Genomic DNA, 50791 nt, shown 5'->3' on the forward strand with positions numbered 1-50791 from the left:
GGACACTAGGGACCGGTGCAGTCGTCGCGGTACCCAGCCGCCTCAGTAGCGATTCGAGGGAGGCGGCCGTGACTGAGCCGGACGGACCGGCGGGCACGCGGCGTACGCGCTTGTTCCAGTTCCCCGGCGGAGTGCTGGAGCTCAAGTCTCACGGAGACGAATCGGACGGCTACTGCGGGTTCTATCTGGAGATTCGGGGACACATTGCACTCGACGGACACGAAGACAAAGGGGCCGTAATGCGGTGGAAGCCAACGTGTTTGGGGTATCTCCGAACTGATGTTTCTGGAATGTCTCAGCTGTGGGACCAGAGTCAAATCCGCACGCTTGCAACACGTCTCGGCTACGACTTCACAGACATGGTGATCTATGACCCGAAGTTCGGACGGCCACCGTTGGCCCGCCTGAGGGCGCAGGCAACCAGGTTGGATGCTGAAGCCGTCATAGTTCCCAGCCCCGAGCATTTCGAGGGCGGAGAGATACCGAGCACCCTGGTGCAGCAACTTGACGGGATCACAGTGACCCCTGAGGAGTTCTACGTCCGCAGGGCCATGCCGCCACTTCGTGACTTGCCGCCCGCCAAAGCTGACGGCGCGTAGATCACTCCGATCGCTCGGGTCGGGTGCTTCGCTAGGCCCGAAAGCCATTCTGTCGGGTGGGTGTGGGGAGGGGGCACGTAGGGTGGACGGCTGTGCTGGACGACACCGAACTCGAGGGATTCGACCGTGCCCGGCTGCGGCATCACGGGGACGTGGAGGCGCGGGCGGGGATGGTTGATTTCGCGGTGAACGTGCAGGGGAGTGCGCCGCCGGAGTGGGTGCGGGAACGGCTGGCGGGGCGGTTGGGGGAGTTGGGGCGGTATCCGGGGGAGGGGGACGAGCGGCGGGCTCGGGAGGCTGTTGCGCGCAGGCATGGGCGGGCGGTCGAAGAGGTGCTGTTGCTGGCCGGGGTTGCGGAGGGGTTCGCGATGTTGCCTCGGTTGGGGGCGGAGCTCGCGGCGGTGATCCATCCGTCGTTCACCGAGCCGGAGCTGGCGTTGCGGGAGGGCGGGGTGCCGGTGGCGCGGGTGGTGCTGGAACCGCCGTACACCCTCGACGGGGTCGTGGTGCCGGAGGACGCGGATCTGGTGGTGGTCGGCAATCCCACCAATCCGACTTCGGTGCTGCACAGTGCGGACAGTGTGCGGGCGCTGCGGCGGCCGGGGCGGATCCTGGTGGTGGACGAGGCGTTTGCCGATGCGGTGCCGGGCGAGGCGGAATCGCTTGCGGGGGAGAGTCATCCGGATGTGCTGGTGTTCCGGAGTCTCACCAAGACGTGGGCGCTGGCCGGGCTGCGGTGCGGCTATGTGCTCGGCGCGCCCGAGGTGCTGGCGCGATTGAAGCACGGGCGGGCGCACTGGCCGCTCGGGACTTTGCAGCTGGAAGCCATTGCGGCGGTGAGCGAACCGGCCGCGGTGGCCGAAGCGGGGCGCAAGGCGGAGGCGATCGCTGCCGATCGGGCCGCCATGATTCCCCGGCTGCGGGAGCTGGGGATCGAGGTGCACGAGCCTGCCGCCGGGCCGTTCCTGCTGATTCGGGTGCCGGATGCGGAATTGTTGCGAAAGAAGCTCGCGGACAAGGGAATCGCGGTGCGGCGCGGTGATACGTTCCCGGGACTGGACACCGGGTTCCTGCGGGTCGCGGTGCGCCCGGCGGCCGCGGTGGACCGGCTCGTTGCCGCGGTTCGCGAGGTCGGCCTGTGACTCGGTGCGGGAAAACGACTTTGACGATGACTCTCGGTGAGGAGGCTGGAAGGTGACGACGGTGCGGCTGGCGGATCTGATGGCGGCGCTGGATGCGGCGTACCCGCCCAAGCTCGCGGAATCGTGGGATTCGGTGGGGCTGGTGTGCGGTGACCCGGACGAGCCGGTGTCGCGGGTGCTGTTCGCGGTCGACGCCACGGCGGCCGTGGTGGCCGAGGCCGTCGAGTGGGGTGCGCAGGCGCTGGTCGTGCACCACCCGCTGCTGCTGCGCGGGGTGGACACGGTCGCGGCGAGCACGCCGAAAGGCGCGCTGGTGCACCGGCTCATCCGTTCCGGCTGCGCGCTGTTCACCGCCCACACCAATGCCGACTCCGCCGACCCCGGCGTCTCGGACGCGCTGGCGCAGGCCATCGGCCTGACCGTGACCGGCCCGCTCGACCCGAAACCCCTGACCGCACTGGACAAGTGGGTGGTGGCGGTCCCGATCACGCACAGCGGCGAGGTGCTCGACGCCCTGTTCGCCGCCGGTGCCGGAAGCAGCGCGCGCTACTCCGACGCCGCCTGGACGGTCTCGGGCACCGCCCAGTTCCGCCCCCTCGACGGCGCGAACCCGGCCCTCGGCGTACCCGGCGAGCTGCACGAGGTCGCCGAGGACCGCCTCGAGGTGGTCGCGCCCCCTTCCCGGCGCGCTGCCATCCTCGCCGCCCTGCGCGCCGCCCACCCCTACGAGGAACCCGCCTACCACGTGACCGAACGCGCGGTCCTGCCCTCCACCCTGGGCATCGGCCGTGTCGGTGAGCTGCCCGCCCCGGAAACCTTGCGCGACTTCACCGCTCGCGTGCGCACCGCTCTCCCCGCCACCACCTGGGGCGTGCGTGCCGCGGGCGATCCGGACCGCGTCATCCGCACCGTCGCCGTCTGCGGCGGCGCGGGAGATTCCTTCCTGTCCAAGGTCTCCCGCCTCGGCGTCGACGCCTACGTCACCGCCGATTTGCGCCACCACCCCGCCGACGAACACCTGCGCGCGGGAGGCCCCGCCCTGATCGACGCCGCCCACTGGGCCACCGAGTTCCCCGGGTGCGCCCAGGCCGAGGGCGTCGTGCGGGCCGCCGTGCCCGGCCTGGAGACCCGCGTCTCGACCATCCGCACCGACCCGTGGACGCTCGGCGGCGTGGACGGTTGCTAGGTGGCGGCCGCCACACCGTGCGCGGCCACCCCGCCCTCGACCGGATCAAATGTCCAGCTAGAAGCCGGGTTGGCAGATCGGGGCCGTCGGTGGCGGTAGGGTTAGTCTCTTGAATTCGTCCATAGTGTTCAGGAGACCTCCGCGTTGAATGCCGAACCATCGATCCAGGCCAAGCTGCTCGACCTCGCCGCCGTCGACGCCGAGCTGACGCGGATCGAGCATCGCCGCAAGGTGCTGCCCGAGGCGCAGGAGGTGGCGCGGCTGGAGGGCGAGCGCACCACCCGCAAGGACGCGGCGGTGAAGGTCGAGATCAAGATGGACGACCTGGACCGCGACATCCGCAAGCTGGAGGGCGAGATCGAGGCCGTCCGCAAGCGTGAGGAACGCGATCGTGGCATGCTGACCGCCGGCTCGGTCGGGGCCAAGCAGCTCTCCGAACTCCAGCATGAGCTGGGCAGCCTGGAACGCCGCCGCAAGGTGCTCGAGGACGACCTGCTCGAGGTGATGGAGCAGCGCGAGGCCGAATCGGCCGCCCACGACCACGCGGGCGCCAACCTGGACAAGGCCGAGGCCGACCTGATCGACGCCGAGCGCCGCCGCGACGAGGCCCTCGCCGATCTGGCCGTGGCCCAGCAGCGCTGCGAATCCGACCGCGCCGCCCTGTCCGGCGCCTTCCCCGCCGACCTGCTCGCCGCCTACGACAAGCAGCGCACCACCTACGGTGTCGGCGCGGCGCTGCTCCAGGCCCGCCGCTGCGGCGCCTGCCGCATCGAACTCGACCGCGGCGAGATCTCCCGCATCTCCCAGACCGCCCCGAACGTGGTCGTCCGCTGCCCCGAATGCAGCGCGATCCTGGTGCGCACCAAGCACTCCGGGCTGTAACCGCCCGCCGCGCGGCCACGCCCCACCCGGCCGAAGAAGCGCAGACCCGCGCCGCGCGCGCACACGGCCGCGAGCCGAGGTCGCCGAGCGGGTGACGAGATGGATGCGGCCGCGGTGGGTTGTCGTCGAGCGGGAGGACGGAGTCCGGTCACCCGGAGTTCCGGGCAGTCCAGGCTTCGGGTGGCTCGTGGCTTGCCCGGTTCGAGCCGTGCGAGCGGGCCGCCGGGACGGGTGTACTTCCGAACCGGCAGACTCTATCGGCGGCGGCACTCGAGGTTCGGCGCTCCGTGGTTTCGGTGCACCGGCGGGATGGAAGGTGAGCAGCGTTGGTGGACATGGTGATCGTCGAGGCTGATGGCGGGTCGCGGGGGAATCCGGGGCCGGCCGGGTACGGCGCGGTGGTGTGGGATGCCAACCATGTGCGGCCGCTGGCCGAGCGGCGTGAGTACCTCGGGGTCACCACCAACAATGTCGCCGAATATCGCGGGCTGATCGCGGGTTTGGAGGCCGCGGCCGAGCTGGGGGCGCGCGAGGTCGCGGTGCGGATGGACTCCAAACTGGTCGTGGAGCAGATGTCCGGCCGCTGGAAGGTCAAGCACGAGTCCATGATTCCGCTCGCGGATCGGGCTCGGCGGCTGGTGTCCGGGTTCGACAGCGTCAGCTTCACCGGGATTCCGCGCAAGGAGAACAAGCACGCGGACAAGCTCGCCAACGAGGCCATGGACGACGCCGACACCGTGGGCGAGGTGCGGACGGCGCTGGCCGCGGCGACGGTGCCCGCGGACGAGCCGACCGAACTGGCGGCGGCGGAGATCATCGGCGCGGCGGTGGAAAGCCCTGCGCGCGTTGGCGAAATCGGCGCGGCCGTCGCCGGTGGCGTGGTCGACGCCGGTGCGCAAGCCGCGAGCGCGACCCCGTCGCCGGGCTGGACCGGGGCGGTCGGACGGCCGACCCGGCTGTTGCTGCTGCGTCACGGGCAGACGGAACTGTCTGTGCAGCGGCGGTATTCGGGTCGCGGGAATCCGCCGCTGACCGAGCTCGGCCGCAGCCAAGCGGCCGGTGCCGCGGAAATGCTTGCGGCCAAGGGCGGTATCGAAGCCATCGTGTGCTCCCCGCTGGGCCGCGCGAAGGAGACCGCGGAGGCCGCGGGTCGTGCCCTCGGCCTGCCCGTGCGGGAGCTGCCCGGGCTGATCGAGACGGATTTCGGTGCGTGGGAAGGGATGACCTTCTTGGAGGCGCGCGACCACGATCCCGAACTGCACGCGCAATGGCTGGGCGACGCCTCGGTGCCCGCGCCCGGCGGCGAGAGCTTCGACCAGGTGCGCGAGCGGGTCGAGGGGGTGCGGCGGGATCTGGCGGCGCTGTATCCGGGCGCGAATGTGCTTGTGGTCAGCCATGTCACGCCGATCAAGACACTGCTGCAGCTCGCCCTCGGGGTGGGTCCGTCGCTGCTGTACCGGCTGCACCTGGACCTGGCGTCGCTGTCCATCGCGGAGTTCTACCCGGACGGCGGGTCATCGGTCCGCCTGGTCAACGACACCTCGTACCTGTAGCGGGCGCGGGGATTACGGCCGCAGGGTCGCCATCAGGAACTCGGTCTGGTCGTAGACCGCCTTCTCGAACCAGTCGTCGAAGTAGATGTCGAAGTGGCCGATCGGGTAGCGCTTGACCGTGGCGTGCTTGGTGCGCTCGGCCGCCTTCAGGGTCGGTCCCGGCGGGGCCACCGAGTCGTTGTCGCAGATCGCGTACAGGACAGGGGCTTTGATGTCCTTGACGTGCCGGGTGGGGTTCTCGAACAGCGTGGACAGTCCGATGCGGGCGGGCACCTTCGGGCGGTACTGGGTGCTCTCCTCGGCCAGGCGGCCGAATCCGGCGGGGACGTCGGCGGCGCTCATGAGGGCGGCGGAGTGCTTCTTACCGGCCAGACGGGCGGTGATCGGTCTGCGGATGATCGGGCCCAGCAAGCGGTCGGTGACCGCGATGGTGCCGGTCTTGAGCAGGCTGATCGGCCCCTTCGCCATGGCCGAGGACCAGCCGCTGGTGAACGGGCACTGCGCCACCACGGCCGCGATGTAGTGATCGTCGGGTGCGACGGCCAGCACGTGTCCGCCGCCGAACGAACTGCCCCACAGCGCGATTCGCGTCGCGTCGATGCCCCGGATGGTGCGCGCGAAAGCGATCGCCGAATGCCAGTCCTCGCGCTGCTCGGCGATATTGATCAGCTGCCGCGGCTCACCCCCGCTGGCCCCGAAATGCCGGTAATCGAAAGCCAATGCGGCGATTCCGGCCGACGCGAAGCGCCGGGCATACCGGTCCAATCCCATTTCCCGGTCCGCCCCCAGCCCGTGACCCATGACCACCAGCGGGCGCGGCTTGGGCGGTCCATCCGGCAGATACAGCCATGCTGCGCACTGTTCGCCACCCGAAGGGAACCCCACCTCGACACGCTCCATGGGGCCTTACCGTACCCTGGTGGCCGCGGACGAGTCGGTCGGGCGGCCGCGGCGAAGGGAACGGGCACGGCTGTGCCGCCGCCTTTCGCCGAGGAAAGTCCGGACTCCGGAGAGCAGGGCGGTTGTTAACGGCAACCCGGGGCAACCCGCGGGACAGTGCCACAGAGAACAGACCGCCGGTGGGCCGCACTTCGCGAGAAGTGCACCGCCGGTAAGGGTGAAACGGTGCGGTAAGAGCGCACCAGCGCGCCGGGTGACCGGTGCGGCTAGGTAAACCCCGCCCGGAGCAAGGTCGAAGGCCGGACTCGTGAGAGTGCGGCTGCGCAGGTGTTCGAGGGCTGCTCGCCCGAGCCTGCGGGTGGACCGCTCGAGGCACCCGGCAACGGTGTGTCCAGATGGATGGTCGCCACCCGGTGCACGCACCGGGTACAGGATCCGGCTTACAGACCGACTCGTCCGCCCAGAAACTCTCGAGAGTTACCCAACTCTCGAAACTCTCAGGGGCAAGCCCCTGAAACCCCGATCGGTGGGGTGCCGACTCACAGGGGCAAGCATCCGAAACCCATTGGTAGGTCGGACTCCTGTAGCTCTCGGGGAAACCCCACGATTCGCGGCCCGGCTCGATTCTGGACTGACGGAGCGGGGGAGCGAAGCGGAGGAGCGGAGGAGGGAAGAATCGAGCTTGCAGGGCCGCGAACCCGCCCGGAGCGAAGCGGAGGGCAAATCAAGCACAGCCGATCTTCGGGTGCCATGATGGAGGCACACCATCGGATTTCCGGTGGCGCGGAAATAGTTTCGCGGAGCGAACAATGGATGTTCTGTATCTGTTGATTGGGTGGCTGGCCGCCCTTGCCGTTATTGCCGGGATCGCGCTGGGGGCCGGGGTGCGGGTCGTGACCCAGTACAAGCGGGGTGTGGTGCTGCGGCTGGGGCGGGTGCGGGCGGTGCGCGATCCGGGAATGCGGCTGCTGATTCCCGGGGTGGACAAGATGAGCAAGGTCTCCATGCGGGTGGTGACCATGCCGGTGCCCGCGCAGGAGGGGATCACGCGGGACAATGTGACGGTCCGGGTGGACGCGGTCGTGTACTTCCGGGTGGTCGATCCGGTACGGGCGTTGATCGAGGTGCAGGACTATCTGTTCGCCGTCGCGCAGGTGGCGCAGACGTCGCTGCGGTCCATCATCGGCAAGAGCGAGCTGGACGATCTGCTGTCCAATCGCGAGCAGCTCAACAAGGGGCTGGAGTTGATGATCGACAGCCCGGCGCTGAACTGGGGCGTGCACATCGATCGCGTCGAGATCAAGGACGTGGCGCTGCCGGATGCGTTGAAGCGCTCCATGTCTCGCCAGGCCGAGGCCGAACGCGAGCGGCGGGCGCGCGTCATCTCCGCCGAGGGGGAGTTGCAGGCGTCGGAGAAGCTTGCGCAGGCCGCGGCGAATATGGCCAAGGCGCCCGCGGCCCTGCAACTGCGCTTCCTCGAAACGGTGGTTCAGGTTGCGGCGGAGAAGAATTCGACCCTGGTGTTGCCGTTTCCCGTGGAGCTACTCCGATTTCTGGAACGCAGCACGCCCGGGCACGTAGCGGTCGCGCAGGAACAAGAGCGGGAGCAGGAGCAGGAGGCCCCGGCACAACCGGCTCTCGCTCCCGGGCAACCGGCTCCCGCTGCTGAGCAACCGGTCCAGGCGCTCGCGCAACCGGCCGTGGTTCCCGCCGTCTCCGAGCTGATGGCAATGCTCACGCGCCCCGGCATCCAGGAGGCGCTGGCGGCGCTGGAACAGCCGGGCGCACAAGGGAAGACGAACGCGGCCGGTGCTCCGGGCGTGGGCAAGGAGTCGGCGTAGCGCGGGCACCGGGTCCGGGCGCGTCCGGCGGATGAATGATGAGGATGTAAGTCATGGCGGGTCTGATTCAACCGGCGGCCGTTGTGGTGCTGTTCGGGATCGCGTACGGATTCAAGTTCTTCAGCGCGAAGTTCCCGAACGGGCTGCGCGGCTAGACCGCGAGACCTAGGACGGGAGGGCGGCGTGATCGACGCCGCTCTCCCGTTCGCGTGCGCAGACCTTCCGGTTGGATGAGAATTGCGGTGCGCGACTACACCAACCTGGCAAGGCCCGGGGTCAATACGCCGGGATGACGCGGCGGCATATCGGCGCGGCTCGGCGTGTCGAGCGGGTTATCTGCTCTTGACTGGCACCGAACGTGATCGACGTCATAAAGTGTTGCGCGTTGGAAAGTTCCGTTGCGGTCCGCAACGGGCGAAGGGCTCAACAAACGTCGGAAAGCAGGTCTCGTCTAAATGCGAATTGCTCGCAAACTGGCAGTGGGTGCGCTTCTCACCGCTGCCGCTTCCGTTTCGGTTGTGCTGGGTTCCGGGTCCGCCTCCGCGGTCGCGGTGACCCCGCTGCCGGGTGGGGTGCAGGTCGATCTCACCCCGGCGGACACGCTGTGGGTCGCTCAGAACCACTTCGGGCAGGTCATCGCGGGCCTGCCGCACCCCTCGGCCGCTTCCTTCGGTGAAGCGCTGGATTCCGCGGCGGCGTTGTCGTCGCAGTACCCGGACGGCCGCGTGGTGTTCACCGTGTACGGTCCGTTCAACGAGCTGAACGGCACCATGCTGGCCCTCCAGTAGGGCTAGCCTTTCGCAGTGGAACTGCACCAGAGGATCGTCTCGGCGCCGGTGGACTTCGGCGCCGTTCGAACCGAATTCGGATTGGCCTCGGAGTATCCGTCCGAGGCCGTCTCGGAGGCCCGCGACGCGGCCGACGCGTTCGCGGGTGCCCGAGCCGATCGGCGGGAGATTCCGCTGGTCACCATTGATCCCCCGGGTGCCATGGATCTGGACCAGGCGCTGTGCCTGGAACGCACCGGAAGCGGATTCCTCCTCTATTACGCGATCGCCGACGTGGCCGCCCTGGTCGCCCCCGACGGGCCGCTGGCGCGCGAATCCCTGGCCCGCGGCCAGACCTTCTACTTCCCCGACGGCATCGTCCCGCTGCACCCGTCCGTGCTGTCCGAGAACCGTGCCAGCCTGCTGCCCGACGCGGACCGCCCGGCGGCGCTGTGGACCATCGAATGCGACGCCCACGCCGAGCCGCTGCGCTATTCGGTGACCCGCGCGCTGATCCGTTCCCGCGCCCGCCTCGACTACGCGGGCGTGCAGGCTGACGCCGACGCGGGCCGCCTGCATCCCTCGATCGCCGCGCTGCCCGAATTCGGCCGACTGCGCATCGAGGCCGGAATTCGCCGCGGCGCGATCACCCTGCGCCTGCCTTCCCAGACCGTTATCCGCGACGGCGAGCAAACCGGAATCGACCATTGGCAATTGGCCGTGGAACCGCGTACCGCCGCCGACGATTGGAACGAACAGATCTCCCTGCTGACCGGCATGTGCGCGGCCGCAATCATGCTCGATGGCAATAACTCGCACGGCTCCGGCAACCCCGGGCACGTGGGTTTGCTGCGCACCATGCCACCGCCCGCCGCGGCCGCCATCGAGTCCATGCGCCGCACCGCCGCCGCGGTCGGCGTGGCCTGGCCGGCCGGCGAATCCACGGGCAGCATGCTGGCCGCCCTGGACTGCAACACCCCCGCCGCCCTGGTTCTCATGTCCGAGGCCACCGGCCTGCTGCGCGGGGCGTCCTACACCATCCTCGACGGCCAGGCCCCGGACACCTTGCAGCACAGCGCGATCGGCGCCCCCTACGCCCACGTGACCGCACCCCTGCGCCGCCTGGCCGACCGCTTCGCCACCGAGATCTGCCTGGCCCACTGCGCGAAAACCGAAGTCCCCCAATGGGTCCGCGACGCCCTCCCCCCGGTGGTCGACACCATGCGCCGCACCGACGCCCTGGCGGGCAAGGTCGAACGCGCCTGCGTCGACCTCACCGAAGCCACCATCCTGTCCCCACGCGTCGGCACCGACTTCGAGGCCGTGGTGCTGCGCGAATCCAACGGCACCCGCCCCGCCGAAATCTTCATCGCCGACCCACCCGTGCTCTCCAAATGCGCCGGATCCCCACCCGAAGGCCGCCACGTCCGAGTCCGCCTCGACGCCGCCGACCCCATCACCCGCACGGTCACCTTCAGCTTCGCGCCGCCGCCGAACCCTGAAACCTAGGAGTGCCCAGGGCAATTCAGTGGTTCGCCGGACTCAGACGGGGGTTTCGGGGCGGCGGGCTCGGCGGGTGGCTACCGAGGTGAAGGTTTCTCGGTCGGCCAGGAAGCCCTCCAGGGCGAAGGTGGCGGCGCCGAGGCTGGAGGGGTTGTGGGGGAGGGCGTCGAGTTCGAGGGTCACGGCTGTTAAGGGGTCGGTCATGGCGTGGTGGGCGGTGGAGCGGCGGGTGGCGTCGAGGAGGGGGGTGCCCAGTTGGCGGGCGACCAGGTCGCCGAAGACTATGCGGCGGGGGTTGAAGAGGTTGACCAGGTTGGCTATGGCTACGCCGAGGTAGTGGCCGGTCTTTTCGATTGTGGCGTGGGCGGTTTCGTCGCCCTGGGCGGCGGCGGTTGCGATCGCGGCGATGGTGGTGGCGTCGTCGGGGCGAGAAGGGGGCTGGCGGGGTCGAACTCGCGGAGGGTGGCGGTGATGCCGGGAGCGCTCACGTATGCCTCGACGCAGCCGTTGCGGCCGCACGTGCATTCCCGGCCGTCGAGGACGAGGTTGGTGTGGCCCCATTCGCCTGCGCTGTTGGTGACGCCGCGGTACAGCATGCCGTCGATGACCACGCCGATGCCGACGCCGGCGCGGAGGGTGACCACGATGAGGTCGTCCACGTCGCGGCCCGCGCCGAACCAGAGTTGGGCGGCCGTACTGGCTTTCGGTGGATTGTCGAGGTAGAGGGGATAGGGCAGACGCTGTTCGAGGAGCGTCTTGAGCGGGACGTCGTGCCAGTGCCAGTACGGTGAGAACACCGATTTGCCGGTCTCGGGTTCGACCAGGCCGGGGACGCTCAGGCCGATGCCGAGCACCTTTCCGGCATCGCCCGCGACCACCTCGTCGATGCCCGCCACGATGAGCTCGACAATGTCGTCCGGCGCGGTCGCGGTGGGATCGACGGGGATCTCGGTGGAGCGCGGGACCGACATGGCGAGGTCGAAAACGTCCACGTGAATACTGGTTTCGGCGATATCGACGCCGATCAGCCTGCCGCGGTCGGGATTGACGGCGAGCCGGGCGCGCGGCCGCCCGATTCCCGCCGCCTCGTAGCCGAGTTCGGCGAGCACTCCCACCTCGAGGAGTTCGGCGATCATATTGCCGACCGTCGCGAAGGAGAGCCCGGTGGCCTGGGCGATCTCCTGGCGACTGGTGTGCCCGGCCGCCGCGTACACCGCCTGCAGCACGCAGAACCTGTTGCGGCGCCTGATATCCCGCGCGGTCAACCGGGCCGCAGGTGGCGCAGCTGGCCAAGTCCGGCGGCGTCGCGCTGCTCACCTCCGACGATCAGGTCTGCACCAATGGCCCGTCGCCGTCCTCGTGCGGCAAGGACAATATGGTGCCGCGCGTCGGATTCAGCGGCACGCAAATGGGAACCGAGGTCGGCACCCGCGCCGGTGAGGACTTCAAGAAGCTGGGCTGGAAGGCCGAGGACACCGCCATCGTCGACGCCTGGAAACAGGACGTGACCGTCTGCACCGACCGCGTGAAGGCGAATCAGAAGGCGTTCAAGGAGACTTCGGGCGCGGACGTGAAGGTGATCGAGGTCGGCACCGACAACACCCCCTCGGACGCGCAGAACAAGATCTCCGCGACGGTGGCGGGCAACCGATCGGTGAAGAACTGGATCGTCATGGGCTGCAATGACGAGAACGTCAGCGGCGGTGTCGCGGCCATCCAGAACGCCGGCTACGCCGCCGACAATGTGCTCGGCGTCGGCCTCGGCGCCTACCTGGCCTGCAAGGAATGGCGCGGCGGCAAGCCCACCGGTTTCAAGGCGGCCCTGTTCATCAATGGCAAGGACGTCGGCGCGCTGGCCGTGCAGACCATGTACGACTTCCTGAAGAACGGAAAGTCCATGCCCGCCGAGGCTTTCGCCCCGACCAAGATGGTGGACGCGAGCAACTGGCAGCAGGCGGGCGTCTCGTGCAGCTGACGGGACTGCGGGTGTCCGGTCTCACCAAGGGTTTCGCCGGTGTCCCGGCGCTGCGCGAGGTGAGCCTGGATTTTCCGGCCGGCATGGTGACCGCGCTGATGGGGGAGAACGGCGCGGGCAAATCCACGCTCATCAAGATCCTCGGCGGTGACCATCGTCCCGACGGCGGCACCCTCGAACTCGACGGTGCGGCACTGGAATTGGCGAGTCCGGCGGCGGCGCGCGCGGCGGGCATCCGGGTGATCGGGCAGGAGCCCGAGATCGTGCCGCACGTGTCGGTCGCCGAGAACGTCTACCTGGGCGCGTTACCGCGCCGTGCGGGCCGCCTGCTGGATCGGGCGGCGCTGCGGGCCCGTGTGCGCGCCGATCTGGATCGGCTCGGCTTCGGCCGGGACCTGGATCCGGACACCCTCGGCTCGAAACTGACCGCGGCCCAACGCCAGCTGGTGGAGATCATGCGGGCGCTGACCACCGAGGCGAAGGTGATCGCCTTCGACGAACCCACCTCCTCGCTCTCGGATCACGAGACCGAATCGCTGTTCGCGCTGATCGGCCGCCTGCGCGACCGCGGCCTGGCCGTCATCTACGTCTCGCACCGCATGCGTGAGATCTTCCAGCTGGCCGATCGGGTGGCGGTGCTGCGCGACGGCGCGCTGGTCGGGGTGCGCGACACCGCCGACACCGACGATCAGGAGATCGTGCGGATGATGGTCGGCCGCGATCTGTCGACGGTGTTCGCGCGCAAGCATTCCGAGCTCGGGCCGGTCCTGCTGGAGGTGGATCACGTCACCACCGACGACGTGACCGATGTGAGCCTGAAGGTGCGCGCCGGTGAAGTGGTGGCGCCGGCCGGGCTGGTCGGCGCGGGCCGCTCCGAACTGGCCGGCGCGCTCGCGGGTGACCTGCCGATCCGCTCCGGCGAGGTGCGGATCGACGGCAAGCGGGTGCGGCTGCGCCAACCGCGCGACGTGGTCCGGGCCGGAATGGGTTACGCGCCCGAGGAACGCAAGGCGCAGGCGCTGCTGCTGCACCGCGGGGTGCGCGACAATATCTCGCTCGCCATGCTGGATCGATTGCGGCGCTGGCGATTCGTGCGCCGCGGTGCGGAACGGCAGCTGGCGCAGGAGTATGTCGAGTCGCTGCGGGTGCGGACGCCGTCCATCGAGCAGGAGGTGCGCAAGGGCACCGTCGGCGGCACCCTGCTCGCGGTCATCCTGCTCGGCGCGCTCGACAACGGCCTGAACGTGGTGGGCGTCAACACCTTCTGGCAGAACGTCGCCCAGGGCTCCCCGCTGGTCGCCGCCGTCGCACTCCACGATGATCATTCGCGACAACCAAGCGGTGTTCGTCGAGGACCTGAGCGTGAAGGGTCTGGCCCGCACGAGATTGGCGAAGTCGGTACACGATGCCGGGTGGGCGATGTTCACCCGAATGGTGGCGGAAAAGGCCGCTCGACACAACCGGTATTTCGGGACAGTGGATCGGTTCTTCCCCTCGAGCCAGCTGTGCTCGCGGTGCGGCATCCGCGTCCACTGATCCGAGGGCGGTTCAGCCCAGGGGATGGTGGCGGAGGAACTCGACCGCGTCGGGGTACTGCTCGAGTGCCTTGGCGGCCGCGGCTTCCTCGGCGTCGCACAGGCGCTGATAGCCGGATTCGGCCGCGTCGGCGGCGTAGGTGCGCAGCGTCTGCATGGCCTCGACGGCATCGCGGTGATCGCCGAGCACCCCTTGCAGGTGCTTGGCCTTCTTGCCCAGCTCCGCGGCGGGTCCGCCCAGCACGGCGGTGGCGGCCTCGGCCGAATAGCGCAGGCGTTTGGCGGCTTTGCGGATGTCGTGCAGGTGCTCGACGCGTTCGGCCTCGGCGAGGCTGGGCTCCATGCGGACCAGGCGGCGCAGGTCGCCGAAATCGTGGCGCAGCACCTCGGTGAAGACGAGCTCGGCCGGTTCGGCGGCCTGGGTGGTGCGCAGCGGCGGGTTGGCGATCAGGCCGTGCAGCCGGTCGACGAGGGTGCGGTAGCGGCGGCTGTCGAAGGCGTCGACCACCGCGCTGTGCGCCCCGGCGTAGAACCGGCGCTCGTCGGCCACCAGCCGGTGTCCGAAATCCTTTCGCGGAGCGGACTTCTCACCCAGGGGTACGGTCTGCTCGTCGAACGGCACCCCGGTGTCGCCGAGCAGGACCGCGAACCGCTCGGCCCGTACCTCGGCGTCCCGGGCCACCCCGAGCAGTCCTGCCAGCCAGCGCAATTCGTCGTTCACCTCGCCGATCGGCTTGCGCCGCAGCACCCGGCGATAGGACTTGAGCACGCTGCGCAGCCGCCGGGTGGCCACCCGCATCTTGTGCACCGAATCCGGAAGATCCTGGCGCACATCGGGTTCGGACGTGCACAGCCGGTCCACATCGGCGGCTACTGCGTCGATCAAGGCGGAACCGGCTGTGGTGCTCATCTACGTCCTGTACTTGTCGGTGGCTTCCACCAGGTGGTGGGTGATGCCGGGTTCGAGAGCGGCGTGACCGGCGTCGGGCACCAGGTGCAATTCCGAACCGGGCCAGGCCCGATGCAGATCCCAGGCGCTGGTGGCCGGGCACACCACGTCGTAGCGGCCCTGCACGATCACGCCGGGAATGTGGGCGATGCGGTCGATGTCGCGCAGCAGCTGTCCCTCGTCGAGGAAGCCGCGGTTGACGAAATAGTGGTTCTCGATGCGCGCGAAGGCCAGCGCGAAGCGCGGATCGGCGGTTTCGGCGACCCGATCGGGATGGGGCAGCAGGGAACTCGTGGAACCCTCCCAGGTGGACCACGCGACGGCCGCGTCGGTGGCGAGGGCGGCATCGGGGGAGTGCAGCAGACGGTGGTAGACCTCGACCAGGTCCTGTCCGCGCTCGGCCTCGGGCACCGGCGCCAGGAACTTCTCCCACTCATCGGGGTACACGTACCCCGCGGAGCCATTGTAGTACCAATCGATTTCCTTGCGCCGCAACAGGAATATCCCGCGCAGCACCAGTTCGGTGACCCGGTCGGGATGGGCCTGCGCATAGCTCAATGCCAGCGTCGAACCCCACGAGCCGCCGAACACCAGCCAGCGGTCGACACCCAAATGCGTTCGCAGCCTTTCAATATCGGCTACCAGATGCCAGGTGGTGTTGTGTTCCAGGCTCGCGCCGTCGGCGATGTGCGGGGTGGACCTGCCGCAACCGCGCTGATCGAACACCACGATGCGGTAGGCCTCGGGGTCGAAGAACTGCCGGTGATACGGCGAGGTGCCGCCGCCGGGTCCGCCGTGCAGGAAGACCGCGGGCTTGCCGTCCGGGTTGCCGCTCACCTCGTAGTAGAGCGACTGGCCGTCACCGACGTCCAGCATGCCCTTCTCATAGGGCTCGATCGGTGGGTACAGGGTGCGCATCAGCCGGCCACCAGCCCCGCGGACAGGTTCGGGATCTCGACGGCGGAGAGGATCTGATCACGCACGTCCGGACAGGCCTTGGTGGTGACCCGATCGGCCACGCCGCGCTCGTTCGGCAGGAACAGATTGTTCTGCGCCGCCCACTGGATGACGGTCGCGTTCAGCGAGAACTTGTCCATGGTCGGGGTCTGCACCCGCCAGTCCGAGAGCTGCGGACGCAGCAGGTCGCACAGCTGCTTGGCCTGATCGTCGGTGACATTGAGCCCCGCGCCGGTAGCCGGGGTGGTCGGTGCGCCCGTGGTGCTCGGCCCCGCCGAGGTGGACGTGAGCGGTGAGCCCGAGCCCTTCGGCTGCGTCGATCCGGTCGAGGAGTTGTCCCCGCACGCCGCGGTCAACGCGACGGCGGCCACCCCGGCGAGCACCAGCGGCGCCCGCCGAACCCAGCGACTCATTCCACGATCCATGAACTTCCCTTTGGTCGATCCAGCTCGTTGGACTCCGAGTCTGCCACCAAAACGAGTTGGCGGACCGAGAAGACTTGCGGTCGATGAGACTCGATAGCTGATGGCTATCGGCCGGGCCCGGGTGCCCTCCGTCATTTCCGCGAGTGGGGCCCGGCCGGGATGACGAGAGACGCCCCCGCGGTGATCCGCGGGGGCGTCCGGCTTCATGAGGCGAGCTCGCTCAGTAGCTGTGCTCCGGGCCGGGGAACACGCCGCGGCGCACCTCGTCGGCGTAAGTGGCCGCGGCCGTACGCAATTGGCCGCCCACATCCGCGAACTGCTTGACGAACTTGGCGGTCTTGCCGCCGGTGTAGCCCACCATGTCCTGCCAGACCAGCACCTGCGCATCGCATTCCGCCCCGGCCCCGATGCCGATGGTCGGAATGGTCAGCTTCCGGGTGACCTGCCCCGCCAACTCGGCCGGCACCATCTCCATCACCACGGAGAACGCCCCCGCCTCCTGCACCGCGATGGCATCCGCGATGAGCTGCTCGGCCCCGTCCCCGCGCCCCTGCACCCGGAACCCGCCGAGGGTATTGACACTCTGCGGCGTGAACCCGATATGCGCCATCACCGGAATCCCGGCCGCGGTCAGCTTGTGAATGGTGTCGGCGACCCGCTCACCACCCTCCAACTTCACCGCGTGCGCCCCCGCCTCCTTCATGAACCGCACCGCCGTAGCAAGCGCCTGCTCCGGCGAGGACTCGTAACTCCCGAACGGCAGATCCGCCACCACCAGCGCATGCGGCGCACCCTTGACCACCCCGCGCACCAGCGGAATCAACTCATCGACATTGATCGAAACGGTGGTGTCATACCCGTACACCACATTCGCCGCCGAATCCCCCACCAACAGCACCGGAATCCCGGCGTCCTCGAAAATCCGAGCAGTCGAGTAGTCATACGCGGTGAGCATCGACCACCGCTCCCCATCCTGCTTCATCTGCTGCAAATGCTGCACTCGCATCTTCCGCTTAGCGGGAGTCTTCGGTGCCACAGCCGCCCCATACACGGGCGTTTCCGCATCGGATACGGACATCATCGTCCCTTTCGTCGTTTCCTCGAGGCCCATACCGGGTCCCCGGGTTGTTCTGACGCCCTCAGTCTGCCATTCCCCCCGCTCACCCCGCAGATGCAATACCTCACACCCCGGTCACCCGGCATGAGTGACAGTCCAGCTCCCCGAGGAAGCCGTCCGAGGTTGTCGGCTGTGCGGAAGCCGCCCGCTTGCATCGCTGGTACGAGCTGTCAATCGAGACGCTTCTGCATGACGAGTTCGCTGGTCGAACCGTCCGCAACCGCTGCTACGAGGCCGAACCCGAGTTGGTCGTACAGCGCGATGGCTGTTCGGTTGCCTGGCAGCACGGACAGGCGCAGTGTGGTGGCGTGTCGGCTGCGTGCCCATGTCTCGATGGCGGCGACAATCATTGGGGCGACGCCCTGCCCGCGTGCCGGTGGGCTCACCCATAGCGACCTCAGTTCGACGACGCTTCCCTCGGCCGGGACACCGCTGGCCATGCCGACCGGTTGGTGATCGATGAGAACGGCCACGTTGTGGGTGGTGGGGTCTTCGAAACGGATGCGCCATCGCTGTTCTGCGCCGTTGTGCCAGTCGGCCAAGGACGACTTGAAGGCATGTGGTGCCTCGGCCAGTGCGGCCAGTCGCAGCCGCCGCCACAGCGGCCAGTCCGCATCCGTCAGTTCTCGAATGGTCGGCGTCACTTCCCGGGTCCGGTTGCTAGCCGACCGGGCCCTTGGCCAGTTGGACTCGGGCGGATTGGGGTTGGCCGGTGGTGTCGGTCCATTTCAGGGTGATGGTGTCGCCCGGGTGGTGTTGGTCCATGGTGGTGGTGAGGTCGGTGGCGGAGGTTATCTGGTGGTCGTCGAGGGCGGTGATCACGTCGCGGGCCTCGAGACCCAGTTGGTCGGCGGGGCCGCCTTGGACCACGCCGCGGATTTGGGCGCCGGTGGAGGTGGAGGCGACCGAGACGCCGATGAAGGCGGTGTCGCCGATGTGGATGCGGTCGGTGGGCTGGCCGGATTGGATCTGCTTGGCCACGGTCAGGGCCTTGTTGATGGGGATGGCGAAGCCCTGGCCGCCGCCGATGCTGAAGCGGAAGCCCTTGGAGGCGGCGGTGTCCATGCCGATCACCTGGCCGGACGAATTGGCCAGGGGGCCACCGGAATCGCCGGGTTCGATATTGGCGGCCACCTGGATGAGGCCGGTGAGTTGTTCGGAGCTGCCGGTGGCGTCGTCGCTGGCGGTGATGGAGCGGTTGAGGGCGGTCACCTTGCCCGCGGCGGCGGTGGGGGTGCCGCGGCCGCCCGCATTGCCGACGCCGACCACCTGGTCGCCGACGCCGACCTTGTCGGAGTCACCGAGGGGTGCCGTCTGGAGACCGGAGGCGCCGACCAGTTTGATGACGGCCATGTCCTCGCTGCGGTCGAAGCCGAGCACGGTGGCGTCGTAGGTCTGGCCGTTGCCCAGGTCGGTGACCGAGATCTTGGTCGCGCCCTCGACGACGTGATTGTTGGTGAGCACGATGCCGTCGGAACTGAGCACGATGCCGGTGCCCGCGCCCTCGCCGTTCTGCAACCCGAGCACGGTATTGACGTCCACGATCCCGGGCACCACCGCCTGCGCGGCACTGTCGAGATCGGCTGGGGGAGTGTTGAAGTCGACGGGCTGGCTCTGCGTCACCCCACCCGGCGACTGCGCCACCGGATTGCCCGGCACCAGTGTGCTCGGTCCGCACGCTACGAGCCCCAAGGTCGCGGCCAACGCCACCACGGCGGCGGCCGCCGCACGAATGGTCCGCGAGCGCGCCGCACCCCCGGCAGAGTGGTCCGGCGACTGTCGTTGCAGATTCATGACGCCCCTCATAGGTCGAGCCCCCGGTTCTCTCCCATTAAGCATGCGGTTTCTGAGAGCCGCCTGGGGAGTTACCGTGCGAACGCCCACGTACCGCACAGGGTCGGCTCCGAACCCCTATCGTCCCGGGTCCGTGGCATTCGTGACGTTGCGCACGCACGCGGCGGCCGCGATGTGAACAGAGACGTATATGAGAGCGCCGGAAGGGGTGCGAGGGTGGTTTCGGTGGAATGGCACGATCGTGGCATGGCGTTGATGCGAACCGGCCGAGTCGTGCTGCTGGCCACGACCTTGGCGATGACCGCGGCTGCGTGCACCAGCGTGGTGGACGGCAAGCCCACCCCGAGCGCACCGTTGGGGCTGGACAGCTTCTACCACCAGACCCTGAACTGGGGCAGCTGCACCGATTACGTTCAGAGCGATGACGATTCGCTGCCCAAGGGCTCCGAGTGCACCCGTGTGACGGTGCCGGTCGACTACGCGAATCCCGGCGGCGCCACCGCCAAGATCGCCATCTCGCGAATCAAGGCCACCGGCAAGAAGATCGGGTCGCTGCTGCTCAATCCGGGCGGTCCGGGCGTGACCGGCCTGAACATGGTCTCCATCGGCGACAAGACCGACCTGGCCGAGCGCTTCGACCGGATCGGTTTCGACCCGCGCGGCATCGGCGCCTCCCAGCCGAGCATCCAGTGCATGACCGCCGCCGAGAACGACGCCCAGCGTGCCGAACCCAACAAGGACAACTCGCCCGCGGGCATCGCCGCCATCGAGGCCGAGAACAAGGACTTCGCCAACAAGTGCGTCGAGCGCACCGGCAAGGAGTTCCTCGCCCACGTCGGGACCCGGGAGGTCGTGCAGGACATGGATGTCATCCGCGGCGCGCTGGGTGACTCGAAGCTGACCTACCTGGGCTACTCCTACGGCACCCGCATCGGCTACACCTACGCCGAGAAGTTCCCCGACCGCGTGCGCGCGCTCGTGCTCGACGGCGCCCTCAAGCCGGATCAGGATCAGCTCAAGGAGTCCCTGGCCCAGGCCGCCAGCTTCCAGAACGCCTTCGACAACTACGCGGCCGACTGCGCGGCCAAGGAGAAGACCAACTGCCCGCTCGGCGACGACCCGAAGCAGGCCACCAAGAAGTTCCGCGCCCTGGTGGATCCGCTGTGGGACAAGCCCGTTCCCACCCAGGACCCGCGCGGCCTGCACTACGGCGACGCCATCACCGGCGTCCAGCAGACCCTCTACTCGGTGCGACTGTGGCCCGCCCTCACCAAGGGCCTGCGCGAACTGGCCCAGGGCAGCGGCGACACCCTGCTGGCGCTGGCCGACATGTACGACGGCCGCCACGACGACGGCACCTACGACAACAGCTCCGACGCCTTCACTGCCATTCGCTGCGTGGACGATCCGCCGATCACCGACCGCGCCGTGGCCGCCAAGCAGGACGCCGACTACCGCCGCGTCGCCCCGTTCCTGGACGACGGCCACAGCGGCAATGCCGCCCCGCTCGAGGGCTGCGCCTTCTGGCCGGTCCCCAATACGGGCACCCCGCACAAGCTCTCCATCCCGGGCCTGCCCAAGGTCGTGGTGATCTCTACGACCGACGATCCGGCCACCCCGTACCAGGCCGGTGTGGACCTGGCCCAGCAGCTGGGCGCGAGCCTGATCACCTTCAAGGGCACCCAGCACACCGTGTCCCTGCAGGGCAAGGCCTGCGTCGATGATCCGGTGGTCTCGTATCTGGTCGACCTGAAGGAGCCCGCCGCAGGCCTCACCTGCTGAGTTCCCTGGAAAGTTCGCGGCGCGTCTCGTTCTGGACTGAGTGGAGCGGGGGAGCGAAGCGGAGGAGCGGAGGGAGGGAAGAACGAGACTTCCAGCGCCGCGAACCCGCCCGGAGCGAAGCGGAGGGCAAATTAGACACAGCCTCGCCGCGCCTGCTGACGTTTATGTAACACGGATTTAACTCCCGGCCCCTACAGTCGCGAACATGGACCGTCAGAAGGAATTCGTCCTCCGCACGCTCGAAGAGCGGGATATCCGATTCGTGCGACTGTGGTTCACCGATGTCCTGGGTTATCTCAAGTCTGTCGCGATCGCGCCCGCCGAGCTGGAGGGCGCGTTCGAGGAGGGCATCGGTTTCGACGGTTCGGCCATCGAGGGGTTTGCCCGGGTCTCCGAAGCGGACATGGTGGCCAAGCCGGACCCGTCCACCTTCCAGGTGCTGCCGTGGTCCACGTCGAAGGGGCATCAGCACTCCGCGCGCATGTTCTGCGATATCGCCATGCCGGACGGTTCGCCGTCCTGGGCGGATCCGCGCCACGTGCTGCGGCGGCAGCTGAACAAGGCCGCTGATCTGGGCTTCAGCTGCTACGTGCACCCCGAGATCGAGTTCTTCCTGCTGAAGCCGGGTCCGCACGACGGCTCCCAGCCCATCCCCGCCGACAATGGTGGCTTCTTCGACCAGGCCGTGCACGACGAGGCCCCCAACTTCCGCCGTCACGCCATCGACTCGCTCGAATCCATGGGCATCTCCGTGGAATTCAGCCACCACGAGGGCGCACCCGGCCAGCAGGAGATCGACCTGCGCTACGCGGACGCGCTGTCCATGGCCGACAATGTCATGACCTTCCGCTACCTGATCAAGGACGTGGCCATCGACGAGGGCGTGCGGGCGTCGTTCATGCCCAAGCCGTTCGCCGATCACCCGGGCTCGGCCATGCACACCCACATGTCGCTGTTCGAGGGCGAGCAGAACGCCTTCGCCGACCCCGACGATCCGATCAACCTGTCGGAGACCGCGCGCGCCTTCATCGCGGGCATCCTCGAGCACGCGCACGAGATCTCCGCGGTCACCAACCAGTGGGTGAACTCCTACAAGCGCCTGGTCCACGGCGGCGAGGCCCCCACGGCCGCCTCCTGGGGCCGCTCGAATCGCTCTGCGCTGGTGCGCGTCCCGATGTACACCCCGAACAAGGCCGCCTCGCGGCGGGTCGAGATCCGCAGCCCCGACAGCGCCTGCAACCCGTACCTGGCGTTCGCGGTGCTGCTCGCGGCCGGTCTGCGCGGCATCGAGAAGGGCTACACCCTGCCGCCGGAGGCCGAGGACGACGTCTGGTCGCTGACCACCGCCGAGCGTCGCGCCATGGGCTTCCGCGAACTGCCCGCGTCCCTGGACGAGGCGCTGAAGAACATGGAGAAGTCCGAACTGGTCGCCGAGACCCTCGGTGAGCACGTCTTCGACTTCTTCCTCCGCAACAAGCGCCGCGAGTGGGCGGGCTACCGCAACCAGGTGACCCCCTACGAGCTCAAGGAATACCTCGGGCTGTGACATTTTGCCCTCCGCTTCGCTCCGGGCGGGTTCGCGGCCCTGTTACCTCGGCCTTCCCTCCTCCGCTCCTCCGCTTCGCTCCCCCGCTCCGTCAGTCCAGGCCGAGGCGGGCCGCGAACATTGGGTGGATCGGCCAGCAGGGGTGAGGTGATCGTCCGGGTGCATTCGTGAGTCGAACCGGCGGCGAGCGGGCAACGATGTCCCGTTTGGGAGGGATGGGCGGCATGTCGGTTCGACGTGACATGTAATTTGAAGGAATGGTTCGGCCACCGACTGCTCGTTCCGCTGTGCCCGGTGTAGGAAGGCCCGCTGTGCCCGGTGTCGGAAGGCTGGGGTTGCTCGAGCCTTCGGCCGCCGGCTCGCTGCGAGAGGTGGCCTGGGACAACGTGGACAGCGTTCCCCTGCTCTGGGCGCTGTCGCGTTCACCCGACGCCGATCTGGCGCTGCTGACGCTCATCCGGTTGCGGGAGCAACTCGGGAGCGACTGGGCCGCACTGGATTACGAGCTGCGCAAGAGCTCCTCGCTGCGTGGGCGGCTGCTCGCGCTGATCGGGTCGTCGAGTGCGTTCGCCGATCATCTGGTGGCCGATCCGCAGGCTTGGCAGCTGCTGAAGCAGCCGAAGCTGCCCTCGCGCGCCGAGGTGCTGGCGGATCTGCTGGAGGTCGTCAAGGGCGAACCGGAGACCGGGGCCCATGCCGGACCCCTGCTGTATCGCGCGGGCGTGTCCGGGCCGGAGGCGATCGCCCTGCTGCGCAAGCGGTATCGCGATCAGCTCATGCTGCTGGCCGCCATCGACCTGGCCGCCACCGTCGAGAACGAACCCGTGCTGCCGTATCAGCAGTTGGGGCAGCATCTCACCGATCTGGCCGACGCGGCGCTCACCGCGGCACTGGCGGTCGCGGTGGCGCGGGTGTGCGTGGACCGCGAGGTGCCGGCGCGGCTGGCCGTCATCGCCATGGGCAAATGCGGTGCGCGGGAACTGAATTACGTCTCCGACGTGGATGTCATCTTCGTCGCCGAACCCGCCGGCACCACCGCCACCCGGCTGGCCGCCGAGATGATGAGCGTGGGCAGCGCGGCCTTCTTCGAGATCGACGCGGCGCTGCGGCCCGAGGGCAAGGCCGGGGCGCTGGTGCGCACCCTGGACTCGCACATCGCCTACTACAAGCGCTGGGCGCGGACCTGGGAATTCCAGGCGCTGCTCAAGATGCGGCCCGCCACCGGCGATCTGACGCTGGGCGGCGACTACCGCGACGCGCTCATGCCCATGGTGTGGGCGGCCTCCGAACGGCCCGACTTCGTGGCCGACGTGCAGGCCATGCGGCGGCGCGTCGAGGATCTGGTGCCCGCCGACATGCGCGAGCGCGAACTGAAGCTGGGGCACGGCAGCCTGCGCGACGTCGAATTCGCCGTGCAGCTGCTGCAATTGGTACACGGCAAGGCCGATGAGTCCCTGCACGTGCAGGGCACCGTGGAGTCGCTGACCGCACTGGCCGACGGTGGCTACGTGGGCCGCGACGACGCCGCCAACCTCACCGCCTCCTACGAATTCCTGCGCCTGCTCGAGCACCGCTTGCAGTTGCAGCGGCTCAAGCGCACCCACACCCTGCCCGCCCCCGAGGACGAGGAGGGCATGCGCTGGCTGGCCCGCGCCGCGCACATGCGGCCCGACGGCCGCCAGGACGCGGTCGGCGTGCTGACCAGCGAGATCAAACGAAACGCCATGCGGGTGCGGCGGTTACACGCCAAGCTGTTCTACCGGCCGCTGCTGGAATCGGTGGCGCGGCTGGACGCGGACAATCTGCGGCTCAGCCCCGAGGCGGCGGTGCGGCAGCTGGCCGCGCTCGGCTACGGCGCACCCGAGAACGCGCTCGGACACCTGAAGGCGCTCACCGGGGAGGTCGGGCGCAAGGGGCGGATCCAGGCGCTGCTGCTGCCGACCCTGCTCGAATGGCTCGGCGAGACACCGAATCCCGACGCCGGGCTGCTCGCCTACCGGCGGGTCTCGGAGGGCCTGGACAACGAGATCTGGTTCCTGCGCGAGCTCCGAGACGAAGGGGCCATCGCGCAGCGCCTGATGATCGTGCTCGGCTCCTCGGCCTACCTGCCGGACCTGCTGATCAACGCGCCCGAGACCATCCGCATGTACGCCGACGGGCCGGACGGGCCGCTGCTGCTGGCCACCCAGCCCGCCGATGTGGCGCGCGGAATCCTCTCCGGCGCAGGGCGTTACGACGATCCCAGGCGGGCCGTCGCGACCGCGCGCTCGCTGCGCAGGCACGAACTGGCGCGGGTGGCCTCGGCCGACGTGCTCGGCATGCTGGATGTGCCGCGGGTGTGCGAGGCGCTGTCCTCGGTGTGGATCGCCACTCTGGAAGCCGCGCTGCAGGCGGTGATCCGGGCCAGTGAGGCCGAGCTTCGCGGGCCCGCGCCCGCCGACTTCGCGGTCATCGGCATGGGACGGCTCGGCGGCATGGAACTCGGCTACGGCTCCGACGCCGACGTGCTCTTCGTGTGCGACCCCCGCCCCGGCGCGGATGAGACCTTCGCCGTGAAATGGGCCATCAGCGTCGCCGAACAGGTGCAGCGCCTGCTGGGCGCGCCGAGCACCGACCCGCCGCTGCAGGTCGATGCCGGATTGCGCCCCGAGGGCCGCAATGGCGCACTGGTCCGCACCCTCGCCGCCTACGCCGCCTACTACGAACAGTGGGCCCAGCCCTGGGAGGTGCAGGCCCTGCTGCGCGCCCACCAGGTGGCGGGCGACCGCGAACTCGGAATCCGCTTCCTGCGCACCGTCGATCCCATCCGCTACCCCGAGGGCGGCATGTCCGCGGAGGGCGTCCGCGAGATCCGCCGCATCAAGGCCCGCGTCGACTCCGAACGCCTCCCGCGCGGCGCCAACCCAGCCACCCACACCAAACTGGGCCGCGGCGGCCTCGCCGACATCGAATGGACCGTCCAACTCCTGCAACTCCTGCACGCCCACGAGGTCCCCGACCTCCACAACACCTCCACCCTCGAATCCCTCGACGCCATCGAACGCGCCGAACTCATCGACACCGCCGACGCCACCCTTCTGCGCGACGCCTGGCTGACCGCCACCAAGGCCCGCAACGCCTTGGTCCTGGTCCGAGGAAAACCCGCCGACCAACTCCCCGGCCCGGGCACCCTCCTCTCCGCCATAGCCCGAGTAGCAGGCTGGCCAACAGACGACGGCAGCGAATTCCTGGACCACTACATGCGCGTAACCCGCCGCGCAAAAACAGTGGTAGAGCGAGTCTTCGGCGGCGAATAGCACTCCGGACGGACAACTCGCCGCAGGCTGTTCCGCCCCACCGACCCGCGGCCGACGGCTGGATGTGCTTCCGAACATCCGCGGTGCGCGAAACCTCAGTTCACGACCGGTCCGCCTGGCGAAGTGACCGGTGGCGGGGTCGTGACCGGTGGCTGCGTCGTGACCGGTGGCTGCGTCGTGACCGGTGGCGGCGGGGTCGTCGGTTCGGTGACCCTCGAGGTCGGCGGGATTGGGGCGGTCGAGCCGGATGTGCGCGGGGTCGGCGGAACGACCGCAACCGATGTGGTCGGCCGTGGCGTCGTCGGCGGTCTGGTGCTGCGCGGTGCGGTCGACTCAGCCGGGGTGGTGACGAAAGTCGTTGTCGTGGCGGGCGAATGGACCGGTCCCACCGGCGAGGACGGTTCGGATGTCGGACCGGCCCCGATAGCGAGACGGATTGCGAAGACGGCGAGCGTGACGACGACGATCAGCGTTGCGGCGCCGAGGTCGGCGAGTGACACCCGACGGCGGAGCCGGGCACTTCCGGTCGAGACGGCTCGGTCGAGGGACAGGGGATATTGCGCCAGCTGCTGGCGCGTGCTCAGTTCGAGCTGCCCGCGGAGTTCGGGGTTCATCGCGACCACCACCGTCGCTCCGATCGCCGCCGCTCGAGTTCGGCGGCCGCCCGGGCGAGATCGCGGGTCACGTCGTCGGCGGTGCGGCCGACGATGACGGCGATATCGGCAACCGGCAGATTGGCGAACTCGCGCAACACCACTGCGATCCGGGTCGGCAAGGGCAGGGTCGCCAGTGGGGTTCCGGCCGCGTTCTGTCCGGCCCCGCGGCGGACCCAGGTGTCCCGGGCAGTCAGCAGATGCACGAACGAGCAGAGCACGTAGACGCGCAGCGCGGGATTGGGCGGCCCGCGCCACGCGGCGATGGCACGTGCGAAGGCCGCTTCCAGCATCGCGGTGGCCGCCTCCGGCTCGTCACACATGAGACCGGCGCACAGGTGCAGGTCGGACTTCTGTTCCTCGAAGACCCGGCGCAGCTCGTCCGTGCGCCTGCGCACCGCGGTGACGATCTTGATCGTGGCGGGGAAACCGAATTCGATCTGGTTCACCGCCGGAAGGACGACCGCGGCCAATATCAGCGCGGCAGCCATACCGAGCAATGCGGCGACGAACCTGCTCGGAGCGACGACCGCGCCGCCGAGAATTCCGACACCGGCGAGGAATTGGCCCGCGCGCGCGGGCGTGACCAGCTGCCGCCAGGACCGCGGCGGTACCTCACACATGTCGGCTCGGCCGTTCGAAGCTCAGGACATGGCGTATATCTTTGGTGCGCAACGATATCGGAGTCGTCATCTCGTGCGGTTGCGACCTCGACGTGTACGCGGCCGAGCACGCCATAGTGGTTCTCCTACTCTCACCCCGACCCCCGACCCCCGGCCGACAGGCCGCCGCCCGTCGCGGCATGCCTGTCAGCGCTACGGCGTTCGGCGGATCCTCAGGTCGTCGCCGGAAAGACGCCCAGTTGCTGGAGCAGGCCGAGCGTGTCCCAGCAGTTCCAGGACTCGACGACCTTGCCGCCCTGGAAGTGGCTGATGCTGATTCCTTGCGTGGTCACCGATTTGCCCGTCGCGGGCATGCCCATGAAGTCGCCGTCGTTGGTACCCGTCGCGGTCCAGCGGGTGACGACGGCGTCGGCCTCGGCGATCTGCGCGTCGACCCGCATCGCGCAATCGGGGAATGCGGCGAGGTACATCCGAATGAGGCGTTTCTGCGGCTCGGGCCCACGCTCGGCCGCATAGGGATTCTGCGGATCATGATCGACGGCGTCGGCGGCGATCACCGCATCGAGCGCATCGAAATCTCGGGTGTTCCACACATCGAAAATGCGTTTCGCGACTGCTTTTTCGAGTCTGACATGGCTACCTGTCCTATCGGCTCATCCGGCCCACTCGGACAGTGTGGAGCCTCCCGCCACCATCGCGCCTCAGCCGTTCATCCGATGACAGACCCGTCCGTACCGGATCAAACCATCGAGTCGCCGATCCCGAGATCGATTCGCCCGCCGCGAGGGCGGTCGACCACGAACGGGGGCGTAGAGATATGTCCGGTGACAGTCGATTTCGAGTATGGGCCTACTCGCGCTGGGCGGATGCGCATCGGACACCCTGATCGTATGTCTGATGGATTGCGTCTGGTGATCGATGTGCTCGACCGCTTGGGCCGCGCCGCCCTGCTGGTCGACGGGTACGGCCGGGTCCAGCACATGAACGCCGCCGCACACGAAATCGTGGATCGGAGCGACGGGTTGTCCACCGACCGCGGCGGGGTGCTGAGTGCCGTCACACCCCGCGATCGTGCTGTCCTGGCGGCGTCGATCGCAGGGATTCGCAATCCGGGCAGGCGCAGTATCGCGGTCGACAGCATGATGGTTGTCCGTCCGTCGAACGGACGGCACTATGTCCTGCATATCCTCCCGATCCACCGGAACGGCCGATCCTCGGCCCGGCCGCCGATCGTGCTCGTTACCGTCGTCGAACCGGACGACTCGGGCCGTTGCGCGTCCGTGGACACCTGGCGGACCCTCTACGGACTGACCCCGCGCGAAGCAGCTGTCGCCGAACAAGTGCAACGAGGTGAGGGACTCCAGACGGTCGCCGATACTCTGGCGGTAACCCTGTCCACGGTGCGAGCGCACCTGCAGCACGTATTCGAGAAGACGCACACGCACCGCCAAGCGGAACTCGCCCGCCTGCTCACAGTCGTCGAACCGATCTTCGATCGACCGCCGCCGACTCCGTGACAACCGCTGTCCATTCAATCGAGGCTGTGCTCGGGTGGGGTGAGGTCGTAACGGGCCGAGGGGAATTCGGCTCCGAGGGTGGGTGGGACGTGGGGGAGGGGACTGCCGAGGAGTTCGTCCTGGCGGTCGCGGATCAGCCAGGGCGGGCAGCGATGCGCGGAGTCCGGGTCGGTTCCGGCACGGCTGCCCGGGGTGAACAGGCCGGGTGGGATTGCGGACCCGGAGGATCCGGGGCCATCGGCCGGGGTGAGTGATCTTGGCTGAGTGGGAGTTCCGGGCTTCAGGGGTCCCGGGAAGCTGTGCCCGGGATCGGGAGTGGCCGGGGTTGCGTGTGGCCGTGCCGGGGCGGCCGGTTTGCCGGTTGGGGGCGGTGTGCGGCCGGTGGTGAGCGGGTTTTCGGGTGGGGCGATGGTCGCGGGTCTTGTGTCGAGATCGGATGAGTCGCGGCGGGAGCGGTCGTCGGTGTTCGGGCTGACGTAGCCCGGGCTCAGGGTGTCGCCTCGGGCACCGGTTCGCGAAATGTCCCGAGCATCGGCCGGATTGGTACCGGCCATCGAGGTGTCGGGAGATTGTGCCCCGGGCTCGTCGGTGCCATCGGAGCCGTCGCGAGCGTATGAGGCCGGTTCGATGAGTGGCGATGTGCCCGATGTGCCGGGGCCCGGTCCCGGTTCGGGTGCACCGGGGGTCGGTCCTGAATCCCGTGCGCCGCGCCAGTCCTCGCCCGCCGCCTCGTCCCCGGGCGCCATCACCGTGAAGAAGGCGGGGATGCCCGATCCCGCGGGTGGGTAGATCGGGGTGTAGTTGGCGTCCAGGGCGGCGAGGGCGATCTGGCGTTGTTTCTCGCGGACGTTCGGCGAGCCGTGAATCAGGGGCGGGGGCACGGTTTTTCGGACTGCCTCCGCACCGTAGGCGGCCGCGGTGAGGCGGTGGCCGGTGCTCTGGGCGATTTCGGCGATGTCGGTGGCGTCCCGGACGAATCGGCGGGCCGAGGCCGCGGCGGCGTCGGCGATATTGCCCGCCATGCCGTCGGCGAGCGTGCTCTGGACGGAGGCGTGCAGGACGGTCAGCGCGCCGAACATGCTGTCGGCGATGCTTATCCAGGTCTCGGCGACCCGATGCATATCGCCGGGGTTCATGGCTTGGACTCGTCGATGGATCTGCTCGTGGGAGAACCGGTCGAAATCCTCCAGCCGCCGGATGTAATCCGGGTCGGTTCCGCGCCCGGCGATATCCGTCTGCTCGTGCTCCGCACCCGACTGACTCATGGCGGCCCTGCGCCGCAAGGCTTCCGGATCCATCGCGTCCTCCCGTCGTCTTGTCCCGTGGAGACTTGGACGCGACGGGCCGGGCGCGGGTTCCCCAGGGTTTGTGGGCGAGACCGGGCTCTCGGTGCGATACCCGGGTGGATACGCGGTGCAGGTCCCGAGCGACAGGCGGGGAGGCGTGATGAGGACAGCGCGGGTGCGGCTGGGGCTGGCCGTCGGGCTGACGGTGGCGGCGGTGGCGCTGAGCGGGTGTTCGGGGGTGAAAGTGCCCGACGCGCAGCATGTTTCGGTGCCCGCCACGACCGACCCGTGGCAGCTGGCGGGGCAGGTCTCCGCGAGCGGGCCGAGCGGTCCCCGCCAGGGCGTGCCGGATGCGAATCTGACCGCCGAGAACGGCGACGGCGGGGCGATCGACAAGCTGGCGCTCAATGCCGTCTCCGATGTCGCCGACTACTGGAACACCCAGTACGCCGAGAACTTTCCCGGCACCTTCAAGCCGGTGACGCGTTTCATCTCCTGGGATTCCACCGCCCCGCGCGCCCAGGCCGTCGACTTCTGCCGCAGCAGCACCTTCCAGCAGATCAATGCCGCCTACTGCAGCGTCGACCAGACCATCGGCTGGGATCGCGGCACCCTGCTGCCGGAGCTGGTGAAGAAGTTCGGGCCGATGTCGGTGGTCATGGTGCTGGCCCACGAATACGGCCACTCGATCCAGGCGCAGGCCAAACTGAACGGCTTCCTCACCTCGACCGTGGTCCGCGAGCAGCAGGCCGACTGCTTCGCGGGGGTGTTCCTGCGCGCGGTGGCGGAAGGCAATTCGCGGCACTTCACCCTCAACACCACCGACGGTCTGAACGGGGTGCTGGCCGCGGTCATCTCCTTCCGCGACAGCGAACCCGGCACCACCCGCGACGAGCACGGGACCGCGTTCGAACGGGTCACCGCCGTGCAGATGGGTTACACCGACGGCGCGGCGAGCTGTAAGAGCATCACTCGCACCGAACTTCAGAAACGGCGCGGCACCCTGCCCACGAGTTTCCAACCGGGAGACAAGCAACGGCAGCTCCCGGTCGACCAGCCCGACCTGGCGCTGGTGGCGCAGTCGCTGGCCGAGAACTATCCGATCCAGCCCGCACCCTCCTACGACTATCGGGGCGTCACCCGTTCGTGCCCGAAAGTGACCGTCACCCAGCCGGTCTCGTACTGCCCGAGCAGCAATGTCATCGGCACCGATGTCCCCACCCTGGCCAAACGGGCCCTCTCCGGTGACCGGGGCGAGTTGCTCTCCGCGGTGGTCGGCGGCGACTACAACGCCTTCATCGTCTTCGTCTCCCGATACATGCTTGCGGTGCAACAGGATCGGAAGCTGGCCCTCGTCGGAGCCGACGGCGCGGGCCTGCGCGCGGCCTGCCTGTCCGGCGCGTACAGCACCAAGCTGAGCCGTCCGGGCAGCACGCTGCAACTGTCGGCGACCGATCTCGACGCCGCGATTTCCGGGCTGCTGTCCGACGGCCTGGCCGCCGCCGATGTCGACGGCAATGTGGTGTCCAGCGGATTCGTCCGCTTGGAGGCCTTCCGCACCGGCGTTCTCGACGGCGACGACGCCTGCTTGAAGGCCTACAGGTAGCGCCTCAGGCTTTGGGCAGGTGGGCTTCGAGCCAGTTCACCAGATCGCTGAGCACCTTGTCCTGTTCGGGCTCGTTGTAGATCTCGTGGTAGAGGCCGTCGTAGCGGATGACGGTCTTGTCCTCGGACCCGGCGTCGCGCTCGAGCACATCGCTGCCGGTGGGTGAGGCCAGGCCGTCGGCGGTGCCGTGCTGCACCAGCAGCGGCGCGGTCAGCCGATCCAGGTGGGCCTTGACGTAGTTCCCGGCGCGCAGCATCTCCCCGGCGGTGCGGGCCGGGACCCCGCCGTGATGGACCAGCGGGTCCTCGTCGTAGGCGCGCACCACCTCCGGATCACGGCTGACCAGCTTCGAATCCAGTTTGATCACCGGCAGATTCGGCAGGAACCGCGCCACCAGCGGCGCGGCCAGGCGCTGGATCGCATTGCCGCCCTCGATATCCACGGCGGGCCCGGACAGCACGATGCCGGTCACCTGCGGCTGATCGCGGACCGCCAGGTAGGCGGTGGTGAGGCCGCCCATGCTGTGCCCGATGAGGAAGACCGGCAGCTCCGGGTGGCGGCCGGTGGCGGTGGCGAGCATGGTGCGGACATTGTCGGCCGCCCCGTCCAGCGAGCCGATATTCGCCCGCGCGCCCTCGGATTTCCCGTGCCCGGTGTGGTCCAGGGCGTACACCGCGAAACCGGATTCGACCAGCCGTTCGGCGACGTGCGCGTAGCGGCCGGAGTGCTCGGCGTAGCCGTGCACGATGACGGCCAGCGCGCGCGGATCGGTGTCGGGCAGCCACGCCTGCCAGTAGACGCGGCCCCCCGTGCCCTGGAATTCGCCGGTCTCGGTGCGGGTCATCGGTCCTCCATTCGCAATGGTCGGCACGCCGCCGGAGTGACCGGCGGTGCCGCGCCATTGTCGCGCACTATTCCCCGAAACGGGCCAGACGGTCGATAAGGAGGCGGTTGAAGCGGATCAGGCGGGCGTAGTCGGCGCGGGAGATGCGCTCGTCGGTGCCGTGGATGCGCTCCAGATCCGCGGCGTTCAGCACGATCGGGGCGAAATTGCAGCGGGTGGCGGCCAGATCGTCGTAGTAGCGGGAGTCGGTCGCGCCGGGGACCACGCCGACGGTGACCGCGATGCCGGGGACCACCTCGCGCGCCAGGTCCGCGATCAGCTCGAAGTCCGGGCCCGCCGCCGGATTCGCCGACGGCTCGGAACAGGTGCCGTCCAGCTCGATGGTGACGGACTTGTCACGCACCACCTTCCGGCAGTGCGCCAGCACCCCCGCCACCGAATCACCGGTCAGGATGCGGAAATTCACGAACGCCTCGGCGCGCTGGGGCAGCACGTTCGGCTTCACACCGCCCCGGATGACGGTCGGCGCGGTGGTGGTGCGCACCAGCGCCTCGGTCTGCGGGCGGGCCGCCAGCACCCGCGTCACCACCGGGCCCATGGTGTTCACCAGCCCGAGCAGGGTGCGCCGCGGCTCGGACACGAAATGCCGCACCCGCAACAGCATGTCGATCGCGACCGGGGTCAGGCGCAGCGGGAACGGATGATCCTGGATCCGCGTGACCGCCCGGGCCAGCCGCCCCACCGCGGTCTGCCGCCCCGGCATGGACGAATGCCCGCCCACATCGGCCACCGACAGCCGCACCGTCGCGAATCCCTTCTCGCCCACCATGATCGTGGCCACCGGCAGATCGATCCCGTCGGCCATGCCGGTGGTGATCACCCCGCCCTCGTCGAGCAGCAGCCGCGCCCGCACCCCGGATTCCCGCAGCCGCTGCGCCATCCGCCCGGCGCCCCCGGCCCCGAAGACCTCCTCGTCGTGCCCGAACGCGAGATACACCGTCTGCCCGGGCATCACACCCGCTTCGAGGGCCTGCTCGACCGCTTCGAAAATGGCCACCACCCGGCTCTTGTCGTCGATGGCCCCACGCCCCCAGACGAATTCGTCGTCCACCACTCCGGCGAACGGCGGATGCGTCCACCCATCGACATCATCGACCGGCACCACATCCATGTGCGCCAGCAGAATCGCCGCCACCGGTTCCGCGTCGGGTCCGGTGGCGGATGCGTCGCTGCCGCCGCTCGACCCGGCAGGCGACCCGTCGGGCCGGGCGGCTCCGGTGCGGGTTGTCGCGGTTTCAGCCGTGGCGAACGCCGTCACGGTCGAGTCGAGCCGCGGGGACTGCGGCTGGGCCGGGGTCTTGGCGCCCGCCCAGCGGTACAAGCGGCTGTGCCCGAACGTCTCCCAGGTGAGGTGGGTGTGCACCAGGGGGAACGAGTGTTCGAGATGCGCTGTGAGCCGGTCGAATTCGGCCGGGTCGATGCGGTCGCGTTCCTCGTGGGAGACGGTGCGGCAGCGCAGGGCGGCCGCGAGGCGTTCGGCGGTGACTTCGTCGACGGCCGGGCCGCCGGACGGCGCGGTGCGGGTCATGGAGCTAACCACCCGACCTGGGAGGGAAGTTCATGGTCACAGTGGCATTGTTCACCACTTCCGGTGCCAGCAGGACCGTCTTCTCGTTTCGCCACTTCGCGATCGCCTCGCCGGGCTCGCCGGGCAGGTCGGGAGTGCGGACCGCGGCCAGCAGCGGGAGATGCACCTGCGCGGCGGTGACGGTCACCGCAGCGAAGGCGGGCGAATGCGCCCACACGTCGTCGACCACGTCGGTGACGCGGATGCCGATGCGGTGGCCTGCGGGGATGGGCCAGTCCTGGCCGAGCATCCGGAACTGCGCGGTCGCGGAGACCGGGGCGATGCCGCGGGTGATGACGGTGGCGCGATTGCCGGGGTCGATGTCGTAGACCTCGACGGTGACCGCGGCCGTGGCCGGGCCGTCCAGGCTCAGCGTGGCGGTCGGCGTCCCGGACAGGTGCTGGTCGTGGTCCAGGGGCTGGGAGATGGTCCAGATCTCGCGGTCCGCGCCGGGGATGAGACCGCGATCGGTGTAGCGGCCGGGCCGCAGATCGATATCGACGGCCCGGCTGTCGGCGGGCGGCCACGCGGTCTCCGAACGCCAGCGCCCGTCGAACTGGGCGACGGTCACGCGCGGCCCGGTGGCGACATCGCGGCCCGCGACCTGCCGGTCGAAGAAGGCCAGCAGCTCCGAGGAGAATTGCGGCGCACCGCATTTCTCGGTGCAGTCCCGGTGCCCCCACTGGCCGAACCACGCCTTGTGATCGCCGGGGCCGAGCCCGTTCCACAGCTGGAAGACGCGGTCGGCGCGGGTGTTGTAGTCGGTGAAGCCCTGACCCAGGAACAGCGGAATCGTATTGCCGCGCAGCTTGGCCACCAGGTCGCGGTCGCGCCACCACGCGGAATCGGCGTCATGATCGGTGGTTTCGGCGAGGTAGTGCGTGTAGCAGGCCGGATCGATATTCGAGGCATTGGCCTTGTACTCCGCCGAATCCGTCGGATACGCGGGCGTGGACGCGATCAGCAGATGCTCGAAGCCCGCGAAATCACCGGGCCGGAAACCGTTCTCGCTGATCGGCTTGAGCGAGAACTTCCACGCGATGCCCTGCATGTAGAGGTAGGCATTGGGGTCGGCCACCGGTTCGAAGGCCGCCACCGCGGCCAGTCCCGCGGGCTTCTCCGCCAATCCCATGAGCCCGGTCCAGGCCTCGTAGGAGACCCCGTTCAATCCGACCTTCCCGGTCGACCACGGCTGTCCCGCAGCCCATTCCACCGCCGTCTTCACATCCGAGCGTTCCCCGGGCCCGCCGAAGTCCGGGCATCCGTCGGACCCGCCGAAGCCGCGCAGATCCACGATCACATAGGTGTATCCGGCCTCGAGGAACATCGACACCAACAGATCGTCGGTGGACGGCCCGCCCGCGGGCCGCGGCGCGCTCAGGTGCATGAGGTGGGCCCGGTACGGGCTGACGGTCATGATCACCGGCGTGCGCACATCGTCGGCGATCCCGGCGGGCCGCAGCACATCCGCGTGCAGCCGCGTCCCGTCCGGCGCGGTGATGAACTCCTCGTGCCACTGATACCGCGCGTCCGCGTTCGCGCGCCCCGGCATCGCCATCACCCCCACCACCAGTAGCAGCACGCCTACCAGCGCACGCCACAACACCATCCGCATGATCACCATTCGACCTTGGTGGTTTCAGCCGCCGTGAACCAGCCCCAGGAACCGGGGTGGATCGGTCGGTCCACCCGACATCCGTGCGCCGCCGGAACAACGATCCGCCGCCCGGGCATACCGGTGGTTACGATCGGTGTGTCGGGGCCCAACTCGTCGAGCGAATGAGCGCGGCATGGTCGGTCGAGATACAGACGGGACGCAGCCTGACCTGCGCATAGGAATCGCCGCGGAGCTGGCCGCGGCGGGACTCGCCGATGCCCGCGAGATCGGCCGCGGCGGTTTCGGCGTCGTCTACCGGTGCGTCGAGCACTCGCTGGACCGGCTCGTCGCGGTGAAGGTGCTCGATACCCGCTCCAACGACGACGAGCGGGCGCGGTTCCTGCGCGAGCAGCGCGCGCTGGGCCGCTTCGCCGGCCATCCGCACATCGTGCAGGTGCTCTCCGCCGATGCCACGGTCACCGGACGGCCGTATCTGGTGATGCCGTTCTACCCGCTCGGGTCGCTGCGGGAACGCATTCGCGAGCACGGGCCGCTGCCCTGGCAGGAGGTGCTCTCGATCGGGGTGAAGATCGCCGGCGCGCTGGCGGCCGCGCACGTGCACGGGATCGTGCACCGCGATGTGAATCCGGCCAATATCCTGCTCTCCGACTACGGCGAGCCGCTGCTGAGCGACTTCGGAATCGCCCACATCAGCGGGGCATTCGAGACCGGCTCCGGAATGATCGCCGGGACACCGGCATTCACCGCGCCCGAGGTGCTGCGCGGCAACGAACCGACCGAGGCGGCCGACATCTACGGGCTGGGCGCGACCCTGTTCTGCCTGCTCACCGGTCACGCCGCCTTCGAACGCCGCGAGGGTGAGTCCATGGTCGCGCAATTCGTGCGCATCACCTCCGAGCCGATACCCGATCTGCGGGCCGACGGCATACCCGCGCTGCTGTGCTCGGCCCTGGAATCGGCCATGGCGCAAGACGTCTCGGATCGGCCGGGCACGGCCCGCGAATTCGGCGACCGGCTGCGCAATGTCCAGTTCGTCAGCGGGCTCGCGGTCGACTCGATGGCGCTGCCCGCCGACGGCGCGATCGCGACCGTCGCACCGCCGGTTCCGGTCCCGGTGTCGCGTCCGGTTCCGGCCCCGACACCGTCCACCCGATACCGCCCGCCGAGCTCGCCGCGTCGGCCGGTCCGCCGCGCCCGGCTGCTCGACCGGCTGCGCGCCGGACCGCCCCGGCGGCTCATGCTCATCCACGGCCCGGCCGGATTCGGCAAGAGCACCCTGGCCGCGGAATGGGTGGATGTGCTTGCCGCCGAGGGTGTCCGGGTCGCCTGGCTGAGCGTGGACGACGATGACGACAATGTCGTCTGGTTCCTGTCGCACGTGGTGGAGGCGATCCGCTACGCCCACCCCGGCATCGCCGCCGACCTCGAGCGGCTGCTCGAGGAACACGCCAGCGACGCCGCGCGGCACGTCATGACCAGCCTCATCGACGAGATCCACCGGGCCGGGGAGACGGTGGCGCTGGTGATCGACGACTGGCACCGGGTGACCAGCCCGGCCACCATCGCGGCCATGGAGTTCCTGCTCGACCACGGCTGCCACCACCTGCGGGTGATCGTCACCAGCCGCAATCGCACCGGACTTCCGCTGGGCCGCATGCGGGTTCGCGACGAACTCGACGAGATCGACGAATCCGCCCTGCGTTTCGACGACGCGGAAACCGCGGCCTTCCTCGCCGACGTCAGCGGCCTGACCCTCGCCGACGCGGAGGTCGAGCGCCTGCGGGCCTCGACCGAGGGCTGGGCGGCCGCACTGCAATTGGCCTCCATGTCGCTGCGCGACCGCGACGATCCCGGCGCGTACATCGACCAGATCTCGGGGCGCCACTACGCCATCGGCGAGTACCTGATGGAGAACGTCGTCGACACCCTCGAACCCGAGCTCCTCGAATTCGTCATGCGCACCTCGGTCGCCGAGCGCGTCAACGGCGAGCTCGCCGAGGCCCTGACCGGCGTGCCCAACGGCCAGGACATGCTCGAACAGGTGCGGCAGCGAGACCTGTTCCTGCGCAGCATCGATGACGACCTGCGCTGGTTCCGCTACCACACGCTGTTCGCCGATTTCCTGCGCGACCGCCTGATCCGGCTGCATCCGGGACTGCTCGAGGAACTGCACCGCACCGCCGCGGACTGGTTCGCCGAGCACGACATGCTCGCCGAGGCGGTCGATCACCTGCTCGCCGCGGGCGAACCCCGGCGGGCGACCGAACTGGTGGCCGAGCACGGCGAACGACTGATGGAGCAGTCCCGCATGGGGACGCTGCTCGGACTGGCGGCCAAACTGCCCGGCTCGCTCGCCGCGTCGAATCCGCGGCTCCAGGTGCAGATCGGCTGGGCCAATGTCGCCATGCAACGCCCGGCCGCCGCCGCGACCGCACTCGAGTGCGCCGAGAAGGCGTTGGCCGGGCTCCCCGAGGACGCGGGCCGGGCCGACCTCGAACTCGAACTCGAGGTGAAGCTGGTGCACACCGCGCTGAGCTTCGCCACCGACCAGACCATGGTGCTCGCGCCCGAGCTCGTCGCGGCGCGGGATTCGGTGCGGCCCTTCATGGCTCACGGACTGGCGGTCGGGGCCATGATCTCGGCGCTGTACCGCTTCGACTACGCCGAGGTGCACCGCTGGCACCGGTGGATCGAACCCTTCCGCGACCGCGTGCGCGGACCCTTCGGCGCCATGTACTGCGACTGCGTCGCGGGCAGCGCCGCCTACGAACAGCTCGAGATCGGCATGGCCGAGACCCGCTTCCGCACCGCGCTGGCCGGGGCACTGCAAACCGGCGGGGGATCGCAGGCCACCCGCCTGGCCAGTGCCCTGCTCGGCGAATTGCTGTACGAGAAAGGGCAATTCATCGAGGCCGAGGAACTGCTCGCGGGCGGGATCGGCCTGGAGGGCGGGGCGGTCGAGTTCCTGATGGCCAGCTACGGCATCGGCGCGCGCCTGGCCGCGGTGCGCGGCGATCTCGACACCGTGCGCGAGCGCCTCGACGAAGGCGGCAAACTCGCCACCAACCTGATGCTGCCGCGCCTGGCGGCGCGAATCCTCAACGAGCGCATCCGTTTGGGCCTGCCTGTCACCGACACCGACCGCACCGACCTCGCCCAGCTCGAGCCCTACTCGGCGCACCCCGACGTGCCCTCGGCGGTCGCGGCCGAACTCTCCTGCGATTCGGCGATCCGGCTGCTGCTCATGGACGGTACGGAAGCATCGGCCGCGCAAGCGGTCTCGCGGGCGCAGCGGCTGGCACAGGTGATCGCCACCCAGCATCGGCCCCGCGCACTGGTGAACGCCGAACTCCTGCACGGGTGCTGCCTGTCGGCGACCGGCAAGACCGCCGAGGCCGCGAAGTTCCTGGAGCCAGCCATGACGCGCTGCGCCGAACAGGGCCTGGTCCGCCTGGTCGTCGACTCCGGCAGACAGCTGTACCCGGTGGTCGAAACCCTCTACGGCGCAACCACATCGACCCAGAACCTGGTCCGCCTGTTCCTGCGACAGGTGCTCACCGAGTTCGAAGGGGTGCTGCCCGCCCGCGGAACCGCACCCGGCACAATCGGCTGAGACCACGAGGGGAGTGCGGTAGATGTCGGGTGACGTGCGGTCGGATGAGCGGGTAGCGGCGGAACCGGACCGTTTTCAGCCGGTGCCCGATCCGCGTCCCGACGACGACGTGTGGCCGGAAATGATGTGGCCGGTGCCGGGAGACGCGGTGCTGACGGGCAAGTCCGTGGAACTGCGCCCGGTCGATCCGGCGGCGGACGCGGGAGAGTTGTTCCGGGCGCTCGACCAGGCGCGGACCTGGGCACACGTGCCCGGACGGCCGCAGACGGCGGCGCAACTCGAAGAACTACTGCGCCAGCTGAATTCGCAGGACGACTGGCACATCTGGACCGTGCGGACGGTCCGGGAGGTCGGCGGAGAATCGGCCGGGGCGATCATCGGCGTCACCGCCTACCTGGATGCCCGTCCCCGCGATGCCGGACTGGAAATCGGATTCACCGTCTACACCCCACCCGTATGGGGCACCGCGGTGAATCCGGAAGCCAAACTCCTGCTGCTCGAGTACGCCTTCGAAACCTTGAACGCGGGCCGGGTACAGCTCAAGACCGACGTTCGCAATCACCGCTCACAGCAGGCCATTTCACGGCTCGGCGCGCGGTACGAGGGCACTTTGCGCCGCCACTTCCGCCGCGAGGACGGCACCATGCGCGACAGCGTGCTGTTCTCGATCACGGTCGAGGACTGGCCGCAGGTGCGCGATCGGCTCACACACCGGCTCGCCGAATTGGACCGGGCTGCGGCTACACCGGCCGCAGGTTGATCATCTTGCGCAGGCGGGCGCGGTCGCGTTCCAGGCGGCGGGCCTCGTAGGCGATGGGGAAGTAGCGGATGCGCTCCGGCAGCATCGGCACGGTGCGGCCGATGAGCCAGCCCAGGGCACGGAGGGCGCGTTCGTCTTTCGCGGTCCACTCCAGGCCGAGCTTGTCGCGCACGACATCCGGGGTGGTGCCGACGGTGAAGAAGTACTGCAGGCGGCCGACCGGATTCGTCACCGCGCGCCACGCCGGGTGCAGCGGGCGGGGAATCTGCTTGGGCGGGGCGATCTTCCGGATCACCTTCAGGTAGTCGTAGGCGACATTCGTGGCCTCCAGGTGGTTTTCGACCTGGTTCCAGAACCACGGCTCCCATTCCGCGTAGGTTGCGGGAATCTCCTTGGGCGCCACCGAGAAATTCCGCATGAGCTGCACGGTCTCCTGGTAGTACGCCTCCTTGTCGGCGTCGGAGAGCTTGTCGCTGGAGAAGTACTTGTTGCCCTCGGTGAAGGCGAACACACCGGTATGCAGCACCCAAGCCCACGGGGCCGAGGACAACGCCCGATGCTTGACTCCCTGCGCGTCGGTCGAGTTCAAGCTGGCATGCATCGTCCGCAGCCGATCCGCCTCGGCGAGTGCCTCGTCGCCGCCGTAGACCCACATCATGACCGAGGCCAGACTGCGCATGGCCCGGCCCATCGGGTCGGTGCGGAAGGTCGAATGCTCGTCCACCACCGCGGCAATGGTCGGTTCCATGGTCTGCAGCAGGAACGCGGACCCGGCGGTCAGCGAGAACGTGATCAGACCGGTGTCCTCCCACAGCCGGGTATCCGGTCCGAACGGGCGGCGTTCGGGGCGTGCACTGCTGGCCTCGTGATCGAGCGCGACGGCGGCGGTCATGGTGGATCTCCTTTGATCAACCGTTCCCATCGGCTGCCCACCCGCCGACAGGATGAGAGAGTTACTACCGAATCGTCTCATCTTGTCGCGAGGGTGGCAACCGTCACGTCCGGGAAATGCGAAAAGCCGGATGACGTGGACCGACCGGGTAACCCGGTCCACGTCATCCGGCGATTCATACCCGCCGCCGGGTGAGTTCGGCTTCCGGGCGCGCGGTTGGCATGGGTTGGCGCGCGCCCGGGTGGCGGGCTTACGTCGTCCGATCCTGGATCAAAAAATCGGACGGCGGTCAGGGCGTGACTAGGTCACGATGCGCAGCGGGTGCTCGATGAGTTCCTTGAGCTGCTGGAGGAAACGGGCCGCGACGGCACCGTCGATGGAGCGGTGGTCGGCCGAGAGGGTGACGCGAAGGATCTTGCGCGACACCACCTTTTCGCCGTCGAGCTTCAGTTCGTCCTGGGCCGCGCCGACCGCGAGGATCGCGGACTCCGGCGGGTTGATGACGGCGGTGAACTGCTCGATGCCGAACATGCCCAGGTTGGAGATGGTGAAGGTGCCGCCGGACATGTCCTCGCCCTTGAGCTTTCGGTCGCGGGCGCGACCGGCCTTCTCCTTGCCCTCGGCCGCGATGGCCGACACCGACTTGCGGTCGGCATCGTGGATGACCGGGACGAACAGGCCCGCGTCGGTGGCCACGGCGATGCCGATGTTGATCGCCTTGTGCCGCAACAGCTTGTCGCCCGCGAAAGAGACGTTGACCGCCGGGTCCAGGCGCAGCGCGGTGGCGACCGCCTTGACGAGCAGGTCGTTGACGCTGACCTTGCCGGAGCCGGTCTCCTCCAGGGTGTTGTTGATCTGCGCGCGGAAGGCCAGCAGCTCGGTCACATCGATCGCACTGGTGAGGTAGATGTGCGGGGCCTGCTGCTTGGACTCGGTGAGGCGGGTGGCCGAGACGCGCTGGATGTTGGTCAGCGGGATCTCTTCGTAATCGCCGGTGGCCGGGGCGACCGCGGCCGGGGTGGCGGCCGGAGCCGCAGCGGCGGCAGCGGGGGCGGCCGGAGTCGCGGTGCTGCCGGCGTTTTCGACATCCTGCTTGGTGACGCGGCCGCCGGGGCCGGTGCCGTTCACGGCGTTGATGTCGACGCCGATCTCCTTGGCGACCTTGCGGGCCAGCGGCGACGACTTCTTGCGGTCACCGGATTCGGTGGGGGTGCTGCCGTTTCCGGCGGCCGGAGCCGAAATGGCCGGTGCGGCAGCGGCGGCCGGAGCCGCGGGGGCGGCAGCCGGAGCCGGGGCAGCGGCGGCGAGCGCGAGAGCAGCGGCCGGGGCGGCGGACGCGCCGCTGCCGTCGCCGAGCAGTGCGATCGGCTCGCCGATGGCGACGGTGGTGCCGGGCTCGGCGATGATGGCCTCGAGGATGCCGTCCTCGTAGGCCTCGAGCTCCATGAGCGCCTTGTCGGTCTCGATCTCGGCGAGGATCTCACCGGCCTTGACCTGGTCGCCGACCTGCTTGAGCCAGGCCGAGACGATGCCCTCCTCCATGGTGTCGGAGAGCCGGGGCATGGTTACTTCGGACATGGTTCCTTCCGGTTCTCAGCGGCGCTTGCCGACGGCGGCAAGGGTTTCGAGGGCGGCCTTGTAGAGCGAGTCGGGCGATGGGAGCGCCAGCTTCTCGAGCGGCTTGGCGTAGGGCAGCGGCACCTCGGCCATGGCCACGCGGCGCACGGGGGCGTCGAGGTAGTCGAACGCGCCGTCGGAGATCGACGCCGCGACCTCCGCGCCGATGCCGTAGGTCAGCCAGTCGTCCTCGCCGATGACGGCGCAGCCGGTCTTCTTGACGGACTTGACGATGGTGTCGCGGTCGAGCGGGCGCAGGCTGCGCAGGTCGACGACCTCGGCCGAGATGCCCTCGGCGGCAAGCTTTTCGGCGACCTGGGTGCACACGGTGGCCATGCGCGAGTAGCCGATGAGCGTGATATCGGTGCCCTCGCGGGTGACCGCGGCCTTGCCGATCTCGGCGGCCGGAAGATCGTCCGGCACTTCGCCCTTGGTGTTGTAGAGCGACAGGTTCTCCAGGAAGAGCACCGGGTCGTCGTCCTCGATGGCGGCTTTCAGCAGCGCCCGCGCGTCGGCGGGGGTGCTGGGGGCGACGACCTTGAGGCCGGGCACGAACGCGTAGTACAGCTCGATGTTCTGCGAGTGCGTCGCGCCGAGCTGCTGGCCGCCGCCACCGGGGGTGCGGATGACCATCGGCACCGACGTCTGACCGCCGAACATGCCGTAGATCTTGGCGGCGTGGTTGACGATCTGATCCAGTGCCAGCAGCGAGAAGTTGATCGTCATGATTTCGACGACCGGGCGCAGGCCCAGCATGGCGGCTCCGATGGCCGCGCCGACGAAACCCTCTTCGGCGATCGGGGTGTCGCGCACCCGCTTCTCGCCGAATTCCTTCATCAGGCCCGCGGTGATCTTGTAGGAGCCTTCGAAAACGCCGATCTCTTCTCCGATGAGGAAGACATCGTCGTCGCGCTGCATCTCCTCGCGGAGGGTCTCGCGCAGCGCTTCACGGTAAGTCATGACAGCCACGGTGATGTCCTTAAACGGTGAAGAGCGGATCGCCGGGCAGGCGATGGGAATCGCCCGCGACCGGGGTCGCGTAGTTGTAATCGAACAGGGTGGCCGGGTCCGGATGCGGCGAGCTGTCGGCGAAGTCGACCGCCGCGCGCACGCGCTCCTTGACCTCGGCCTCGATGGCGGCGGCCGAATCCTCGCTCAGCACACCGGCTTCGAGAAGACGGTTGTGCCACAGCACGATCGGGTCGTGCGCGACGGCGGTGGAGACGGCGTCCTCGGCGCGGTACTTGGCCGGGTCGACGACCGAGTGGCCCTTGAGGCGGTAGGAGACGGCCTCGAGCAGGGCGGGCTTGCCCTCGCGGCGGGCGGTCTCGATGAGGTCGCTCGCCACCTCGCGCACGGCCAGCACGTCGGTGCCGTCCACGCGCTCACCGCGCATGCGGTAGGAGGAGGCGCGCTTCCACAGATCCGGTTCGGCGGAAGACTTCTCGACGGTGGTGCCCATGCCGGTCTGGTTGTTGATCACCAGGAACACGACGGGCAGGTTCCACAGGGCCGCGATGTTCAGCGACTCGTGGAACGCGCCGATATTGGTGGTGCCCTCACCCATCTGGCACACCACGACGTCGTCGCCACCGCGGTAGTCGATGGCCAGCGCCGCGCCGATCGCGAGGGGAACCTGGCCGCCGACAATGGCGTAACCGCCGAGCAGGCGGGTCTGGGTGTCGTACATGTGCATCGATCCGCCCCAGCCCTTGGAGGTGCCGGTGGAGCGGCCGTACAGCTCGGCCATGACGCGGCCGGGCTCGATGCCCTTGGCCAGCGCGTAACCGTGCTCACGGTAGTTGGTGAACAGGTAGTCGGTGGGGCGCATGGCGCGGCCGACGCCGACGACGGTGGCTTCCTCACCCAGGTTCAGGTGGCAGTAGCCGCCGATCTTGGCCTGCTGGTAGCCCTGGGCGGTGCGCTCCTCGAAGCGGCGGATGAACAGCATCTCGGTGTAGAGCGAGAGCAGGTCGTTGGCATCCGTGCCGCCGAAATCGGCTCCGCCGAGCAGGGTTTCGGCTACAGATCTGTCGGATACGGCTGCGTCCGCGGCGGGCGCGGCCGGGCGGGTCGCCTTGCGCGCCGACTTGCGCGGCGCGGCGGTGGTCGTGGTCATGAGAGAGCTCCTCAGCGCTTCCGGGGCGGCGCGACGTGAACGGGCAGGCCCAGCCCGACCAGGGCGGCCTCCATCCCGATCTCGCCGAGGGTGGGGTGGGCGTGAACGGTCTCGGCCAGCTCGTCGAGGGTCGCCTCCAGCGAGATCGCCAGGGCCCCTTCGGTGATCAGGTCACTGGCCGACGGGCCGATGATGTGCACGCCGAGCACCTCGCCGTGCTGCTTGCCCGCGACGATCTTCAGGAAGCCCTCGGTGTCGCCGAAGGACTTGGCCCGGCCCAGCGCCGCGAACGGGAACTTCGCGGCAATGATGTCGTGGCCCACGGCCTCGGCGGCGTCCTCGGTGAGGCCGACGCTGGCGATCTCCGGGTGGGTGAAGGTGGCGGCCGGGATGACGTTGTAGTCGATGTGGGCGGCGTGGCCCGCGATGGTGTCGGAGGCGACCAGACCCTGGTGCGAGGCGACGTGCGCGAGCAGCGCCTTGCCGGTGACATCGCCGATGGCGTAGACGTGCTCGACGCCGGTGCGCAGGTGCTCGTCCACGGGGATGAAACCGCGTGCGTCCGTTTCGATTCCGGCGATATCCAGGCCCAGCTGCGCGGTGTTGGGGCGGCGGCCGACGCCGACCAGCACCACGTCCGCGGGCAGCTCCTGCGGCTTCGCGCCGCCGACGGTGACCGACAATCCGTTGTCGCCCTGCGCGATACCGGTGACGGTCGCGCCGGTCAGCACCTTGATGCCGCGCTTGGTGAACGAGCGCACGAGGGCGGTGCCGATCTCCTTGTCCTCCAGCGGAACCAGGCGGTCCTGCATCTCCACCACGGTGACCTCCGCTCCGAACTCGTGGAACAGGTTGGCCCACTCCGCGCCCACCGCGCTGCCGCCGATGACGACCAGCCGCTTGGGGACCTCGGTGAGGCCGAACGCGCCGTCGGAGGTGATCACGCCGGGCAGGTCCGCGCCGGGGATCGGGAGGACGGCCGGGACCGAACCGGTCGCGATGATGACGTCGGTCGCGCTCACGGTGCGAACGGCATTCGCGGTCGGGGCCGCGGCGTAGCGCGGGCCGCCCTCGAAGATCGGCGACGGACCGGCCTCGACGACCTCGACGGAGGTCGGGCCGGTGAAGCGGGCGTGGCCCTCGATGACGGTGACGCCATTGGCCTTCAGCAGCCCCGCGACGCCATCGGTCAGTTCCTTGACGATGCCGTCCTTGCGCTGCCGCACCGCGGCGTAGTCGAAGCGCAGGTTATCGGCGTAGATCCCGAAGTCTGCGGCGTGCGCGATGGTGTGGAAGACCTCCGCGGAGCGCAGCATGGCCTTGGTCGGGATGCAGCCCCAGTTCAGGCAGACCCCGCCCGGGCGCTCCTTCTCCACCAGGCCAACATTCAGGCCCCGCTGAGCGGCCCGGATGGCGGCCACATAACCGCCCGGGCCGCCGCCGATCACCAGAAGATCGAATTCCGGCACTCGTGGTGCTCCTCATCTCGATGTACTCACAGACCCTGCGTCGGTTGTGATGCGGGTCATTCCGATCGAGTCTGTCGGTCACCAAATGCACAAACAAGGAACTGGAAGCCCATATATGACAGGAATCGACTGGGCGCTGAGCACAATTCGTACCCGCTGGTAGCGGGCGTTCGAGGGCTCAATCGTGCGTGGATCCGGGCAGTTCCAGAGCGGCCAGCGCGAGGGAAAGTTCCACGTAGGAGCGCTGGCCCTCCAGCGGACGGCCGAGCAGCATGGTGATGCGCTGCAACCGGTTGATCACCGTGTTGCGATGGCAGTGCAGTCGGGGCGCGGCATTGGCCGCCGAGCAGTTCTCGGCCAGCCAGACGGCCAGCGTCGTCAACAGAATGTCGCGTTCCTTCGGCGGCAGTTCCAGCACCGGGCCGAGGGTGCGGCTCACCAGGAGATCGGCGAGATCGGGGGAGCGCAGCAGCAGCGCCTCGGGATAGCGCTCGTCCAGCGAGACCAGCAGACCCTGCGCGTCGCCGGAGACGGTTTCCAGCGCCAAGGCCGCCAGACCGTGCCCGGTATCGATGCTCGCCAGCCCGGGCACCGTGGGGGAGACGCCCGCCCGGCCCCGGATCAGCGGCCGAAGCTGTTGCAGCACAGCGGAACTGTCGCGATGCTCCAGCGACACCAGGCCGACCGTGGAGTCCACCCGGTCGTGCCACACCGACCGGATGCCCGACACACCCAGCGCCGCTTCGGCTCCCATGTGCAGCGGCGGCCCGCCCGCACTCTGCGCGACCACCACCAGGTACGCCCCGTTCGGCGGCAGATTCAGCTCGCGCCCGGCCCGCGCCGCGAAGGTGGCGTCGTGCGCGCGGCCGGCCAGCAGATCCTCCATCCGCGAATGCCTGCGCCGCTCATCACTGCGCACCCGCTCCAGTTCGGTGGTCCGGTAGGAGGCGACCAGCGCCGACGACATCCCGTCGACCACCGCCCACATCACCGAACCCACCTGCCGGATCTCACTCGGCCCGATGTCATCGGCCTTGTCCAGCAGCGCTTCCCACACGATCTGCCCGCCGAGCCGGAAGGTCCGCAGCATCGCCTCGAGCGGCACGCCCTGTTCGGCCCGCCGCCGCCCGATCGCCGCGGCCACATCATCCCCGACCGGATCCGGATCCTGCCCGCGCAGCAACTCCAGAATCCGCGTCAGATACCGCTTGCACCCGTCGCGCAGATCCGCCCGCGGCACCGCCGTGTAATCCGTCCACTCCGGATTGTCGGTGGCGATCGCCGCCATCAGCCGCTTCGTCAGCTCCGGCACCTCGGCCTGGCACGCGGCCGCCAACCGCTGCGTACCGAGCGTCGGTACCGGATGCCTGGGAGCCGCCATGCCCTTCAACCTACGCCGCACCCCCGAGCCCGCACCCACCCGGCGCGCCACCGCTGGCTCGCTGGTCAGCGGGCTTCGCGCGAGCCGAGGACCGGCTTGATGTCGAGGATGGGGGTGCCGTCGATGGCTTCGAGACCGGCCACGCCGAGCACCTCGGGGGTGACCGCGGTCAGGGTGACCTCGTGCAATCCGATGGGGTTGGGGCGGTCGGGGGAGCGGGTGGCGAAGACGCCGGTGGGCGGGCGGGTGCGGTCGCCGCGCGGGTAGACCGACAGGGTGTCGCGGCTGCCCGCGTGCAGCCAGGTGAGCAGGATGACACGCATGCCGGGGGTCAGATCGGCTGCCGCTGCGGCGAATGCGGGGGACAGGACCACTTCGGCGGGCGGTGCGTCCTCGTCCGGCTGGCGCGGCGCGCCCGCGCGGTCGGTGAGGGCGGAACGGACCCGGCCCACCGGGCGCACCTCGAAATGGTCAGGGTTACTGGAGAATTCGGGGGACATGGCCGTCCGCTCCTTCCACCGTCGTGAATGCCGTGCGGCTCACGCCGACATTATCCGGTCGACGATCCGATCCGAGTCCGGAACCGGCGCGCTGCCGGAAACCGCCAAGGATTCGTAAATCCGGGGCGCGGACGCTTGTGCGGGTGGGCCCGGTGCGGTGTGCTGGGTCGGGCTCTCGGAAATTGACCGACCGGTTGCTCGCGGCGCGAAATCGCCGCCTGCCGGTACGCAGTATTCACGAGAGATTAACGGCCGCAGGGACGCTCGATTGGCAGAATGGATTGCCGGACGTACCGCGAACTCGAGGGGAGTGCAATGAACGCAATGCTGGCCGCATCGCCCGCGCCGAATCCGATCTTTCATTCGGTGTCGCAGCGAATCCGGGAATTCTTTGCCGAGCCGATGCTCGGCCCGCAGCCCGGCGATGCGCGCCTGCTCGCCCGCACGCCCCTCGCCGTACTCGGCCCCGCCCCACGGCGATAGGCCGATCACCCGGGAGCCGCGGCGGCTCCCACAGTCGACGCCGCCGTGGTTTCCGCTGATCGGACTGCGCGGCACGATATTTCGCTCCGCCATCCATTGGACGGCGTATGATCGGCCCCGATGGGCACCCGGGGTCAAAGCGAACGCGTAGTGACAACCGACTGGGACGTGTTCGTTCACGCTCTGGCCGGCTGCCTCGCGAAACTGCCCTCCCGCGCGACCTTGATCCTCGCCGCCACCGGCAACCGCTACGTCCAAATCCAGCAGTTCGACATCAAACTCTCCGCCGAACTCACCGGCGATTACTATCTCGCCGAACCGATTTCCCCCGCCGCCGCCCACCGATTACGCGAAATCGGCTGGACCGCCCCCGCCCCGCAGCATGACATCGACAACTGGCACCGCATCCTGCTCTGGCCCATCCCGCTCAGCGGCCTCGAAGACCTGGCCCGCTCCGTGGCCATCGGCCTGCACGAGGCCCTCGGCGTCCCCACCCCCGACGACCTGCACGCCGCCGGCTGGGCCGACCCGTCCCACGGCCTCGACCTCTCCGCCCTGGCCGCGATTCCCCCGCCGCCCGCGATGCCGCGATCAGATCAGCAGCAGCGCCATCAATAGTGCGCAACAGCCCATTTCGATAGCCCCCACCTGTCCCGGGCGCAGCGAACGACCGGGCAAGGATGCGGCACGCACGAGAAACAGGGCGAATCCGATGGTGAGCCACGGGTTCAGGAACGCGGCGACCGCCAGCGCGATCACGTGGTAGCCGACCGAAATCCGGTAGAAGTCGCGGTTTCCGCGTTCGCGGATCATCGTCTTCACATAGAAGATAGTGCCCGCGAAGTACAGCAGGCAGGCGAGGGCGGGCCGCCACCCGTCGGCGAGGTCACCACCGCCCGAATACAGTGAGACCAACAGCATTCCGCACGCGGGAAACACCGCGACCAAGCCATTGATCAGCGCCCGCTCGTCATTGCGCCACGCGTACCAGAGATTCACCGCGAAGAACGGGGCCATCGCGGCGGCGGCCACCAGCAGCCACGGCCGCGCGATCACCAACGCCCCGCCGATGACCGCCAGCGCGGCACCGAAGGTCAGCAGCGGGCGTAGGTGGCGGCGCGGGGCCTTCGGATTCCGCGAAATATGGCGCAGCCGTAGGTACTGCTCGAGATGGAATGCGGTCATATAGCCGAGCAGCCAGGCGATCAGTAGCGGCAGATGTACCCACGACGGCCGCCCCAGCCACATCCCGACCAGGAACGGCACCGCCAGCATCGCCCACGCGCCGTGCTGATTCGGCAACCAGGTGCGCAGCTGCTTGCGCACCGCCCTGGACCGGGCGGGCGCGGGGGCGGCGGACTGGGTGGGCACCATGAAATCGTAGGGCGGGCCGTGGCTCCCGGGCCTGTGCTTTCAATCCCCCGAAACAGAGGCATATTTCGGATCACACGTGTGCCTCCCGCCCCTGGACGGGAGGCACACTTCCGGTGTCGTGCGGGTCAGCCCACCAGCTTCTCGTGCAGTCGCAGGATGGTTCCCGCGTCCAGCCCGAGCCCCTTGGTCAGGTAATTGCCGAAGTCGCCGTACTTCTGGTTCATCTGATCGACGGCGACGTTCAGGTAGTCATCGCTGACGATCTGCAAGGGAATCAGCAGGTCCGGATTCTGCATGAGCCCGGCCGCTTTCAACTGATCCCGCAGGGCGGCGTCCGCGGCGGCCCGATACTGGTTGGACAGCAGGTAGTCCTGGCGCGTGATGCTCTCCGGCACACCCACCGCCCGCAACAGCACGTATGTCATCCACCCGGTGCGGTCCTTGCCCGAGGTGCAGTGGTACAGGAACGGCCCCGACGCCGCCGCCACATCCTTGATGGTCTGCGAGAACTTCGCCGTCGCATCCGCACCCAGGAAGTTGGTGTAGGCATTTCGCATGATCTGCTCGGCCTTGCCGTCCCCGAGCAGCGCCTGCTGCTGCACCGGATCCTTGGTCCCGATCGCCTGCGCCGTCTTCAGATAGATGCCACCGTCATCGATGGGCCGCGCCACCGCGCTCACCCCGGCGGGCAACCTGTCCGCGCCCAAACCCTGCACCTCGGCGGACGTCCGGAAGTCGACCACGGTCTTGACCCCCAGCGTCCCGAGCTTCTGCACATCGGCATCGGTCAGCTTGCCCAGCGCATCGGCCCGAATCACCCTCCCGGACTTGGTCGGATCCCCGGTATAGGTGACGTACCCGCCGACATCCCGCACGTTCACCGCCCCTTGCAGGGTGATCTGGGTGGCATCCTGCCGCATGATCGGCGCGGCCACCGCCACCGATGGCAGCGCGGCGACCACACCCCCGAACGCCGTGGCAGCCGAAGCAGTCAAAGCGAGAACCGAAACGCGAAGTCGCGCAAAACGTTTATTTTTCACAGCCCGGGACGCTAGTGTCG

Annotated in this window: 43 protein-coding genes, 1 other RNA gene and 1 pseudogene; 21 read left to right on the forward strand and 24 right to left on the reverse strand. The window is 68.9% G+C overall.

The genetic code is table 11. From position 1 onward, the window contains the following. The 5 genes from NS2_RS36030 to NS2_RS14710 form a co-directional block, all read left to right on the forward strand. Positions 1 to 599, forward strand: a 599-nt coding sequence (locus NS2_RS36030; RefSeq protein WP_222594869.1) for a hypothetical protein, incomplete at its 5' end; no start/stop codon positions are given. Positions 600 to 691: 92 nt separating this feature from the next. Next, positions 692 to 1741, forward strand: coding sequence for an Rv2231c family histidinol phosphate aminotransferase CobC (cobC, locus tag NS2_RS14695; protein ID WP_045437666.1), 1050 nt, complete (start codon positions 692 to 694; stop codon positions 1739 to 1741). A 52-nt stretch (positions 1742 to 1793) separates the two neighbouring features. After that, on the forward strand, positions 1794 to 2927 hold the full coding sequence (locus NS2_RS14700) for a Nif3-like dinuclear metal center hexameric protein (protein ID WP_033088030.1): 1134 nt from the start codon (positions 1794 to 1796) through the stop codon (positions 2925 to 2927). Positions 2928 to 3071: 144 nt separating this feature from the next. Further along, positions 3072 to 3809 (forward strand): zinc ribbon domain-containing protein, encoded by a 738-nt coding sequence (locus tag NS2_RS14705; RefSeq protein WP_036552181.1) that lies wholly within the window; start codon positions 3072 to 3074, stop codon positions 3807 to 3809. 335 nt (positions 3810 to 4144) lie between these two features. Continuing rightward, positions 4145 to 5362, forward strand: coding sequence for a bifunctional RNase H/acid phosphatase (locus NS2_RS14710; RefSeq protein ID WP_033088059.1), 1218 nt, complete (start codon positions 4145 to 4147; stop codon positions 5360 to 5362). 12 nt (positions 5363 to 5374) lie between these two features. On the opposite strand, the gene NS2_RS14715 is transcribed toward NS2_RS14710, so the two are convergent. Then, a complete protein-coding gene (locus NS2_RS14715; RefSeq protein WP_033088032.1) occupies positions 5375 to 6262 on the reverse strand; it encodes an alpha/beta hydrolase in 888 nt (295 codons plus the stop codon). 30 nt (positions 6263 to 6292) lie between these two features. Between NS2_RS14715 and rnpB the strand changes: the two genes are divergently transcribed. The 4 genes from rnpB to NS2_RS14735 all read left to right on the forward strand — a co-directional run bounded on the left by rnpB (position 6293) and on the right by NS2_RS14735 (position 10379). After that, an RNA gene (gene rnpB / locus NS2_RS14720) (RNase P RNA component class A) lies at positions 6293 to 6721 on the forward strand. Between the two features lie 350 nt (positions 6722 to 7071). After that, positions 7072 to 8103, forward strand: coding sequence for an SPFH domain-containing protein (locus tag NS2_RS14725; RefSeq protein WP_081985927.1), 1032 nt, complete (start codon positions 7072 to 7074; stop codon positions 8101 to 8103). A gap of 518 nt (positions 8104 to 8621) precedes the next feature. Continuing rightward, positions 8622 to 8891, forward strand: a complete 270-nt coding sequence (locus tag NS2_RS14730) for a hypothetical protein (protein WP_228102700.1) — start codon at positions 8622 to 8624, stop codon at positions 8889 to 8891. Between the two features lie 15 nt (positions 8892 to 8906). Continuing rightward, positions 8907 to 10379 (forward strand): RNB domain-containing ribonuclease, encoded by a 1473-nt coding sequence (locus tag NS2_RS14735; protein ID WP_033088034.1) that lies wholly within the window; start codon positions 8907 to 8909, stop codon positions 10377 to 10379. 33 nt (positions 10380 to 10412) lie between these two features. On the opposite strand, the gene NS2_RS37475 is transcribed toward NS2_RS14735, so the two are convergent. Together NS2_RS37475 and NS2_RS14740 are read right to left on the reverse strand one after the other, a co-directional pair. After that, the gene (locus tag NS2_RS37475; RefSeq protein WP_259466221.1) at positions 10413 to 10781 is read right to left on the reverse strand and encodes an ROK family protein; all 369 of its coding nucleotides are present in this window, start codon (positions 10779 to 10781) and stop codon (positions 10413 to 10415) included. After that, positions 10697 to 11599 carry an ROK family protein gene (locus NS2_RS14740; protein ID WP_197707903.1) on the reverse strand — a complete coding sequence of 301 codons (903 nt, stop codon included), beginning with the start codon at positions 11597 to 11599 and terminating at the stop codon, positions 10697 to 10699. Before NS2_RS14740 ends, NS2_RS37475 begins: the two co-directional genes overlap by 85 nt. A 50-nt stretch (positions 11600 to 11649) precedes the next feature. Between NS2_RS14740 and NS2_RS14745 the strand changes: the two genes are divergently transcribed. From NS2_RS14745 to NS2_RS38725, 3 genes and pseudogenes are all read left to right on the forward strand, one after another. Further along, on the forward strand, positions 11650 to 12348 hold the full coding sequence (locus tag NS2_RS14745; protein WP_155239316.1) for a substrate-binding domain-containing protein: 699 nt from the start codon (positions 11650 to 11652) through the stop codon (positions 12346 to 12348). A gap of 98 nt (positions 12349 to 12446) precedes the next feature. Further along, positions 12447 to 13394, forward strand: a pseudogene (locus NS2_RS14750) (ATP-binding cassette domain-containing protein); the annotation flags it as partial. 385 nt (positions 13395 to 13779) lie between these two features. Continuing rightward, positions 13780 to 13884 carry a zinc ribbon domain-containing protein gene (locus NS2_RS38725; RefSeq protein WP_418303788.1) on the forward strand — a complete coding sequence of 35 codons (105 nt, stop codon included), beginning with the start codon at positions 13780 to 13782 and terminating at the stop codon, positions 13882 to 13884. Positions 13885 to 13896: 12 nt separating this feature from the next. On the opposite strand, the gene NS2_RS14760 is transcribed toward NS2_RS38725, so the two are convergent. From NS2_RS14760 to NS2_RS14785, 6 genes are all read right to left on the reverse strand, one after another. Next, positions 13897 to 14793: a CHAD domain-containing protein gene (locus tag NS2_RS14760; protein WP_033088037.1), complete on the reverse strand. Its 897-nt coding sequence runs from the start codon at positions 14791 to 14793 to the stop codon at positions 13897 to 13899. Further along, a complete protein-coding gene (gene pip / locus NS2_RS14765) occupies positions 14794 to 15750 on the reverse strand; it encodes a prolyl aminopeptidase (protein WP_033088038.1) in 957 nt (318 codons plus the stop codon). After that, complete coding sequence (locus NS2_RS14770) at positions 15750 to 16202, reverse strand: hypothetical protein (RefSeq protein ID WP_052086454.1); 453 nt, start codon at positions 16200 to 16202, stop codon at positions 15750 to 15752. Before NS2_RS14770 ends, pip begins: the two co-directional genes overlap by 1 nt. A gap of 232 nt (positions 16203 to 16434) precedes the next feature. Further along, positions 16435 to 17292: a 3-methyl-2-oxobutanoate hydroxymethyltransferase gene (gene panB / locus NS2_RS14775; RefSeq protein ID WP_033088062.1), complete on the reverse strand. Its 858-nt coding sequence runs from the start codon at positions 17290 to 17292 to the stop codon at positions 16435 to 16437. Positions 17293 to 17501: 209 nt separating this feature from the next. Next, entirely contained in the window at positions 17502 to 17975 is a 474-nt protein-coding gene (locus NS2_RS14780; protein ID WP_197707904.1) for a GNAT family N-acetyltransferase, read from the reverse strand. 16 nt (positions 17976 to 17991) lie between these two features. Next, positions 17992 to 19125 (reverse strand): S1C family serine protease, encoded by a 1134-nt coding sequence (locus NS2_RS14785; RefSeq protein ID WP_081985928.1) that lies wholly within the window; start codon positions 19123 to 19125, stop codon positions 17992 to 17994. Between the two features lie 246 nt (positions 19126 to 19371). On the opposite strand from NS2_RS14785, the gene NS2_RS14790 reads away from it, so the two are divergent. From NS2_RS14790 to NS2_RS14800, 3 genes are all read left to right on the forward strand, one after another. Beyond that, on the forward strand, positions 19372 to 20907 hold the full coding sequence (locus NS2_RS14790; RefSeq protein ID WP_081985929.1) for an alpha/beta hydrolase: 1536 nt from the start codon (positions 19372 to 19374) through the stop codon (positions 20905 to 20907). Between the two features lie 205 nt (positions 20908 to 21112). Next, on the forward strand, positions 21113 to 22453 hold the full coding sequence (locus tag NS2_RS14795) for a glutamine synthetase family protein (RefSeq protein WP_033088040.1): 1341 nt from the start codon (positions 21113 to 21115) through the stop codon (positions 22451 to 22453). 257 nt (positions 22454 to 22710) lie between these two features. Beyond that, positions 22711 to 25749 (forward strand): bifunctional [glutamine synthetase] adenylyltransferase/[glutamine synthetase]-adenylyl-L-tyrosine phosphorylase, encoded by a 3039-nt coding sequence (locus NS2_RS14800; protein ID WP_036546584.1) that lies wholly within the window; start codon positions 22711 to 22713, stop codon positions 25747 to 25749. A 610-nt stretch (positions 25750 to 26359) separates the two neighbouring features. Here the strand turns inward: NS2_RS14800 and NS2_RS14805 are convergent. Then, the gene (locus NS2_RS14805) at positions 26360 to 27025 is read right to left on the reverse strand and encodes an RNA polymerase sigma factor sigma-70 region 4 domain-containing protein (RefSeq protein WP_052086456.1); all 666 of its coding nucleotides are present in this window, start codon (positions 27023 to 27025) and stop codon (positions 26360 to 26362) included. 212 nt (positions 27026 to 27237) lie between these two features. Then, on the reverse strand, positions 27238 to 27627 hold the full coding sequence (locus NS2_RS14810; protein WP_036546581.1) for an ester cyclase: 390 nt from the start codon (positions 27625 to 27627) through the stop codon (positions 27238 to 27240). Between the two features lie 288 nt (positions 27628 to 27915). Here NS2_RS14810 and NS2_RS36035 point away from each other — a divergent pair, with 288 nt between their 5' ends. Then, positions 27916 to 28542, forward strand: a complete 627-nt coding sequence (locus NS2_RS36035) for a helix-turn-helix transcriptional regulator (protein ID WP_158543993.1) — start codon at positions 27916 to 27918, stop codon at positions 28540 to 28542. Positions 28543 to 28556: 14 nt separating this feature from the next. Here the strand turns inward: NS2_RS36035 and NS2_RS14820 are convergent, their stop codons facing one another. Continuing rightward, positions 28557 to 29840 carry a hypothetical protein gene (locus NS2_RS14820; RefSeq protein ID WP_071343900.1) on the reverse strand — a complete coding sequence of 428 codons (1284 nt, stop codon included), beginning with the start codon at positions 29838 to 29840 and terminating at the stop codon, positions 28557 to 28559. A gap of 148 nt (positions 29841 to 29988) precedes the next feature. Between NS2_RS14820 and NS2_RS14825 the strand changes: the two genes are divergently transcribed. Continuing rightward, positions 29989 to 31434 (forward strand): neutral zinc metallopeptidase, encoded by a 1446-nt coding sequence (locus NS2_RS14825; RefSeq protein ID WP_033088044.1) that lies wholly within the window; start codon positions 29989 to 29991, stop codon positions 31432 to 31434. A 4-nt stretch (positions 31435 to 31438) separates the two neighbouring features. On the opposite strand, the gene NS2_RS14830 is transcribed toward NS2_RS14825, so the two are convergent. The 3 genes from NS2_RS14830 to NS2_RS14840 all read right to left on the reverse strand — a co-directional run bounded on the left by NS2_RS14830 (position 31439) and on the right by NS2_RS14840 (position 35520). Then, a complete protein-coding gene (locus NS2_RS14830) occupies positions 31439 to 32278 on the reverse strand; it encodes an alpha/beta hydrolase (RefSeq protein WP_033088045.1) in 840 nt (279 codons plus the stop codon). Between the two features lie 67 nt (positions 32279 to 32345). After that, positions 32346 to 33866, reverse strand: coding sequence for a M20/M25/M40 family metallo-hydrolase (locus tag NS2_RS14835; protein ID WP_036546572.1), 1521 nt, complete (start codon positions 33864 to 33866; stop codon positions 32346 to 32348). Positions 33867 to 33870: 4 nt separating this feature from the next. Beyond that, the gene (locus NS2_RS14840; protein ID WP_235263963.1) at positions 33871 to 35520 is read right to left on the reverse strand and encodes a CocE/NonD family hydrolase; all 1650 of its coding nucleotides are present in this window, start codon (positions 35518 to 35520) and stop codon (positions 33871 to 33873) included. A gap of 175 nt (positions 35521 to 35695) precedes the next feature. On the opposite strand from NS2_RS14840, the gene NS2_RS14845 reads away from it, so the two are divergent. Together NS2_RS14845 and NS2_RS14850 are read left to right on the forward strand one after the other, a co-directional pair. Then, positions 35696 to 39136: a serine/threonine-protein kinase gene (locus NS2_RS14845; protein ID WP_063897709.1), complete on the forward strand. Its 3441-nt coding sequence runs from the start codon at positions 35696 to 35698 to the stop codon at positions 39134 to 39136. A gap of 22 nt (positions 39137 to 39158) precedes the next feature. Next, a complete protein-coding gene (locus NS2_RS14850; protein WP_052086461.1) occupies positions 39159 to 39896 on the forward strand; it encodes a GNAT family N-acetyltransferase in 738 nt (245 codons plus the stop codon). Here NS2_RS14850 and NS2_RS14855 read toward each other — a convergent pair. The 7 genes from NS2_RS14855 to tsaA all read right to left on the reverse strand — a co-directional run bounded on the left by NS2_RS14855 (position 39877) and on the right by tsaA (position 47874). Then, complete coding sequence (locus tag NS2_RS14855) at positions 39877 to 40788, reverse strand: oxygenase MpaB family protein (RefSeq protein WP_036546569.1); 912 nt, start codon at positions 40786 to 40788, stop codon at positions 39877 to 39879. The two genes, NS2_RS14850 and NS2_RS14855, sit on opposite strands and share 20 nt — an antisense overlap. A 300-nt stretch (positions 40789 to 41088) precedes the next feature. Next, positions 41089 to 42366 (reverse strand): dihydrolipoamide acetyltransferase family protein, encoded by a 1278-nt coding sequence (locus NS2_RS14860; protein WP_172416822.1) that lies wholly within the window; start codon positions 42364 to 42366, stop codon positions 41089 to 41091. Between the two features lie 15 nt (positions 42367 to 42381). Continuing rightward, positions 42382 to 43365, reverse strand: coding sequence for an alpha-ketoacid dehydrogenase subunit beta (locus tag NS2_RS14865; RefSeq protein WP_155239318.1), 984 nt, complete (start codon positions 43363 to 43365; stop codon positions 42382 to 42384). A gap of 19 nt (positions 43366 to 43384) precedes the next feature. After that, positions 43385 to 44524 (reverse strand): pyruvate dehydrogenase (acetyl-transferring) E1 component subunit alpha, encoded by a 1140-nt coding sequence (gene pdhA, locus NS2_RS14870; RefSeq protein ID WP_033088050.1) that lies wholly within the window; start codon positions 44522 to 44524, stop codon positions 43385 to 43387. An 11-nt stretch (positions 44525 to 44535) separates the two neighbouring features. Continuing rightward, positions 44536 to 45993 carry a dihydrolipoyl dehydrogenase gene (gene lpdA / locus NS2_RS14875; protein WP_071343903.1) on the reverse strand — a complete coding sequence of 486 codons (1458 nt, stop codon included), beginning with the start codon at positions 45991 to 45993 and terminating at the stop codon, positions 44536 to 44538. Positions 45994 to 46171: 178 nt separating this feature from the next. After that, positions 46172 to 47374, reverse strand: coding sequence for a PucR family transcriptional regulator (locus NS2_RS14880; RefSeq protein ID WP_033088052.1), 1203 nt, complete (start codon positions 47372 to 47374; stop codon positions 46172 to 46174). Positions 47375 to 47439: 65 nt separating this feature from the next. Then, entirely contained in the window at positions 47440 to 47874 is a 435-nt protein-coding gene (gene tsaA, locus NS2_RS14885) for a tRNA (N6-threonylcarbamoyladenosine(37)-N6)-methyltransferase TrmO (RefSeq protein ID WP_096490471.1), read from the reverse strand. A gap of 324 nt (positions 47875 to 48198) precedes the next feature. Here tsaA and NS2_RS36040 point away from each other — a divergent pair, with 324 nt between their 5' ends. Next, the gene (locus tag NS2_RS36040) at positions 48199 to 48357 is read left to right on the forward strand and encodes a hypothetical protein (protein ID WP_222594870.1); all 159 of its coding nucleotides are present in this window, start codon (positions 48199 to 48201) and stop codon (positions 48355 to 48357) included. A 150-nt stretch (positions 48358 to 48507) separates the two neighbouring features. Beyond that, positions 48508 to 48975 (forward strand): TY-Chap domain-containing protein, encoded by a 468-nt coding sequence (locus NS2_RS14890; protein WP_121556100.1) that lies wholly within the window; start codon positions 48508 to 48510, stop codon positions 48973 to 48975. Here NS2_RS14890 and NS2_RS14895 read toward each other — a convergent pair. After that, on the reverse strand, positions 48949 to 49728 hold the full coding sequence (locus NS2_RS14895) for a YwiC-like family protein (RefSeq protein ID WP_197707905.1): 780 nt from the start codon (positions 49726 to 49728) through the stop codon (positions 48949 to 48951). The genes NS2_RS14890 and NS2_RS14895 overlap by 27 nt on opposite strands. A gap of 128 nt (positions 49729 to 49856) precedes the next feature. Then, on the reverse strand, positions 49857 to 50726 hold the full coding sequence (locus NS2_RS14900; RefSeq protein ID WP_230464257.1) for a tyrosine-protein phosphatase: 870 nt from the start codon (positions 50724 to 50726) through the stop codon (positions 49857 to 49859). Positions 50727 to 50791 lie beyond the last annotated feature (65 nt).

Source organism: Nocardia seriolae NBRC 15557 (genome assembly GCF_007990715.1).
GTDB lineage: Bacteria > Actinomycetota > Actinomycetes > Mycobacteriales > Mycobacteriaceae > Nocardia > Nocardia seriolae.

Bases quoted from the DNA above. Each gene is read 5' to 3' on its own strand.
- NS2_RS14710 (WP_033088059.1), top strand. From the start codon at position 4,145: ATGGTGATCGTCGAGGCTGATGGCGGGTCGCGGGGGAATCCGGGGCCG.
- NS2_RS14715 (WP_033088032.1), bottom strand. From the start codon at position 6,262: ATGGAGCGTGTCGAGGTGGGGTTCCCTTCGGGTGGCGAACAGTGCGCA.
- NS2_RS14725 (WP_081985927.1), top strand. From the start codon at position 7,072: ATGGATGTTCTGTATCTGTTGATTGGGTGGCTGGCCGCCCTTGCCGTT.
- NS2_RS38725 (WP_418303788.1), top strand. From the start codon at position 13,780: ATGGTGGCGGAAAAGGCCGCTCGACACAACCGGTATTTCGGGACAGTG.
- NS2_RS14760 (WP_033088037.1), bottom strand. From the start codon at position 14,793: ATGAGCACCACAGCCGGTTCCGCCTTGATCGACGCAGTAGCCGCCGAT.
- pip (WP_033088038.1), bottom strand. From the start codon at position 15,750: ATGCGCACCCTGTACCCACCGATCGAGCCCTATGAGAAGGGCATGCTG.
- NS2_RS14770 (WP_052086454.1), bottom strand. From the start codon at position 16,202: ATGAGTCGCTGGGTTCGGCGGGCGCCGCTGGTGCTCGCCGGGGTGGCC.
- panB (WP_033088062.1), bottom strand. From the start codon at position 17,292: ATGTCCGTATCCGATGCGGAAACGCCCGTGTATGGGGCGGCTGTGGCA.
- NS2_RS14785 (WP_081985928.1), bottom strand. From the start codon at position 19,125: ATGAATCTGCAACGACAGTCGCCGGACCACTCTGCCGGGGGTGCGGCG.
- NS2_RS14790 (WP_081985929.1), top strand. From the start codon at position 19,372: ATGGCGTTGATGCGAACCGGCCGAGTCGTGCTGCTGGCCACGACCTTG.
- NS2_RS14795 (WP_033088040.1), top strand. From the start codon at position 21,113: ATGGACCGTCAGAAGGAATTCGTCCTCCGCACGCTCGAAGAGCGGGAT.
- NS2_RS14800 (WP_036546584.1), top strand. From the start codon at position 22,711: ATGGTTCGGCCACCGACTGCTCGTTCCGCTGTGCCCGGTGTAGGAAGG.
- NS2_RS14805 (WP_052086456.1), bottom strand. From the start codon at position 27,025: ATGTGTGAGGTACCGCCGCGGTCCTGGCGGCAGCTGGTCACGCCCGCG.
- NS2_RS36035 (WP_158543993.1), top strand. From the start codon at position 27,916: ATGTCTGATGGATTGCGTCTGGTGATCGATGTGCTCGACCGCTTGGGC.
- NS2_RS14820 (WP_071343900.1), bottom strand. From the start codon at position 29,840: ATGGATCCGGAAGCCTTGCGGCGCAGGGCCGCCATGAGTCAGTCGGGT.
- NS2_RS14825 (WP_033088044.1), top strand. From the start codon at position 29,989: ATGAGGACAGCGCGGGTGCGGCTGGGGCTGGCCGTCGGGCTGACGGTG.
- NS2_RS14830 (WP_033088045.1), bottom strand. From the start codon at position 32,278: ATGACCCGCACCGAGACCGGCGAATTCCAGGGCACGGGGGGCCGCGTC.
- NS2_RS14835 (WP_036546572.1), bottom strand. From the start codon at position 33,866: ATGACCCGCACCGCGCCGTCCGGCGGCCCGGCCGTCGACGAAGTCACC.
- NS2_RS14840 (WP_235263963.1), bottom strand. From the start codon at position 35,520: ATGCGGATGGTGTTGTGGCGTGCGCTGGTAGGCGTGCTGCTACTGGTG.
- NS2_RS14845 (WP_063897709.1), top strand. From the start codon at position 35,696: ATGGTCGGTCGAGATACAGACGGGACGCAGCCTGACCTGCGCATAGGA.
- NS2_RS14850 (WP_052086461.1), top strand. From the start codon at position 39,159: ATGTCGGGTGACGTGCGGTCGGATGAGCGGGTAGCGGCGGAACCGGAC.
- NS2_RS14855 (WP_036546569.1), bottom strand. From the start codon at position 40,788: ATGACCGCCGCCGTCGCGCTCGATCACGAGGCCAGCAGTGCACGCCCC.
- NS2_RS14860 (WP_172416822.1), bottom strand. From the start codon at position 42,366: ATGTCCGAAGTAACCATGCCCCGGCTCTCCGACACCATGGAGGAGGGC.
- NS2_RS14865 (WP_155239318.1), bottom strand. From the start codon at position 43,365: ATGACTTACCGTGAAGCGCTGCGCGAGACCCTCCGCGAGGAGATGCAG.
- pdhA (WP_033088050.1), bottom strand. From the start codon at position 44,524: ATGACCACGACCACCGCCGCGCCGCGCAAGTCGGCGCGCAAGGCGACC.
- NS2_RS14880 (WP_033088052.1), bottom strand. From the start codon at position 47,374: ATGGCGGCTCCCAGGCATCCGGTACCGACGCTCGGTACGCAGCGGTTG.
- tsaA (WP_096490471.1), bottom strand. From the start codon at position 47,874: ATGTCCCCCGAATTCTCCAGTAACCCTGACCATTTCGAGGTGCGCCCG.
- NS2_RS36040 (WP_222594870.1), top strand. From the start codon at position 48,199: ATGCTGGCCGCATCGCCCGCGCCGAATCCGATCTTTCATTCGGTGTCG.